The sequence below is a fragment of the Streptomyces sp. NPDC050743 genome (assembly GCF_044456925.1).
In the GTDB taxonomy this organism is placed as follows: domain Bacteria; phylum Actinomycetota; class Actinomycetes; order Streptomycetales; family Streptomycetaceae; genus Streptomyces.
The window spans coordinates 123,581-169,961 of the sequence record NZ_JBITGJ010000008.1 but is presented as its reverse complement, the minus strand read 5'-3'; the positions used below and the strand labels follow the sequence as shown (position 1 = coordinate 169,961).

44 protein-coding genes and 1 pseudogene are annotated in these 46,381 nt (G+C 71.2%); 25 read left to right on the top strand and 20 right to left on the bottom strand.

Annotation, left to right across the window (positions count from 1 at the left end; all coding sequences use genetic code 11):
- Positions 1 to 132: 132 nt before the first annotated feature.
- From ACIBJF_RS12030 to ACIBJF_RS12020, 3 genes are read right to left on the bottom strand one after another with little or no spacing between them, the layout of a single operon-like run.
- The gene (locus ACIBJF_RS12030) at positions 133 to 966 is read right to left on the bottom strand and encodes a carbohydrate ABC transporter permease (RefSeq protein ID WP_399173567.1); all 834 of its coding nucleotides are present in this window, start codon (positions 964 to 966) and stop codon (positions 133 to 135) included.
- Positions 959 to 1,861 (bottom strand): carbohydrate ABC transporter permease, encoded by a 903-nt coding sequence (locus tag ACIBJF_RS12025; RefSeq protein WP_399173566.1) that lies wholly within the window; start codon positions 1,859 to 1,861, stop codon positions 959 to 961. The genes ACIBJF_RS12030 and ACIBJF_RS12025 overlap by 8 nt, the downstream gene beginning before the upstream one ends.
- A complete protein-coding gene (locus ACIBJF_RS12020; RefSeq protein WP_399173626.1) occupies positions 1,858 to 3,129 on the bottom strand; it encodes an ABC transporter substrate-binding protein in 1,272 nt (423 codons plus the stop codon). Before ACIBJF_RS12020 ends, ACIBJF_RS12025 begins: the two co-directional genes overlap by 4 nt.
- A gap of 437 nt (positions 3,130 to 3,566) precedes the next feature.
- On the opposite strand from ACIBJF_RS12020, the gene ACIBJF_RS12015 reads away from it, so the two are divergent.
- The 4 genes from ACIBJF_RS12015 to ACIBJF_RS12000 all read left to right on the top strand — a co-directional run bounded on the left by ACIBJF_RS12015 (position 3,567) and on the right by ACIBJF_RS12000 (position 5,609).
- A complete protein-coding gene (locus tag ACIBJF_RS12015) occupies positions 3,567 to 3,956 on the top strand; it encodes a DUF4232 domain-containing protein (RefSeq protein WP_399173565.1) in 390 nt (129 codons plus the stop codon).
- Between the two features lie 219 nt (positions 3,957 to 4,175).
- Positions 4,176 to 4,814, top strand: coding sequence for an HAD family hydrolase (locus tag ACIBJF_RS12010; RefSeq protein ID WP_399173564.1), 639 nt, complete (start codon positions 4,176 to 4,178; stop codon positions 4,812 to 4,814).
- 79 nt (positions 4,815 to 4,893) lie between these two features.
- Positions 4,894 to 5,370 carry a helix-turn-helix domain-containing protein gene (locus ACIBJF_RS12005; protein ID WP_399173563.1) on the top strand — a complete coding sequence of 159 codons (477 nt, stop codon included), beginning with the start codon at positions 4,894 to 4,896 and terminating at the stop codon, positions 5,368 to 5,370.
- Entirely contained in the window at positions 5,337 to 5,609 is a 273-nt protein-coding gene (locus ACIBJF_RS12000; RefSeq protein WP_399173562.1) for a hypothetical protein, read from the top strand. The genes ACIBJF_RS12005 and ACIBJF_RS12000 overlap by 34 nt, the downstream gene beginning before the upstream one ends.
- A 61-nt stretch (positions 5,610 to 5,670) precedes the next feature.
- Here ACIBJF_RS12000 and ACIBJF_RS11995 read toward each other — a convergent pair whose 3' ends face one another.
- The 4 genes from ACIBJF_RS11995 to ACIBJF_RS11980 all read right to left on the bottom strand — a co-directional run bounded on the left by ACIBJF_RS11995 (position 5,671) and on the right by ACIBJF_RS11980 (position 10,891).
- The gene (locus ACIBJF_RS11995) at positions 5,671 to 5,898 is read right to left on the bottom strand and encodes a hypothetical protein (protein ID WP_399173561.1); all 228 of its coding nucleotides are present in this window, start codon (positions 5,896 to 5,898) and stop codon (positions 5,671 to 5,673) included.
- Between the two features lie 23 nt (positions 5,899 to 5,921).
- Positions 5,922 to 6,338 carry a TIGR03668 family PPOX class F420-dependent oxidoreductase gene (locus ACIBJF_RS11990; RefSeq protein WP_399173560.1) on the bottom strand — a complete coding sequence of 139 codons (417 nt, stop codon included), beginning with the start codon at positions 6,336 to 6,338 and terminating at the stop codon, positions 5,922 to 5,924.
- A gap of 190 nt (positions 6,339 to 6,528) precedes the next feature.
- A complete protein-coding gene (ppdK, locus tag ACIBJF_RS11985; protein ID WP_399173559.1) occupies positions 6,529 to 9,249 on the bottom strand; it encodes a pyruvate, phosphate dikinase in 2,721 nt (906 codons plus the stop codon).
- A gap of 421 nt (positions 9,250 to 9,670) precedes the next feature.
- Positions 9,671 to 10,891, bottom strand: coding sequence for an ROK family protein (locus ACIBJF_RS11980; RefSeq protein WP_399173558.1), 1,221 nt, complete (start codon positions 10,889 to 10,891; stop codon positions 9,671 to 9,673).
- Positions 10,892 to 11,022: 131 nt separating this feature from the next.
- On the opposite strand from ACIBJF_RS11980, the gene ACIBJF_RS11975 reads away from it, so the two are divergent.
- The 3 genes from ACIBJF_RS11975 to ACIBJF_RS11965 all read left to right on the top strand — a co-directional run bounded on the left by ACIBJF_RS11975 (position 11,023) and on the right by ACIBJF_RS11965 (position 16,406).
- Positions 11,023 to 12,549, top strand: coding sequence for an MGH1-like glycoside hydrolase domain-containing protein (locus ACIBJF_RS11975; protein WP_399173557.1), 1,527 nt, complete (start codon positions 11,023 to 11,025; stop codon positions 12,547 to 12,549).
- Positions 12,546 to 14,483, top strand: coding sequence for a glycogen debranching N-terminal domain-containing protein (locus tag ACIBJF_RS11970; RefSeq protein ID WP_399173556.1), 1,938 nt, complete (start codon positions 12,546 to 12,548; stop codon positions 14,481 to 14,483). Before ACIBJF_RS11975 ends, ACIBJF_RS11970 begins: the two co-directional genes overlap by 4 nt.
- Before the next feature lie 138 nt (positions 14,484 to 14,621).
- Positions 14,622 to 16,406, top strand: coding sequence for a CDP-alcohol phosphatidyltransferase (locus tag ACIBJF_RS11965; RefSeq protein WP_399173555.1), 1,785 nt, complete (start codon positions 14,622 to 14,624; stop codon positions 16,404 to 16,406).
- Positions 16,407 to 16,424: 18 nt separating this feature from the next.
- Here ACIBJF_RS11965 and dusB read toward each other — a convergent pair whose 3' ends face one another.
- Entirely contained in the window at positions 16,425 to 17,555 is a 1,131-nt protein-coding gene (gene dusB, locus ACIBJF_RS11960; RefSeq protein ID WP_399173554.1) for a tRNA dihydrouridine synthase DusB, read from the bottom strand.
- 227 nt (positions 17,556 to 17,782) lie between these two features.
- On the opposite strand from dusB, the gene ACIBJF_RS11955 reads away from it, so the two are divergent.
- A complete protein-coding gene (locus ACIBJF_RS11955; protein WP_399173552.1) occupies positions 17,783 to 19,234 on the top strand; it encodes an MFS transporter in 1,452 nt (483 codons plus the stop codon).
- Here the strand turns inward: ACIBJF_RS11955 and ACIBJF_RS11950 are convergent.
- Both ACIBJF_RS11950 and ACIBJF_RS11945 read right to left on the bottom strand, forming a co-directional pair.
- The gene (locus ACIBJF_RS11950; RefSeq protein ID WP_399173550.1) at positions 19,231 to 19,548 is read right to left on the bottom strand and encodes a hypothetical protein; all 318 of its coding nucleotides are present in this window, start codon (positions 19,546 to 19,548) and stop codon (positions 19,231 to 19,233) included. The genes ACIBJF_RS11955 and ACIBJF_RS11950 overlap by 4 nt on opposite strands.
- Positions 19,549 to 19,572: 24 nt before the next feature.
- Complete coding sequence (locus tag ACIBJF_RS11945) at positions 19,573 to 20,472, bottom strand: helix-turn-helix transcriptional regulator (RefSeq protein ID WP_399173549.1); 900 nt, start codon at positions 20,470 to 20,472, stop codon at positions 19,573 to 19,575.
- Between the two features lie 102 nt (positions 20,473 to 20,574).
- Between ACIBJF_RS11945 and ACIBJF_RS11940 the strand changes: the two genes are divergently transcribed.
- The 3 genes from ACIBJF_RS11940 (at position 20,575) to ACIBJF_RS11930 (ending at position 23,001) form a co-directional block, all read left to right on the top strand.
- On the top strand, positions 20,575 to 22,002 hold the full coding sequence (locus tag ACIBJF_RS11940; RefSeq protein WP_399173548.1) for an MFS transporter: 1,428 nt from the start codon (positions 20,575 to 20,577) through the stop codon (positions 22,000 to 22,002).
- Positions 22,003 to 22,137: 135 nt separating this feature from the next.
- A complete protein-coding gene (locus tag ACIBJF_RS11935; RefSeq protein ID WP_399173547.1) occupies positions 22,138 to 22,362 on the top strand; it encodes a hypothetical protein in 225 nt (74 codons plus the stop codon).
- A 147-nt stretch (positions 22,363 to 22,509) separates the two neighbouring features.
- Positions 22,510 to 23,001: a hypothetical protein gene (locus ACIBJF_RS11930; RefSeq protein WP_399173546.1), complete on the top strand. Its 492-nt coding sequence runs from the start codon at positions 22,510 to 22,512 to the stop codon at positions 22,999 to 23,001.
- On the opposite strand, the pseudogene ACIBJF_RS11925 reads toward ACIBJF_RS11930, so the two are convergent.
- From ACIBJF_RS11925 to ACIBJF_RS11915, 3 genes and pseudogenes are all read right to left on the bottom strand, one after another.
- Positions 22,982 to 23,080: pseudogene (locus ACIBJF_RS11925) on the bottom strand (TetR/AcrR family transcriptional regulator); the annotation flags it as partial. The gene ACIBJF_RS11930 and the pseudogene ACIBJF_RS11925 overlap by 20 nt on opposite strands.
- Positions 23,044 to 23,658 carry a TetR family transcriptional regulator gene (locus ACIBJF_RS11920; protein ID WP_399173545.1) on the bottom strand — a complete coding sequence of 205 codons (615 nt, stop codon included), beginning with the start codon at positions 23,656 to 23,658 and terminating at the stop codon, positions 23,044 to 23,046. The pseudogene ACIBJF_RS11925 and the gene ACIBJF_RS11920, both read right to left, overlap by 37 nt.
- A gap of 26 nt (positions 23,659 to 23,684) precedes the next feature.
- Positions 23,685 to 24,695 carry an aldo/keto reductase gene (locus ACIBJF_RS11915; protein ID WP_399173544.1) on the bottom strand — a complete coding sequence of 337 codons (1,011 nt, stop codon included), beginning with the start codon at positions 24,693 to 24,695 and terminating at the stop codon, positions 23,685 to 23,687.
- Between the two features lie 145 nt (positions 24,696 to 24,840).
- Between ACIBJF_RS11915 and ACIBJF_RS11910 the strand changes: the two genes are divergently transcribed.
- On the top strand, positions 24,841 to 25,887 hold the full coding sequence (locus ACIBJF_RS11910; RefSeq protein ID WP_399173543.1) for a chitinase: 1,047 nt from the start codon (positions 24,841 to 24,843) through the stop codon (positions 25,885 to 25,887).
- 13 nt (positions 25,888 to 25,900) lie between these two features.
- Here the strand turns inward: ACIBJF_RS11910 and ACIBJF_RS11905 are convergent, their stop codons facing one another.
- On the bottom strand, positions 25,901 to 26,467 hold the full coding sequence (locus tag ACIBJF_RS11905; protein ID WP_399173542.1) for a TetR/AcrR family transcriptional regulator: 567 nt from the start codon (positions 26,465 to 26,467) through the stop codon (positions 25,901 to 25,903).
- 88 nt (positions 26,468 to 26,555) lie between these two features.
- On the opposite strand from ACIBJF_RS11905, the gene ACIBJF_RS11900 reads away from it, so the two are divergent.
- Positions 26,556 to 26,975 carry a nuclear transport factor 2 family protein gene (locus ACIBJF_RS11900; RefSeq protein ID WP_399173541.1) on the top strand — a complete coding sequence of 140 codons (420 nt, stop codon included), beginning with the start codon at positions 26,556 to 26,558 and terminating at the stop codon, positions 26,973 to 26,975.
- A 115-nt stretch (positions 26,976 to 27,090) separates the two neighbouring features.
- On the opposite strand, the gene ACIBJF_RS11895 is transcribed toward ACIBJF_RS11900, so the two are convergent.
- Positions 27,091 to 28,473 (bottom strand): glycine--tRNA ligase, encoded by a 1,383-nt coding sequence (locus ACIBJF_RS11895; RefSeq protein WP_399173540.1) that lies wholly within the window; start codon positions 28,471 to 28,473, stop codon positions 27,091 to 27,093.
- A 183-nt stretch (positions 28,474 to 28,656) separates the two neighbouring features.
- Between ACIBJF_RS11895 and ACIBJF_RS11890 the strand changes: the two genes are divergently transcribed.
- From ACIBJF_RS11890 to ACIBJF_RS11875, 4 genes are all read left to right on the top strand, one after another.
- Positions 28,657 to 29,616: a metal ABC transporter substrate-binding protein gene (locus ACIBJF_RS11890; protein WP_399173539.1), complete on the top strand. Its 960-nt coding sequence runs from the start codon at positions 28,657 to 28,659 to the stop codon at positions 29,614 to 29,616.
- Between the two features lie 11 nt (positions 29,617 to 29,627).
- Positions 29,628 to 30,398 carry a metal ABC transporter ATP-binding protein gene (locus tag ACIBJF_RS11885; RefSeq protein WP_390682076.1) on the top strand — a complete coding sequence of 257 codons (771 nt, stop codon included), beginning with the start codon at positions 29,628 to 29,630 and terminating at the stop codon, positions 30,396 to 30,398.
- On the top strand, positions 30,398 to 31,300 hold the full coding sequence (locus ACIBJF_RS11880) for a metal ABC transporter permease (RefSeq protein WP_399173538.1): 903 nt from the start codon (positions 30,398 to 30,400) through the stop codon (positions 31,298 to 31,300). Before ACIBJF_RS11885 ends, ACIBJF_RS11880 begins: the two co-directional genes overlap by 1 nt.
- Before the next feature lie 63 nt (positions 31,301 to 31,363).
- On the top strand, positions 31,364 to 31,783 hold the full coding sequence (locus tag ACIBJF_RS11875) for a Fur family transcriptional regulator (RefSeq protein ID WP_399173537.1): 420 nt from the start codon (positions 31,364 to 31,366) through the stop codon (positions 31,781 to 31,783).
- A gap of 142 nt (positions 31,784 to 31,925) precedes the next feature.
- Here the strand turns inward: ACIBJF_RS11875 and ACIBJF_RS11870 are convergent, their stop codons facing one another.
- The 4 genes from ACIBJF_RS11870 to recO are packed head-to-tail and all read right to left on the bottom strand — an operon-like array spanning position 31,926 to position 35,487.
- Positions 31,926 to 32,447, bottom strand: a complete 522-nt coding sequence (locus tag ACIBJF_RS11870; RefSeq protein WP_399173536.1) for a YcxB family protein — start codon at positions 32,445 to 32,447, stop codon at positions 31,926 to 31,928.
- Positions 32,448 to 32,478: 31 nt separating this feature from the next.
- On the bottom strand, positions 32,479 to 33,810 hold the full coding sequence (locus tag ACIBJF_RS11865; protein ID WP_399173535.1) for a histidine-type phosphatase: 1,332 nt from the start codon (positions 33,808 to 33,810) through the stop codon (positions 32,479 to 32,481).
- Between the two features lie 40 nt (positions 33,811 to 33,850).
- A complete protein-coding gene (locus ACIBJF_RS11860) occupies positions 33,851 to 34,699 on the bottom strand; it encodes an isoprenyl transferase (protein ID WP_399173534.1) in 849 nt (282 codons plus the stop codon).
- A 41-nt stretch (positions 34,700 to 34,740) separates the two neighbouring features.
- The gene (gene recO, locus ACIBJF_RS11855; protein ID WP_132783564.1) at positions 34,741 to 35,487 is read right to left on the bottom strand and encodes a DNA repair protein RecO; all 747 of its coding nucleotides are present in this window, start codon (positions 35,485 to 35,487) and stop codon (positions 34,741 to 34,743) included.
- A gap of 95 nt (positions 35,488 to 35,582) precedes the next feature.
- Between recO and ACIBJF_RS11850 the strand changes: the two genes are divergently transcribed.
- The 8 genes from ACIBJF_RS11850 to ACIBJF_RS11815 all read left to right on the top strand — a co-directional run bounded on the left by ACIBJF_RS11850 (position 35,583) and on the right by ACIBJF_RS11815 (position 45,251).
- A complete protein-coding gene (locus tag ACIBJF_RS11850) occupies positions 35,583 to 36,623 on the top strand; it encodes an AMP-binding protein (protein WP_399173533.1) in 1,041 nt (346 codons plus the stop codon).
- Positions 36,624 to 36,674: 51 nt separating this feature from the next.
- The gene (locus ACIBJF_RS11845) at positions 36,675 to 36,833 is read left to right on the top strand and encodes a hypothetical protein (RefSeq protein WP_399173532.1); all 159 of its coding nucleotides are present in this window, start codon (positions 36,675 to 36,677) and stop codon (positions 36,831 to 36,833) included.
- 307 nt (positions 36,834 to 37,140) lie between these two features.
- Positions 37,141 to 38,499 (top strand): MATE family efflux transporter, encoded by a 1,359-nt coding sequence (locus ACIBJF_RS11840; protein WP_399173531.1) that lies wholly within the window; start codon positions 37,141 to 37,143, stop codon positions 38,497 to 38,499.
- A gap of 245 nt (positions 38,500 to 38,744) precedes the next feature.
- Positions 38,745 to 40,379 carry an ABC transporter substrate-binding protein gene (locus ACIBJF_RS11835; RefSeq protein ID WP_399173530.1) on the top strand — a complete coding sequence of 545 codons (1,635 nt, stop codon included), beginning with the start codon at positions 38,745 to 38,747 and terminating at the stop codon, positions 40,377 to 40,379.
- Between the two features lie 4 nt (positions 40,380 to 40,383).
- The gene (locus tag ACIBJF_RS11830; protein WP_399173529.1) at positions 40,384 to 41,340 is read left to right on the top strand and encodes an ABC transporter permease; all 957 of its coding nucleotides are present in this window, start codon (positions 40,384 to 40,386) and stop codon (positions 41,338 to 41,340) included.
- Positions 41,340 to 43,322: a dipeptide/oligopeptide/nickel ABC transporter permease/ATP-binding protein gene (locus tag ACIBJF_RS11825; RefSeq protein ID WP_399173528.1), complete on the top strand. Its 1,983-nt coding sequence runs from the start codon at positions 41,340 to 41,342 to the stop codon at positions 43,320 to 43,322. Before ACIBJF_RS11830 ends, ACIBJF_RS11825 begins: the two co-directional genes overlap by 1 nt.
- The gene (locus ACIBJF_RS11820) at positions 43,319 to 44,323 is read left to right on the top strand and encodes an oligopeptide/dipeptide ABC transporter ATP-binding protein (protein ID WP_399173527.1); all 1,005 of its coding nucleotides are present in this window, start codon (positions 43,319 to 43,321) and stop codon (positions 44,321 to 44,323) included. Before ACIBJF_RS11825 ends, ACIBJF_RS11820 begins: the two co-directional genes overlap by 4 nt.
- A 1-nt stretch (position 44,324) precedes the next feature.
- Entirely contained in the window at positions 44,325 to 45,251 is a 927-nt protein-coding gene (locus ACIBJF_RS11815) for a dihydrodipicolinate synthase family protein (protein WP_399173526.1), read from the top strand.
- On the opposite strand, the gene ACIBJF_RS11810 is transcribed toward ACIBJF_RS11815, so the two are convergent.
- On the bottom strand, positions 45,248 to 46,381 hold a 1,134-nt coding region (locus ACIBJF_RS11810; RefSeq protein ID WP_399173525.1), incomplete at its 5' end, for an exo-alpha-sialidase. The two genes, ACIBJF_RS11815 and ACIBJF_RS11810, sit on opposite strands and share 4 nt — an antisense overlap.

Here is a 46,381-nt window from a genome sequence, read left to right as displayed (position 1 = left end):
GGGGCCGCAATCCCCCGCCCCACCCCCGGGCCCCCCCCCGCGCCTGGCGGGGGGGGGGGGGGGGGGGGGAACGGGCGGCGCGCGGCCCCCCCCCCGCCCGCGGGGGGGGGGCCGGCGCGCCCCATGTCCGCCCTAGTCGATCCCCGACCGCTCCACTCCCGCCACGATCCACCGCTGGAAGCACAGGAACACCACCAGCAGCGGCAGGATCGACACAACGGCCGCGACGAACAGCTCGTGCAGCCGGATGACCTGGGACGTGGTGAAGGACGACAGGGCCACCTGCACCGTCCAGGCGCTCTGGTCCTGCCCGATGACCAGCGGCCACAGGAAGGAGTTCCACGCGCCGAGGAACACGATCGTCCCCACGGCGGCGAACACCGGCCGCGCGTTCGGCACCACGACGAGCCAGTACGTCCGCCAGTACCCGAGCCCGTCGACCTGCGCCGCGTCCTCCAACTCCCGTGGGAAACCCAGGAAGTACTGCCGGAAGACGAAGCAGGCGAAGGCGGAGAACAGGGTCGGGACGATCAGACCCCGAAGCGTGGAGATCCAGCCCAGCGACGACACCAGCACGAAGCTGGGTACGAAGGTGACGGCGGCCGGGACCAGCAGGGTGCCCAGGATGCCGTAGAAGACCTTGTTCGCGTGCCGGTAGGGGATGCGAGCGAGGCCGTAGCCCGCGAGGGACGCCAGGAGCAGGGTGCCCAGGGTGGTCGCGACGGCGATCAGCGCGGAGTTGAGCAGCGAGCGGGCGAACGGGACGGACGGATCGTCGAACAGCTCCCGGACGTTCCCCCACCTCAACTCGCGTGGGAAGAAGGTCCATTCGGGCGAGGTGATGTCCTGCTCGCTGGACAGGCCGTTGCGCACCAGCAGATAGAAGGGGATCAGGAACAGCAGGGCGAGCACCACGAGCAGGACCACGCGCAGCGCCCGCCCCACCCGTACCAGGGCGTCATCCATCGGCGTCCGTCCTTCCCAGCCGCAGCCAGCGCGCCTGCCCCACCGTGACGACCACGATGATCAGCGCGAGGATCACCGCGCCCGCGCTGCCCAGCCCGAGGTTCTGCCCCTGCCCGAGGGCGGTGTAGTAGAGGTAGACCAGCGGCGGCCGGGCGTACGGCGGATAGCCCCGCGCGTCCGACAGCAGGTTGTAGAACTCGTCGAAGGCCTGGAAGGCGTTGATCACGAGCAGCAGCACCACCGCGACCGACGTGGCCCGCAGTTGCGGAAGGGTGATGTGCCGCAGCACGGTCCAGCCCGGCCGGGCCCCGTCCACGGCGGCCGCCTCGTACAGCACCGGGTCGATCCGCTGCAGCCCGGCGAGGAAGAGGATCATGTAGAAACCGGCCTGCAGCCACAGCCGTACGGTCACGATCACCAGCCAGTACCAGGGCGGATCCGTACCGGCCAGCCAGGCGACGGGATCCTGGCCGATCCACCCGAGGACGGTGTTGGCGAGCCCGAACCGCACCCCGTTGAAGATCGACATCTTCCACACCAGCGCGGCGACGACGTAACTGCACGCGGCCGGAAGGAAGAAGACCGACCGGAAGAACGCGCGGGCGCGCCTGAGGCGGTTGACCATCAGGGCGAGGGAGAGGGAAAGGAGGTACGTGACCGGCACGATGAAGGCCGTGAAGAGGAGAAAGGTCCGCAGGCTGTCGACGAACGCGTCGTCCTTCAGCATCGCCGTGTAGTTGTCCGGCCCGACGAAGTGCGTGGGCGTGACGGTGTTGTGCGCGTCGAAGAAGCTCAGGCCCACGCTCCACAGCAGCGGAACGTAGGTGAACAGCGCGAGCCCGAGCGCGAACGGCCCCACGAACGCCCAGAACCAGACTGCCCTGCGCCGCCTCACGACGCCTTCTTCACCTTCCTCGCCCTCTTCACACGGTCGAGTTCGGCGGCCACCTTCCTCACGACGGCCCGCAGTTCGCCCTCCGGACTCGCCCCGCCGCTGATGATCCGGCTCAGCGCGTCTTGGTAGGCGGTCTGGGCGGCCGGCGTCCACAGCAGCGGCTGGGCGTAGCCGTGGTCGGTGGTGAAGCGCACGGCGTCGGCGGCGGCCCCCGACCGCAGCGCGGTGGCCTTCCTGGCGAGGGAGATCCGGGCCGGGATGTGAAAGCCGTACGACAGCGCGAAGTCCTCCTGGTAGTCGGTACGTTGCACCCACAACCACCGCACGAACTCCTTCGCGGCCTCCTTGTGCCTGCTGCGCGCGCTGACGGCGGCGCCGTACGCTCCGACGGGTACGGCGGGCTTCCCCTGACCCCCGTCCCCGGGAAACGGCAGCACACCGAAGTCGTCCCCCAGCTCCTTCTTGATCTGCGGCAGCGCCCACAGCCCGGACCACTGCATCGCGGTCAGTCCCTGGATGAAGGCCGACGGGTTGGACCAGTCGGCGGGCGCGCCGAGGAGGAGGGACTTGTCGGCGTACAGCCGGTGCAGCTTGCCGAGGGTGCGGGCGGCGGCGGGATCGTCGAAGCCGACCTTGCCGTCCTCGGTGACGAGCCGCAGCCCGGCGGCAGACAGGGGCGTGCCGCCGAGCACACCGGCGCCCCCGTCGTTCCCCAGGAACAGCCCCTTGACCTTGCTGTCGGTGAGCTTCCGCGCCGCGTCCACGAGGGCGTCCAGCGTGTCCGGCGGCTCGACCCCGGCGTCCCGCAACAGGCTCTTCCGGTAGTACAGCATCTGCATGTCGACGACCTGCGGAATGCCCCAGACCCGGCCGTCGTACGTCTTCGGCGCGAGCACGGCCGGATTGAAGTCGTCCTCGACGCCCCTAACGAGGTCGGTCAGGTCGACGACCTGACCGCCCTGGATCTGGTCCAGCGTCGGCCCGTTGACCTCGAAGACGTCCGGGCCGGAGTCGGTGAGCAGGGCGGCGGCGGTCTGCTGGTCGTAGTTCCCCGGCCGCCACTGCACCGTGACCCGCGCCTTGCGATAGGCACCGGCATACCGCTCGACGGCCTGCTCGGTACCGGCCTCACCGTACTGGTGATACCACTGCGACAACTCAGCCGAACTCCCGCTGCCCCGCCCGGTGTTGCCCCCGCAGGCACCGAGCAACCCGCCACCTGCCAACCCGGCCCCCGCGACCAGCGCTCCCCTACGGCTCATCGTCATCGTCGGTGCCCCCTGACGTCGGTCGATCTTCGTCATCGATGCACGGCCCAACGATCAACCATGCGGGTCGATTACGAAAGGCGCATTGCGGCCGTGTGCCGGCGGGGGCGGGCGGGCACTCGGATCGGTGCGCAGTGCACCGTGCACCGGACGGTGGACGCCAATGCACAACTTTTCCGGCCCGGGGTGCATCCCACACAGTGACCTTCATCCCCCATTCGCCCGATGGAGGCGGATGTGCCATGTATCCGAACCCTCTGAACTCTCTGAGCTCTCCGACCCCTCCGAAGCCTCGCAGATTCCTCCAGACACTCCCCAGGCGCGGCCCCGCGGCCGTACTGACCGCCGCTCTCCTGGGCCTCACCGCCGCGGGAGCCGCGTGGAGCGCGACCCCGACGGCGGCGGCACGGACCTCGACCGCGACACGCACCTGCGCCGTGAGCGACCTGTACCTCTCCATGGGCCGCAAGGAAGGCGCCGCGGGGTCGCTGTACTGGCCGATCCGGTTCACCAACACCAGCACGACCAGCTGTGCCCTGCGCGGCTACCCGGCCGTCAGCGTCCTGGACACCGCGCACCACCAGATCGGTCCGGCCGCCACCCGCAGCGGCCGCTCGTACGGCACGGTCACGCTCGCCCCCGCCCACTCGGCGTCGGCGGTCGTCCGCACCACCAACGGCCCGATCGGCGGCCCCTGCCAGCGCACCGGCACCTACCTGCGGATCTACCCACCAGCCTCCCACACCGCAACCCTGATCCCGGCCCCCTGGACAAGCTGCTCCGGCGTCTTCCAGGTGGGTCCGGTGAACGTCGAGGGCGCGTTCTGAGAGGGGGCGGGGCGCCTTCCGAAAGGGGCCAGCAGTGCCGAAGGGGCGGCACCCACACCGGGTACCGCCCCGAGCGGGTCCCGCGGCTCTCAGTCCCGCCGGATCAGCACCACCTGACGCAGCTCGGGAAGAAGGGCGTCGTCGTCCGCGAACCCTGGCAGCCGCGCAGCATCCGACTCACACAGTGACGCCCTCACCAGGCCCCGTAGGCTCCATTGCGTGATTGAAACCGTTGTGCTGGACGTCGGCGAGACCATCACCCGAGACGACCGATACTGGGCCTCGTGGGCGGACTGGCTAGGCGTTCCCCGCCATACCCTGTCCGCGCTCGTCGGTGCCGTCGTCGCTCAAGGCCAGGACAACGCGGAGGCGCTGAGACTTCTGCGCCCTGGTATCGACGTCACGGCCGAATACCGTGAACGGGAGGCAGCCGGCTGCGGCGAGCGCTTGGACGAGACCGACTTGTACGACGACGTCCGTCCGGCCCTGACCGCACTGCGTGAGGCAGGCGTCCGAGTAGTCGTTGCAGGCAATCAGACCGCGCGCGCCGCCGACCTGCTGCGCGCGCTCGACCTGTCCGTAGACCTGATCGTCACATCAGGCGAGTGGGGCGTGGCCAAGCCCCGGCCGGAATTCTTTCAGCGAGTCATCGAGGTTGCCGAGGCACCAGCCGACCGAATCCTCTACGTGGGCGACCATCCCGCCAACGACGTGCACCCGGCCAAGGCGGCGGGGCTGCGCACCGCACACATCCGCCGCGGTCCGTGGGGGTGCCTTTGGGCCGACGCGCCCGAAACGGTTGCTGCCGCGGACTGGCGGATCAACGGGCTCATGGATCTGGTCAGCATTGTCCGGTGACAACAGCGAAGCGGCCCGGCCAGGTTGGCGGGCCGCTTCCAGTACACGCGGCCTGTGACGCGAGTACCGTTCGGTGTGGATGTCCGAACGGAGACAGATACCCGCGAACACCGACGGAGGAGTGGGCCGGCGGATCGCCTACTACCGGAGCGTCGTCCGGCCCAAGATGACTCAGGCTGAACTGGCCACCGCTGCCTGCGTTGCCCTGGGCACGATCCGGAAGATTGAGCGCGGCGAACGCGGTGTCACCGACGACACTCTTCAGGCCATCGCCGACGCGCTCGGCGTCGATCCGTCACGCCTGCGCCATGACCGCGGCCCCGCCCATTCTCAGGCGAGGGACGGCCTGCCAGCGTTGTCGGCAGCCATCGCCGCGTACGACTGTCCCGATACAACGAGTCCTGGCGGGTCTGGCGGGACAACTACATCCCCGACTGGGAAGCCGCCGGCCCGGACCTGGAGGTCGACCTGCACGCCGGGCAATCGCTTCTCCTGCCGCGGGGCTGGGTCCACAACCCGCACGTGGTCGAGGCCGATGAGCACAGCGTCCACCTGACGTTCGCCATCCGCGAGCGCGCTCCTGTGTGGCTCGCCGAGAAGCTCGTCGAGGGCATCATCGCCGACCCGCGCTTCCGCCGGATCATCCTTCCCGGTGACATCCACGGGCCGACGCTCATCGAACGGGTGCAGGAGGCCCGCCAGGAACTGGTGAGGTACCTCGAAGGCCTCGACCTCGATGGCCTTACCCCGTCCCTGCGGCAGGCGGCTTTGAAGGAGTTGGAGTACACCACCTGACCCTCGCCAACCGGCCCCGCTCGTCTGCTTCCCCCGTAGCGGATGGGCGGGCCTTGCCAGGTCAGCCAACGGAGGCGGAGACCACCTCGCTCAGCGTGGCTTCCATCATGTCGGCGGTCCGGTCTTCCTCCGCCACGGGCTTCCTGCGGTTCGTCCGATCCTCGATGTACACGACCTGCGGCGTGAACTCCTCACGGTGCCGTGCGATCTCGCCTACGATCGAACGTCCTTGAGCAACGGACCGATAGCTCTGCCTGGTCTTCGGTTCCCCGAGGTACGGCAAGGTCACGTCAGGTGACGTGTCCCGCAGGGCTATGCGAAGGCCCAGCCGGTCCACCGCTCGACCCGGACGGCGACCGCAGGGCCCTGGGGCGGGGACTGCTTGTACTGGTCGTACTTGTCGCACAACAACCTCACCGCCCGCAGGCGCTCTTCACCTTCCTCCAGGACTTCGCCGCGGCCGTCGGCGCGGACCCACCACAGCTTCGTCCAGTCGTCGTCGTAGTGGTCGACCAGCACGGTTACCGCTGGATTTTCCCTGATGTTGCGCAAGCGCCGCAGATTCCAGGTGCTCTTGGGCTTGTGGTCGACCGCGAAGTACAGGACGTCGTCCTGAACCACGAAGGTCACGGGAACCGCATGTGGCACCCCGGAGCCGTCCACGGTCGCCAGCCGGGCGACGGATGAAGAGACGAAGCGTTCCCGGGCGACGGACGGTGAGAGCCTCATGCATTCCACGGTAGTGAAGGCTCGGGGCCTTGGACGTCGTGCGGCTCATCGAGTAGCGGCCCGCAGGACACCGGAGAGGCGGCACCCCCGCACAGGGTGTCGCCTCTCCTCTTTCGTGCGCCGGAGCCGTCGCCGATCGGTGAGGGTCGGGGACCGGCGACGGCTCCGGGGTTCGGTGGCCCGTGAGGGCCTAGCGGTGGTCGCTGCCCGCCGACTGCGTCGCCGCGCGGCCTGCCTCGAGGCGGGCCACCGGGATGCGGAAGGGGGAGCAGGAGACGTAGTCCAGGCCGACCTCGTGGAAGAAGTGGACGGACTCGGGGTCACCGCCGTGTTCGCCGCAGACGCCGAGCTTGAGGTCGGGGCGGGTGCGCCGGCCCGCTTCCGCCGCCGACTTCACCAGGGAGCCGACGCCGTCCTTGTCGATCGTCTCGAAGGGGCTGACGCCGAAGATGCCCTTTTCCAGGTACGCGGTGAAGAAGGAGGCCTCGACGTCGTCGCGGCTGAAGCCCCACACCGTCTGCGTCAGGTCGTTCGTGCCGAAGCTGAAGAACTGCGCCGCCTCGGCGATCTGGCCCGCCGTGAGGGCGGCTCGGGGGAGTTCGATCATCGTGCCGATCGCCAGCTTCAGCGCCGTACCCGTCGCCGCCTCGACCTCCGCGATGACCTTGTCGGCCTCCTCGCGGACGATCTCCAGCTCCTGGACCGTGCCGACGAGCGGGATCATGACCTCCGCGCGCGGGTCGCCCTTGGCGGACTTGCGTTCCGCCGCCGCCTCGGCGATCGCGCGGACCTGCATCGTGAACAGGCCGGGGATGACCAGGCCGAGGCGCACGCCGCGCAGGCCGAGCATCGGGTTCTGCTCGTGCAGGCGGTGCACCGCCTGGAGCAGGCGGAGCTCGTTCTCGTGCGGCTCCTGGCGGGACTCGGCCAGCGCCACGCGGACCGACAGCTCGGTGATGTCGGGGAGGAACTCGTGCAGCGGCGGGTCCAGGAGACGGATCGTCACCGGGAGGCCGTCCATCGCCTCGAAGAGCTCGACGAAGTCCTTCTTCTGCAGGGGGAGCAGCTCCGACAGGGCCGCCTCGCGCTCCTCCTCCGTGTCCGCGAGGATCAGCTTCTCGACCATCTCACGGCGCTCACCGAGGAACATGTGCTCCGTGCGGCACAGGCCGATGCCCTGGGCGCCGAAGCGCCGGGCGCGCAGGGCGTCCTCGGCGTTGTCCGCGTTGGCGCGGACGCGCAGGCGGCGCTTGCGGTCGGCGAAGGCCATCATGCGGTGGACCGCCTCGACCAGCTCGTCCGCGTCGTCGGCGCCGGGGTGCATCCGGCCCTCGAAGTACTCCACCACGGGGGACGGGACCACCGGGACCTCGCCCAGGTACACCTTGCCCGACGAGCCGTCGATCGAGATGACGTCGCCTTCCTCGACGACGTGCCCACCCGGCACCGTCATCCTGCGGCGCTTGGTGTCGACCTCCAGCTCCTCCGCGCCGCACACGCACGTCTTGCCCATGCCCCGGGCCACGACGGCGGCGTGGGAGGTCTTGCCGCCGCGCGAGGTGAGGATGCCCTCCGCCGCGATCATGCCGTCGAGGTCGTCCGGGTTGGTCTCGCGGCGGACCAGGATGACCTTCTCGCCCGAGCGGGACCACTTGACGGCCGTGTAGGAGTCGAAGACCGCCTTGCCGACCGCCGCACCGGGGGACGCGGCGATGCCGCGCGCGACCTGGTCGACCTTCGCCTGCTCGTCGAAGCGCGGGAACATCAGCTGGGCCAGCTGGGCGCCGGTGACGCGCTGGAGCGCCTCCGTCTCGTCGATCAGGCCCTGGTCGACCAGCTGGGTCGCGATGCGGAAGGCGGCGCCGGCCGTGCGCTTGCCGACCCGGGTCTGGAGCATCCACAGCTGACCGCGCTCGATCGTGAACTCGATGTCGCACAGGTCCTTGTAGTGGTTCTCCAGCGTCTCCATGATCTGCATGAGCTGGTCGTACGACTTCTTGTCGATCGACTCCAGCTCCGCGAGCGGGACGGTGTTGCGGATGCCCGCGACCACGTCCTCGCCCTGGGCGTTCTGCAGGTAGTCGCCGTAGACGCCCTGGTGGCCGGAGGCGGGGTCACGGGTGAAGGCGACGCCCGTGCCGGAGTCGGGGCCGAGGTTGCCGAAGACCATCGAGCAGACGTTGACGGCCGTGCCGAGGTCGTGCGGGATGCGCTCCTGGCGGCGGTAGAGCTTGGCGCGGTCGCCGTTCCACGAGTCGAAGACCGCCTTGATGGCGAGGTCCATCTGCTCGCGCGGGTCCTGCGGGAAGTCCCGGCCGGCCTCCTTCTTGACGATCTTCTTGAAGGTGGTGACCAGCTTCTTCAGGTCGGCGGCCTCCAGGTCGGTGTCGACCGCGACCTTCTTGGCCTCCTTGGCCGCCTCGAGGGCCTCTTCGAAGAGGTCGCCGTCGACGCCGAGGACGGTCTTGCCGAACATCTGGATCAGGCGGCGGTAGGAGTCCCAGGCGAACCGGTCGTCGCCGGCCTGCTTGGCCAGGCCCTGCACCGACTTGTCGGAGAGGCCGATGTTGAGGACCGTGTCCATCATGCCGGGCATGGAGAACTTGGCGCCCGAACGGACGGACACCAGCAGCGGGTTGTCGGCCTGGCCGAGCTTCTTGCCCATGCGGGACTCGAGGGCGTCGAGGTGCGCACTCACCTCGTCACGCAGTGCCGCGGGCTCCTCACCGCTGTCCAGGTAGACCTTGCAGGCCTCGGTGGTGATGGTGAAGCCGGGAGGGACCGGCAGACCGAGGTTGGTCATCTCGGCGAGGTTGGCGCCCTTGCCGCCGAGGAGGTCCTTGAGGTCCTTGTTGCCCTCGGTGAAGTCGTAGACGAACTTCACTACGTGGGGTTCTTTGTTTTCCGACACGGGTCTCGACTCCTTGAGGCCGCGGTGGCTGCCCTGACGGCGAGGAACATACCCAGATCGAAGGCACATGGGTACGTCCACTTGCGCGTCATGAGCCCGTAACCACTCGTCCGCCAGCGGATCGAAAGTCAAGGCTTGGCAAGCCAGCACCGCGGGATGCCTTCACTTCTTGAACGAATACACCTCTCAGTGCCGGGTTTATCGCTCAGATGAGCGGGTAACCCGCACGTCTGATTTCGATCGATGAACGATCAAGGGATGGCACCCAGTGCCACCCCTTGGAGAAGTGCAGCCGCTCAAGATCCGCTCATCTGAGCACAACCCTTATCAAGGGTGGCGAGAATCACGCTGCCACAGTCCGCCGGATTTCACCATGCGGACCCTCCCCGGTACCCGGAAACACCCACGTCACACCCCCGTGTCACACGCCCAGCGCCCGCAGCCGCTCCTCCACCCGCTCCGGCGCGTAGAGGCGTTCCACGACCAGCGCCCCCGCTCCGATGAGCGCGGCCCGCTCCCCCAGCCGGGAGGTCACGACATGGAGGTGGGCCGTGGAGCGCGGCAGCGCCCGCTGGTAGAGGAGTTCCCGGACGCCGGTGAGGAAGGGCGTCCCGGCCAGGTCGCCCGCGATCATCAGCACCCCGGGGTTCAACAGGGTCACCACCGTCGCCAGTACGTCACCGACCCGCCGCCCGGCCTCCCGGGCGAGGGCCGCCGCCTCCGGATGCCCGGCGGCCAGCAGATCCCGTACGTCCGCGCCGGAGGCGGCCGGCACCCCGCTCTCGGCCAGCCGCCGGGCCACGGCCCCCCCGCTCGCGACGGCGGCGAGACAGCCGTACGAACCGCAGCGGCACAGCGTGTCCGCGCCGACCCGGATGTGCCCGATGTCGCCGGCGCCGCCGTCGATCCCGCGGTAGATCGAGCCGTCCACGACCACCCCGGCACCGATGCCCGTGGACACCTTGACCAGCACGAAGGCCGCGCAGTCGGGGTGTCCGGCGCGCTGTTCGCCGTACGCCATGAGGTTGGCGTCGTTGTCCACGAGGACCGGGACCGTCCCCGCGCCGGTGTGCTCGCCGAAGGCGCGGGAGAGGCGGCCCGTGATGTCGTAGCCGTCCCAGCCCGGCATCATCGGCGGCTGCACCACGCGGCCGGTGCCGGTCTCCACCGGGCCGGGCACGGCGAGCCCGATGCCGCAGACCTCCGCCGCCGGACGCCCGGCCTTCTCCAGCAACTCGCCGAACCAGTGGCCCAGTTCGGACAGCACGGCCTCCGGGCCGTCCCCGATCACGAGCGTCCCCGCCTGCTCGGCGAGGATCTCGCCGGTCAGGGAGAGGACGGCCGCGCGGGCGTGCCGGGTGTCCAGGTCGGCGGCGAGGACGACGGCGTGGGAGCCGTCGAACTCCAGGGTGATGGAGGGGCGTCCGCCGAGCGGCGAGTCGACCGGGCCGCCGGCGCCCTCGCGCAGCCAGCCGGCCCGGAAGAGGCGGTCCAGGCGCTGGCCGACGGTCGCGCGGGACAGTCCGGTCGCCTGCTGGAGCGCACCCCGCGTCACCGCCCGTCCGCTGCGGACCAGTTCGAGCAGCTCTCCGGCGCCGGCCGGACCGCCGCTCTTTACGACTCTTCCCGGATGTCCGGTCATGCGCACCCCCTTGTGTTTCCCAAGCCTGCACTACATATTGAGTTTTGCGTGTTAAATGGACGTAACTCTACGACGGTTACCGCCAAACCCGGCCGGCACGGCCGGGCGTCTTCGTCTTCGGGGAGCCCCGAGTGGATCGCAGCAGCACGCAGCTCACCGTCCGTCCCGCGGAGCCCGCGACGTACGAGCCAGCGGGTGATTCCCCCGTTTCCGGCGGGTCTCTGCGCATCAGGGCGGCCCAGGTGCTGGACGCGAACTGGACGGGCGGCTCGACGGTCCCCTCCCGGAGCCTGTATCCGCACCAGTGGTCCTGGGACTCGGCGTTCATCGCGATCGGGCTGAGGCACGTCTCACCGCTGCGGGCCCAGACCGAGCTGGAGACACTGCTGACCGCCCAGTGGGCCGACGGGCGCGTCCCGCACATCGTCTTCAACCCCTCCGTACCGCTCGACGCCTACTTCCCCAGCCCCGACTTCTGGCGCTCCTCGACCGCCGGCCGCGCGGCGGGCGCCCCGCGCACCGTACAGACGTCGGGGATCGTGCAGCCACCGGTGCACGCGCTCGCGGCCTGGCTGGTGCACCGTGCCGACCCCGGGCTGTCGCGCGCCCGCGGCTTCCTGGCCCGGATGTACCCGCGGCTGGCCGCCTGGCACCGCTATCTGCTGCACCGCCGGGACCTGGGCGGCGCCGGGCTGGTGTCGGTGGTCCACCCCTGGGAGCAGGGTATGGACAACAGCCCCTGCTGGGACGCCCCGCTCGCCCGGATCACCCCCGCCCCGGCCCGCTCCTTCCGCCGCGCCGACCTCGCCCACGGGGCGCCCGAGGACAGGCCGACGGATCTGGACTACGGACGGTACGTTCGGCTGGCAGCCGACTACCGGGACGCTGGGTACAGGGACGCGGGGTACAGGGATGCGGCGGGTGGGAGGCAGGGGGACGCGGCGGGTGGGCGGCACGGGGTCGGCGGCGGTGAATTCGCCGTGGAGGACCCGGCGTTCAACGCCCTACTCATCGCCTCCGAACACGCGCTGGCCCACATCGCCGAGGAGCTGGGCGCGCCCGGCGCGGCACGGCACTCACGCGCCGAACGGCTGACTCAGGCGCTGGTGGAGCGGCTGTGGGACCCTGCGTCCGGCATGTTCCTGTGCCGGGACCTGCGCGCCGGCGGACCGATCCCCGAGCGGAGCGTGTCCGGGCTGGTGCCGCTCCTGCTGCCCGGGCTGCCGCGCGAGATCGTCGCCGCGCTCGTGCGCACGCTGTGCGGGCCGCACTTCGGGCTCGGCGGGCGCACCCGGCTCGTGCCCAGTTACGACCTGCTCGGCGAGGCCTTCGATCCGCACCGGTACTGGCGCGGCCCGGCCTGGTTCAACACGAGCTGGCTGCTGGAGCGGGGTCTGCGGGTGCACGGCGAGCGGGAGCGGGCCGACGCGCTGCGCGCGGCCGTCCTGCACCTCGCCGAGGTCACCGACTTCGCGGAGTACGTCGATCCGTACACCGGCGAGGCCTGCGGCGCGACCGGCTTCGGCTGGACCGCTGCGCTCGCCCTGGATCTGCACCACGAGCTGCACAAAGACCTTCTCAAGGGCGCCCGCGAGGGCGTGTCCGAGGCGGGCACCGGCACGTTCGACAGAAGTGACGAAGGAGGCGACCGGGCATGACGGACCGGCACCATCTGCTCGTGCACGGGGCGACGTTCGCCGCCGTGGGCGACCGAGGCGACATCAGCGGGGTCCGGGGCAGCGGCTCCCCGGACGGGTTGTTCGTACGGGACGGCCGGCACCTCAGCCGCTGGCAGCTCACCGTCGACGGCGCCGTGCCCGAGGTGCTCACCCCGGTCACCGACGGTGACGCGGCCCGCTGTGTGCTGGTCCCGCGCGGCGGCCGGCAGGAACCTCCGGCGCACACCCTCTTCCGCCGGCAGGCGGTCGGCGACAGCTCGTTCGTCGAATCGCTCCGGGTGACCAGCAACCGCCCGGTGCCGACCACCGTCCGGCTCGCCCTCACCGCCGACGCCGACTTCACCGACCAGTTCGAACTCCGCTCCGACTACCGCACCTACGCCAAGCCCGGCGCCGTACGCTCCCGCACGGTCCTCGACGACGGCATCGAGTTCACCTACCGGCGTGCCGAGTGGCAGTCCCGCACGACCATCACCGCCGACCCGGCCCCCGACGCCGTGGAGGAGACCGGCACGGGGGCCCGCCGCCTGGTGTGGACCCTCGACCTGGCACCGCACGGCACGACGGAACTGCTGCTGCGGGTGATCGCCCGCCCGCACGGCGAGAAACGCGCCCTGCGCGTGCCCCGCGACCCGGCGTCCGTCGGCGAGCAACTCCGCGCACTGGAAGGGCGGTTCGCGGAGGGCGTGGCCTTCCCGACCGGCTGGCCGGAACTGTCGGCGGCCTGCGCGCGGGGCCTGGCCGACCTGGCCGCGCTCCAGGTGCCGGCGCGCGGGCCCGACGGCGAGGAACTGCGCGTCCCGGCCGGCGGCGCCCCCTGGTTCCTCGCCCTCCTCGCCCGGGACGCCCTGCTGACCTCCCTGTTCGCGCTGCCGTACCGCCCGGAACTGGCCGCCGCCACGCTCCCCGCGCTCGCCGCGACCCAGGCGACCGGCGCCGGCCCGTCCCCGCTCGCCCAGCCCGGCAAGATCGTGCACGAGGTACGGCACGGCGAGCTGGCCCACTTCGGGCAGGTGCCGTTCGGGCGGTACTACGGCTCGGTCGACGCGACCCCGCTGTTCCTGATCCTGCTCGGCGCGTACGTCGAGCAGACCGGGGACACCGGCCCGGCCCGGCGCCTGGAGCCGCACGCGCGCGCCGCCGTCGGCTGGATGCTGGACCACGGCGGCCTGACCTCGCGCGGCTATCTCGTCTACCGCGCCGACGAGGGCGGCCTCGCCAACCAGAACTGGAAGGACTCCCCCGGCGCGATCTGCTGCGCCGACGGCACCCGGCCCACCGGCGCGGTGATGGCCGCGGGCGCGCAGGGCTACGCGTACGACGCGCTGCGCCGCACGGCGTGGCTGGCGCGGACGGTGTGGGGCGACGAGACGTACGGCGCCCTGCTGGAGCAGGCCGCCGCCGATCTGCGGGACCGGTTCCAACGGGACTTCTGGATGCGGGAGCACTCCTTCCCGGCGCTCGCGCTGGACGGCGAGGGCCACCGGATCGACGCGCTGGCGTCCGACGCCGGGCACCTGCTGTGGTCCGGGCTGCTGGACAAGGAGTACGGCGAGGTGGTGGGCCGGCGGCTGCTGGAGCCGGACTTCTTCTCCGGCTGGGGGGTGCGGACGCTCGCCGCGGGGCAGGCGGCGTACCACCCGCTGTCGTATCACCGGGGTTCCGTGTGGCCGCATGACAACGCGCTGATCACGTTGGGTCTCGCGCGGTACGGGCTGCACGACGAGGCCCGTGCGGTGGCGCGTGCGCTGGTGGACGCGGCGGTGGCCGCCGGGCATCGGCTGCCGGAGGTGCTGGCCGGGTACGGGAGGGACACGCATCCGGAGCCGGTGCCCTATCCGCACGCGTGTGTGCGGGAGTCCCGGTCGGCCGCGGTGCCGCTTGCCTTGTTGACGGCGGTGGGTGGGGTCTAGCGCCGTCAGGGTTCCTGTGGATGGGTCAGCCGGCGTTTGCCAGGTGTTTGCCCGGTGCTGGTGAACAGGCGTGTCGAAGTGGCCGTACGGGACGGCAGATCGGGTCTCGCAGGGAAGGACGCCGGGTTGTCCCAGGACATGAGCACGCGCGAATCAGCCGTAGCCGAAGCCGAAGTGGCCGAGCCGGAGCAGCCCGCCGTCCCCGTCCCCCGCCCGCGCCGCACCTTCCCGCGCCCCTGGGCCGCCTGCTCGGCGTGGGCGCGGCGCTGGCGCGAGGGGCATCCCGGGGCTGCCCAGGGCTTGTCCGTCACGGTCACCGTGCTCGCCGCCGCCCTCGTCGTCGCCGCGCTGGTGATGCCGAACTCCGTGGTGCGGCTGAAGCCTTCCGCGTTCGTGCGGATACCGGCGGAGGCGGTGATCGGGGCGGCGGTGATGATCGCGCTGCCCCGCCGGCCGCGGGTGGTGCTGGCCGCCGTGTCCGGAGTGGCGCTGGGCGCGATGACCGTGCTGAACGCGCTCGACATGGGCTTCAAGCAATACCTCGGCCGCGGCTTCAACGTCGTTCTCGACTGGAGCCTGTTCGGCGACGCGGAGTCGTATCTGGAGGACTCCCTCGGCCGCACGGAGACCCTCGCGGCGGTGGCCGGGGTGATCGCGGCCGTCCTGCTCCTCTTCGTGCTGCTGGCGCTGTCCATGGTCCGGCTGAGCGATCTGCTCGCCCGGCACACCGGCGTCGCGACCCGGGGCACGCTGATCGCCGGGGTGGTCTGGATCACCTGCACCTCGCTCGGCCTGCAGATCTCCGGCGTACCGCTCGCCTCCGACAGCACCGCCACCGCGCTGAAGGCCCAGGCCCACCTGGTGTCGGCCACGCTCAAGGACGAGGCCGAGTTCCGGAAGGTCGCGCGGGTCGACGCCTTCGGGAACACCCCGGGCAGTCAGCTGGTCCCGGATCTGCGCGGCAAGGACATGATCTTCACGTTCATCGAGAGCTACGGCCGCAGCGCGGTCGAGGACCCGATCATGGCGCCCGGTGTGGACAGCACGCTCGACGCCCGGACCAAGGCGCTGGCCAAGGCCGGTTTCCACGCCAAGAGCGGCTGGCTGACCTCGGCGACCTACGGCGGCAGCAGCTGGCTCGGCCACTCCACCACCATGTCGGGCCTGTGGATCAGCAACCAGCAGCGGTACCGCACGGTCATGGCCAGCGACCACCTCAGCCTGACCGAGGCCTTCGAGAAGACCGGCGCGTTCGACACGGTCGGCGTCATGCCGGGCGTGCAGAAGGCGTGGCCGGAGCAGAAGTGGTACGGCCTCGACAAGGTCTACAACGCCTTCGAACTCGGCTACAAGGGACCGAAGTTCAGCTGGTCGACCATGCCCGACCAGTACGCGCTGCAGCAGTACCAGGAGCGGGTGCACAGCAAGAGGCCCGCCGACGGCAAGGCGCGGATGTCCCTGCTCATCCTCACCTCCAGCCATCAGCCGTGGGCGCCGATCCCGAAGATGGTCGGCTGGGACCAGCTGGGCGACGGCTCGGTCTTCAAGGGCATCCAGGTGGCGGGCAACAAGCCGGCCGACGTCATCGCCGACACCACCAAGTCCCGCCAGGAGTACGGCAAGTCGATCCAGTACTCGGTGACCGCGCTGACCGAGTGGCTGACGCGCTACGGCAGCAAGGACACCGTGCTGGTCTTCCTCGGCGACCACCAGCCCATCGCCCGGGTCAGCGGCAACCACGCCAGCCGGGACGTGCCGGTCTCGATCGTCGCCAAGGACCCGAAGGTGCTGGACAAGATCGCCGGCTGGAGCTGGACGGACGGGCTGCGCCCCGCCCACAACGCCCCGGTGTGGAAGATGAGCGCGTTCCGGGACCGGTTCCTGACGGCTTACGGCTCGACTCCGCACCCGAAGAAGGGCTGACGCGGCCCTGGAGGCCGCTCAGCCGCCGGAGGTGTCCAGCTCCGCGTCCTCGCTGATCCCCGCGCAGTCGTAGGGGTCCTTCAGCCAGCCGTCCGGCAGCACCACCCGGTTGTTGCCGGACGTACGGCCGCGCGGACCGTCCGCGCCGGCCGGCCACGGCTGGTCGAGGTCCAGCTCGTCGAGACCGGCCCGCAGTTCCTGGAGCGAGGAGGTGATCGCGAGCCGCTTGCGCATCTCGGAGCCGACCGCGAAGCCCTTCAGGTACCAGGCGACGTGCTTGCGGAAGTCGACGACGCCCTTGCACTCGTCGCCGATCCACTCCCCCAGGAGGGTGGCGTGGCGGACCATGACGTCCGCGACCTGCCGGAGCGTCGGCCGCTGGAAATCGGTCCGCCCCTCGAACGCCGCCACCAGGTCCGCGAACAGCCACGGCCGTCCCAGGCACCCGCGCCCGACGACGACCCCGTCGCAGCCGGTCTCCCGCACCATGCGCAGCGCGTCCTGGGCCGACCAGATGTCGCCGTTGCCGAGCACCGGGATCTCCGGGACGTGCTCCTTCAGCCGGGCGATGGCGTCCCAGTCGGCGGTGCCGCCGTAGTGCTGGGCGGCCGTGCGGCCGTGCAGGGCGATCGCGGTGACGCCTTCCTCGACGGCGATGCGGCCGGCGTCGAGGAAGGTGATGTGATCGTCGTCGATGCCCTTGCGCATCTTCATGGTGACCGGCAGGTCACCGGCGCCGCTCACGGCCTCCCGGAGGATCGCCCGCAGCAGGTTCCGCTTGTACGGCAGGGCCGAGCCGCCGCCCTTGCGGGTCACCTTGGGGACCGGGCAGCCGAAGTTCAGGTCGATGTGGTCGGCCAGGTCCTCCTCCGCGATCATGCGGACGGCCTTGCCGACGGTCGCCGGGTCGACGCCGTACAGCTGGATCGAACGCGGCTGCTCGCTCGCGTCGAACCTGATCAGCTGCATGGTCTTGTCGTTGCGCTCGACCAGCGCCCGGGTCGTGATCATCTCGCTGACGAACAGCCCCTTGCCGCCGCTGAACTCCCGGCACAGGGTGCGGAAGGGCGCGTTGGTGATCCCCGCCATGGGTGCGAGCACGACGGGCGGCGTCACGGCGTGCGGGCCGATGGAGAGCGGGTGGGTCATCAGACGACTCCGGGACGGACGGACAGCACAGGGCAAGCACCCATTGTCCCTCACTCGGCCGACAGCTCGGGCCGGCGGCCGACCGTGGGCCGGCGGTGCTTGGGCTTCGGGCGTCCCGGGTACTGGGACAGCCACTGGAGGGGGCGCTCACGGTGATCGTGTAGCACACATCAATTAGGCACACTATTAGTTAGACGCACTATCGAAATAAGCGTACGATTCGATCCATGCCCGAGTTGAGCCACCGCCGTCGTCTCCTCGTGCTCGCGATCTGCTGCATGAGCCTGCTGATCGTGAGCCTGGACAACACTGTGCTGAACGTGGCGCTGCCGTCCATGCAGCGCGATCTGCACGCCACCACCTCCGGCTTGCAGTGGACGATCGACGCCTACACGCTGGTGCTCGCCTCGCTGCTGATGCTCGCGGGCTCGACGGCCGACCGGATCGGCCGCAAGCGGGTCTTCATGACCGGCCTGGTGGTCTTCTCCGTCGGCTCGCTGCTGTGCTCGCTCGCCCCGAACCTGTCCCTGCTGGTGGTGTTCCGGATGGTGCAGGCGATCGGCGGCTCGATGCTCAACCCGGTCGCCATGTCGATCATCACTAACACCTTCACCGACGCCCGGGAACGGGCCCGGGCGATCGGCGTCTGGGGCGCGGTGGTCGGCATCTCCATGGCCGCCGGCCCGCTGGTCGGCGGCCTGCTGGTGCAGTCGGTGAGCTGGCGCGCGATCTTCTGGATCAACCTCCCGGTCGGCCTCGCGGCCCTCCTGCTCACCCTCCGCTTCGTCCCCGAGTCCCGCGCGCCCAAGGCCCGCCGCCCCGACCCGGTCGGCCAGCTCCTGGTCATCGCCCTGTTCGGCTCGCTGACTTACGGCATCATCGAGGCGCCGGACTCGGGCCCGACCGCCGTGGCCCCGTTCATGGCGATCGCCTTCGTGGCCCTCCTCGGCCTGCTCTGGTACGAGCCCCGCCGCACCGAACCCCTCATCGACCTGCGCTTCTTCCGCTCGGCTCCGTTCAGCGGCGCCACGGTGATCGCGATCAGCGCGTTCGCGGCGCTGGGCGGCTTCCTCTTCCTGTCCACGCTCTACCTGCAGAACGTCCGCGGTCTCGACGCCCTGCACGCGGGCCTGTGGATGCTTCCGATGGCCGCGCCGACCTTCCTGTGCGCCCCGCTGTCCGGCCGTCTGGTGGGCAGCCGCGGCCCCCGCCTGCCGCTGCTGATCGCGGGTACGGCGATGACGGCGAGCGGTGTCCTCTTCGCGGCCTTCGAGGCGGAGACGTCGAACGCCACCCTCCTCGTCGGCTACGTCCTGTTCGGCATCGGCTTCGGCTTCGTGAACGCGCCGATCACCAACACGGCCGTCTCCGGAATGCCCCGCGCCCAGGCCGGGGTCGCCGCGGCGGTCGCCTCCACGAGCCGGCAGCTGGGCCAGACGCTCGGCGTCGCGGTGATCGGCGCGGTCCTGGCCTCCGGTATCGGCTCGTCGCCCATGAAGCAGGCCTTCGTCTCGGCGGCCCGCCCCGGCTGGTGGATCCTCACCGCCTGCGGCCTGGCCGTTCTCCTCCTCGGCCTCCTCACCAGCGGCCACTGGGCGCACCGCACCGCGGAACGCACAGCCGAGACCCTTCAGTCCGCGGAGATCCGCCAGACGGTCTCCGTCGCGGGGCGCGGCTAGCCGCCGCCCTCGTCCAGGTGGACCGGGGAGCCCGGGCTCGTCGGGTTCCAGCCCTCCCGCAGCGCGCGCCGGACGGCGTCGGCCACGTCGGCGGGGCGAACCGGCGGGACGCAGGCGTGGCCCAGGTGGTTGCCGGGGTGGGCGTGGCCCGTCGTGACGACCAGCGTGGTGCCCGGGGAGTCGGCGTGTTCGACCGCGAAGATGCCCGGTGTCCACCCCATGGACTGGGCGTAGGTCGGCCTGCGGCGCAGCCGCCACCGGTAAGTCGTGCCGTCGACGACGATGTGGCGGGCTCCCTTGCGGGGCAGCGCCATCGGTACCCCTCTCCCTCGGCGTTCTCAGGCCCTCGCGGTGGCCCCGCGGGCCAAGTCGTACAGCCTCTCCAGGCGCTCGCGGGTCTGCTCGTCGGCCGGGGTGTACGTCACCATGCGGGCGCCCTGTTCGGGGCCCAGCCACAGGTCCGTGTGCTCCAGCTTGAGGTGGCCCACGTGGGTGTTGAGGAACTCCTTGGTCTTGGTGCGGGCCGCGACGACCTCGTAACGCTCCCAGTTCTGGCGGAAGTCGGGGGATTCCGTCTGCAGGCGCTTGAGCAGCATCTTCCAGGCCGGCTCGCCGAGATGGCCGGCCATGGACGCGCGCAGCCGGGCGGCCATCAGGCGCTGGGTCTCCTCCAGGCGGACCACCGACGACTGCCAGTCCTTGTTGGTGTACGTGAGGAGGATGCAGTTGCGGTCCTCCGCCGGTATCGCGTCCAGGTCGCCGAGGAGGCGGCCGTAGGTGAGGTTGTAGGCGAGGATGTCGTACCGGCTGTTCTGGACGCAGGCCGGGATCGGCTCCAGCTGGCGCAGCATCGCGCGCAGGGCCGGGGTGACGCTCGGGCAGCTCGCGGCGGGCGTCGGGTCGACGGCGCCGGCCAGCTGGAAGAGGTGGGCGCGTTCGCCGGCGTCCAGCATCAGGGTGCGGGCCAGGGCGTCCAGCACCTGCACGGAGACCTGGATGTCGCGGGCCTGTTCGAGCCACGTGTACCACGTGACGCCGACCGCGGAGAGCTGGGCGACCTCCTCCCGGCGCAGTCCCGGCGTACGGCGCCGGGCCCCGCGCGGCAGGCCCACCTGCTCGGGGCTGATGCGCTCGCGGCGGCTGCGCAGGAACCCGGCCAGCTCGTGCCGCCGGATCTCCGAGCCCCGGGTCGTCGGCTGCGGGGCGGGCGTCTTGCGGTCCGTGGCCATGGTGGTCATGGGTTCCAGGGTGCCTGCCTCGTCATCCTGTTGCCAGGTACTTCTTGTACCAGGATGAGGACACTCTGGTACCAGTCTGTGCGGCGGCGCAGGCTCGGGGTCATGAGTGAAACCGTCACCACCCCGGCCGTCCGTACGACGGCCGCACCGCCCGCACTCGGCGGGCTCGGGCTGTTCACCGTACTGCTGGCCGCGGCACTGCCGCTCGTGGACTTCTTCATCGTCAACGTCGCCCTGCCGACCATCGGCACCGACCTCGCCGCGGGCGAGGCCGTGCTGGAGCTGGTGGTGGCCGGGTACGGCGTCGCGTATGCCGTGCTGCTGGTGCTCGGCGGGCGGCTCGGCGACCTGTTCGGGCGGCGCCGGCTGTTCCTCGGCGGAATGGCCGCGTTCGGACTGACCTCGCTGGCCTGCGGGTTGGCGCCCGACGCCTGGAGCCTGGTCGCGGCGCGGGTCGCCCAGGGCGCCTCGGCGGCCGCGATGCTGCCGCAGGTGCTCGCCACCATCCAGGCCACCACGCGCGGCGCGCGCCGCGCGAAGGCCATGAGCCTGTACGGCGCGACCGCCGGGCTGTCCATGGTCGCCGGGCAGATCCTCGGCGGAGTGCTCGTCGCCGCCGATGTCGCCGGGACCGGCTGGCGCGCGGTGTTCCTCGTCAACGTGCCCGTGGTCGCCCTCGGCCTGCTCCTCGCCGTGCGGGTCGTACCGGAGACCCGGTCGCAGCACCCCGAGCCCGTCGACGGGCCCGGCACGGTCCTGCTCGCGGTCTCCCTGCTGACGCTGCTCGCCCCGCTCACCGAGGGCCGGGCCGCGGGCTGGCCGCTGTGGACGTGGCTGTCGCTGGCCGCGTTCCCGTTCGCCGCCGGCGCGTTCTGGGCCGTGGAGCGGCGGGCCGACCGGGCGGGGCGGACTCCACTGGTGCCGCCGAGTCTGCTGGCGCTGGCCTCGCTGCGGCGCGGTCTGATCCTGATCCTGCCGTTCTCGATCGGCTTCAGCGGGTTCATGTTCGTCATCGCGCTGGCCCTGCAGAAGGGCGCGGGACTCGGTCCGGTGGCGGCCGGGCTCGCGCTCGCGCCGATGGCCGTGGTGTTCCTGTTCACCTCCCTCGCCGGGCCGCGGCTGACGGCCCGTCACGGCACCCGGGTCGTCACCGCGGGCTCGGTGGTCCAGGGTGTGGGCGTGCTGCTGATCGTGCTGGCCGCCTGGCGGGACTGGCCGCACCTGGACTTCGGCTCGCTGCTGCCGGGCGCCGCCGTGGCCGGTGCCGGGCAGGCGCTCCAACTGCCCAACGTCTTCCGGATCGTGATGTCCGAGGTGCCGCCGGCCCGGGCCGGTGTCGGCAGCGGTGTGATGGTCACCACCCAGCAGTCCGCGCTCGCCCTCGGCGTGGCCACGCTCGGCACCCTGTTCCTCACCCTCGCGTCGAGCACGGGCATGCGGGACGCGCTGGTCATCACGCTGCTGGTGCAGTTGGCCGGGGTCGTGCTGACCGGACTGCTCAGCCTGCGGCTGCCGCGCGAGGTCGGCTGAGCCGGGGCCGGCCGGGAAGGCTCTGGCCACGGCTTGGACAACTCCATGTGAAGCTCCCCCTGTTGATGTTCATCTTGCTGCACACTCCTGTCCCGGCCGGGGTGTGCCACAGGAGTCGAGGAGACGTGAGGCGTCATGCCGCAGGGCAACAGCACGAGCAAGGTCAGCCGCTGGGACCAGCACGGCCGGGAGCACGTCGTCCGGGTACAGCGCACGGGGGTGCAGCGCACGATCAGATGCGACACGTGCGGCTGGCGCAGAGGTGCCCAGTTCCTGCCGTGGCTGAAGGCGGAGGAGCATCTGGCCGAGGCCCATCAGGCGACGGTCGATCCGGTGGCGGACCGGCAGCCCTCGCGTTGAGCCCGGGGTTCCGAACAAGGTCTTGGACATCCGTGCTGACCTGCGCACTTGACTGATCGGACTGCCGGTTACGCAGCGTCTCGAGTGGCCGACGCAGCGAAGTCGGTTCAGCCTGGGAGACGTCCGATCGAGCGACAGGAGATGACCATGACCTCCGCACCCCGCCACCGCCGCTACGGCCGCGCCCTGGGCGCCGGCACTTTGTCCGTGGCGCTGCTCTCCGGCGGTACGGCCGGAGCCTTCGCCGTGACCAGCGCGAAGCCCCCCACCCCCTCGCCGACCCGCAGCGGCATGCCCGTCAGGCCCCCGGTGATCGGCTCCGGCACGCCGAGCATGAAGCCGTCGCGGGTCCCGATGGCGATGGGTTCGATCACCATCTCGCCGAACCGCAGGGCCATCAAGGCTGGCGACACGGTGGTGTTCACCGGCCGCGTCACGGGCGCGAAGCGCGGCTCCACACTGGTGCTCCAGCACATGCGCAACGGCAAGTGGACCACACTCCGGACCACGACGGTGGTCGGCAACAGCGGCCGCTACACGATCAAGCGGACCTTCACCAGCAAGGGCACCGAGCAGGTGCGGGTGGCGGTCAAGTCCGGCATGGTCCACTCCTCGCCGGTCAGCGTGAAGGTGAGCTGAGCCCCCGTATCAGCAGGTCCACGACAGCCGTGAACTCCTCGTCTACGCCGGGGGCGGTCCACTCCCGGGCGTAACAGGGGTCGTGGAAACGGCCGGTGGCCTGGAAGACGGCTCGGGCAGCGGCGGGGGGGGGGGGGGGCGGGGGCGGGGGCCCCCCCCCCCCCCCCCCCCGGGGGGCCGCGGGCGGGGGGGGGGGGGGGGGGGGGGGGGGGGGCCCGGCGGGCGCGCCCCCCCCCCGGCCCCGTCCGCGATGATCCGGGTCAGCTGTGCGGTCAGGTCGGCGAGGTGCTCGCCGACCGCCGTGCCGTTCTCGTCGGTCAGCACCGTGTAGGTGGCGAAGAGTTCGGGGTCGTCGCCCGCCTTGTGCCGCTTGGCCTCGAACAGCGCCGTGAGCCAGGCCCTCAGCCGCTCCTCGGGAGTGCCGTCCGCGGTGACGATGGCGGCCAGTTTTTCCGACGTCCGGTCCAGCCAGCGCTTGGTGACCGCCTCGCGCAGGGCCGCCTTGGTGCGGAAGTGCCGGTAGACACTGCCATGGCTGACGCCGAGCGCGCGGGCCACGTCGACCACGGTGGCCTTGGCCGGGCCGTGACGGCGCAGCACCTCCTCGGTCGCTTCGAGGATGCGCTCGGCGGTCAGGGTCTCGGTGGGCGGTGCCATGCCTTAGACCGTACCCGGAGCCACGGTCAGCGCTCGCTGTCGAGGTGTGCCATCTGCGCGGTCGGGTAGCGGTCGCCGGCCGCCGCGTCCGCCGGCACGGCCTCCTCGATCGCCGCCAGGTCGGCCGCGTCCAGGGTCACGTCCAGGGCGCCCAGCGACTCGCCCAGCCGCTCGCGGGTGCGGGCGCCGACCAGCGGCACGATGTCCTCGCCGCGCGAGAGCACCCAGGCGATGGCGATCTGCGCGACCGTGACGCCCTTCTGCTCGGCGATCTTGCGCAGGGCCTCGACCAGGTTCAGGTTGTGCTGGAGGTTCTCGCCCTGGAAGCGGGGCGAGTGGGCGCGGAAGTCGTTCGCGGCCAGTTGCCGGTCGCGGGCGAAGTGGCCGGAGATCAGGCCGCGGGACAGCACGCCGTACGCCGTGATGCCGATGCCCAGTTCGCGGGTGGTCGGCAGGATGTCCCGCTCGATGCCCCGGCTGATCAGGGAGTACTCGATCTGCAGGTCGGCGATCGGGGCGGTGGCGGCGGCCCGGCGGACGGTCTCGGCGCCGGCCTCGCTCAGGCCGACGTGCCGGACGTACCCCTTCTCGATCAGTTCGGCGATCGCGCCGACGGTCTCCTCGATCGGCACGTCCGGGTCGATCCGGGCGATCCGGTAGACGTCGATGTGGTCGACGCCGAGGCGCTGCAGGGAGTAGGCGGCGAAGTTCCTCACGGCGGCGGGGCGGCCGTCGTAGCCGCTCCAGTTGCCTTCCGGGTCGCGCAGGGCGCCGAATTTCACGCTGGTCAGGGCCTGCTCGCGGAGTGCGGCCGGGGCGGTGCGCAGGGCCTCGCCGATCAGCATCTCGTTGTGGCCCATGGCGTAGAAGTCGCCGGTGTCCAGCAGGGTGACGCCCGCTTCCAGGGCGGCGTGGATGGTCGCGATGGACTCCGTGCGGTCGGCGTCGCCGTAGAGCGCGGACATGCCCATGCAGCCGAGGCCGAGGGCGGAGGTCTGGGGGCCGGTGGTCCCGAGGGATCGGGTGTGCATCGTCATGCCTTCACGATGCCATGACAGCTGACAGATTTCAATATCTGTCATTCCATAGCTGTCAGCACAGTCCGGACCTCTTGACGAAAGGTCTGGACCAACCAACTGTCATGTCTACGACACCTCACCGCACCCCCACCGGGAGGCCCGCATGCTCCGCCGCACGCTGTCCCTGCTCACCGCCGCGCTCGCGACCGCCTGTCTCACCCAGCTCCCGGCCGCCACCACCGCCTCCGCCGCCGACACCTGCGCGGTGAAGTCCCGGCCGGCCGGGAAGGTGCTCCAGGGCTACTGGGAGAACTGGGACGGCTCCGCCAACGGCGTCCACCCGCCCTTCGGCTGGACCCCGATCACCGACTCCCGCATCCCCGCGCACGGTTACAACGTGATCGACGCGGCCTTCCCGGTCATCCGCTCCGACGGGACCGCCCTGTGGGAGGACGGCATGGACACGGGCGTGAAGGTGGCGACGCCGGCGGAGATGTGCGCGGCGAAGGCGTCGGGGCAGACGATCCTGCTCTCCATCGGCGGCGCGGCGGCCGGCATCGACCTGAACTCGTCCGCCGTGGCCGACCGTTTCGTCGCGACGATCGTCCCGATCCTGAAGAAGTACAACTTCGACGGCATCGACATCGACATCGAGACCGGCCTGACGAACAGCGGCAACATCACCCAACTGTCCACGTCCCAGGCCAACTTGATCCGCATCATCGACGGCGTCCTGGCGCGGATGCCGGCGAACTTCGGCCTGACGATGGCCCCCGAGACCGCGTACGTCACCGGCGGCAGCATCACCTACGGCTCGATCTGGGGCGCCTACCTGCCGATCATCAAGAAGTACGCCGACAACGGCCGGCTGTGGTGGCTGAACATGCAGTACTACAACGGCAGCATGTACGGCTGCTCCGGCGACTCCTACCAGGCCGGCACGGTCGCGGGCTTCACCGCCCAGACCGACTGCCTCGACAAGGGCCTGGTGGTCCAGGGCACGACGATCAAGGTGCCGTACGACAAGCAGGTCCCGGGTCTGCCGGCTCAGCCCGGCGCGGGCGGCGGCTACATGTCACCGTCCCTCGTCTCCCAGGCCTGGAACCACTACGGCACCCCCCTCAAGGGCCTGATGACCTGGTCGATCAACTGGGACGGCTCGAAGAACTGGACCTTCGGCGACAACGTCAGGGCGCTGCAGCACCGTTGAGCGGCACCGACCGTCAGCCCGCCGGTTCCGCCAGCGCCTTGACGGCCGGCCGGAGCAGGGCGGCGACCCGGTCGGCCGGGGCGTCACGCAGCGGGGCCAGGCCCAGGAGCTGGTGGCCGATCGTGACGCCCAGCAAGGTGGTGACGACCAGGGCGGCGCGCAGCTCGCGGTCCTCGGCCCCGGGCAGCGCGCCGCCGACGCCCTCGATCTGCCGGCCCAGGGCCTCGCGGGCGTGCTCGGCGGCGGCCGGGTCGGTGAGCATGGAGCGCATCATCGCCAGGGTGCCCTCGGGAAGGCCGCCCAGCTTGAGGCCGAGGGTGGCCAGCAGCTGATCGACGAGCGCGTCGGCGTCGGTGGCCGCCGGCAGCGCGGGGACCGTCTGCACGGCCCGGGTGAACAGCTCGCGCTTCGAGCCGAAGTACTGCATGACCAGCGCCGGGTCGACACCCGCCGCGGTGGCCACGGCGCGGATGGTGGTGCGGTCGAAGCCCTTCTCGGCGAACAGCTCCCGGGCGCGGTCGAGGATGCGCGCCTCGGTGGCGCGGCGGCGTTCGGCGCGGGTCTGGTGAGGAGCGGGCACGAATTCACTCTACAGCCGTTGACCGAGCGTCCGGCGGGCTCCTACCGTGGTTGGGTCAACGGTTGTTGAGCGAGTGGAGTGAACCGGCATGCCGGACCATCAAGGCCCTCGGACCCCGCGCGATGTGCTGGCCCGCTACTACCGGGCCATGCTCGACAAGTCCGCGGACGATCTCGCCGACCTGTACGCCGTGGACGCGGTCCACGAGTTCCCGTTCGCCTCCCCCGGCTTCCCGCCGCGCTTCGAGGGGCGCGAGGCGGTGCGCGCGGGCTATCGGGCGGCGTGGGGCGCCGGCCCCGCGCAGATCGAGGAGATCGAGCAGATCGCGATCCACGACACCGCCGACCCCGAGGTCGTCATCGCCGAGCAGGTCGTACGGGGATCACTGCCGGCCACCGGCGCCTCCTTCAGCGTTCCGGGCCTCCTGGTCCTCCGCGTCCGCGACGGACTGCTCACGCGGGTACGGGACTACATGGACGGCGCGGGGGTGGCGGCGGCCAGGTCGTGACGGCAGGGGACCGCCCAGCCGGCCGGCCGAAGCCCCAACCCAGAACGCCCACCCTCCAGCCGACCGAGTCGGCTGGAGGGTGGGCGTAGGCCTGGGACCTCGGCGAGGGCGAGGGTCAGCAGCCCAGCAGGCGGCTGGCCAGGTACCCCTCGATCTGGTCCAGCGACACGCGCTCCTGCTTCATCGAGTCACGCTCACGCACGGTCACGGCGTTGTCCTCGAGCGTGTCGAAGTCCACCGTCACGCAGTACGGCGTACCGATCTCGTCCTGGCGACGGTAGCGGCGGCCGATGGCGCCGGCGTCGTCGAACTCGATGTTCCAGTGCTGCCGCAGCGCCTGGGCGAGACCCTTGGCCTTCGGGGACAGCTCGGCGTTGCGGGACAGCGGCAGCACGGCCACCTTCACCGGAGCCAGCCGGTGGTCGAGGCGCAGCACCGTCCGCTTCTCCATCTTGCCCTTGGCGTTCGGCGCCTCGTCCTCGACGTAGGCGTCGAGCAGGAAGGCCAGCATGGTGCGGCCAACACCGGCCGCGGGCTCGATGACGTACGGCGTCCAGCGCTCGCCGGCCTCCTGGTCGAAGTAGGAGAGGTCCTGGCCGGAGGCCTTGGAGTGGGCGCCGAGGTCGTAGTCCGTCCGGTTGGCGACACCCTCCAGCTCGCCCCACTCGCTGCCGCCGAACTGGAAGCGGTACTCGATGTCGGCGGTGCGCTTGGAGTAGTGGGAGAGCTTCTCCTTCGGGTGCTCGTACCAGCGCATGTTCTCAGTGCGCAGGCCGAGGCCCGTGTACCAGTTCCAGCGCTGCTCCATCCAGTACTCGTGCCACTTCTCGTCCTCGCCCGGCTTGACGAAGAACTCCATCTCCATCTGCTCGAACTCACGGGTGCGGAAGATGAAGTTGCCCGGCGTGATCTCGTTGCGGAACGACTTGCCCATCTGGGCGATGCCGAACGGCGGCTTGCGGCGCGAGGTGGTCTGCACCTGGGCGAAGTTGGTGAAGATGCCCTGGGCGGTCTCCGGGCGCAGGTAGGCGACGGAGCCGCTGTCCTGGGTCGGGCCGAGGTGCGTCGACAGCAGACCGGAGAACTGCTTGGGCTCGGTGAACTGGCCCTTGTTGCCGCAGTTCGGGCAGTTGATGTCGGCCAGGCCGTTCGCCGGGGCGTGGCCCTTCTTCTCCTCGTACGCCTCTTCCAGGTGGTCGGCGCGGAACCGCTTGTGACACGCGGTGCACTCGGTCAGCGGATCCGTGAAGGTGGCGACGTGGCCGGAGGCGACCCAGACCTCGGAGGCCAGGATGACGGACGAGTCGATACCGACGACGTCCTCGCGCGACGTCACCATGTAGCGCCACCACTGGCGCTTGATGTTCTCCTTGAGCTCGACACCCAGCGGTCCGTAGTCCCAGGCGGCACGCTGACCGCCGTAGATCTCACTGCACGGGAAAACGAAGCCACGGCGCTTGCTCAGGCTGACGATGGTGTCGATCTTGTCGGCGGCCACGGTGCTCTCTTCATTACGACGACGGGCGTTGAAGCGAGATGCTTCCAGCGAATGATTCAGGTTACCGGCGCAGGCTCCCCCCGGACCAAATCGGCCCCCTCCCTGAGTGCCTCCCCCGGGCTCCCGGGGGCCCTTACCGGCGTTTATTGACAACGGTTTCCATGTTAGTTGAAAATGACTGTCATGAACGTACGACGACGCCTCATACCCGCCGCCGCGATCACCGCCGTGACCGCCCTCAGCCTCGGCACCCTCACGGCCTGCTCCGGCGACAGGGCGGAGGCGGCGAACACCGGCAAGTTCGACGTCATCGCGTCCTTCTACCCCATGGCGTTCCTCGTCGACCGGATCGGCGGGGACCACGTCCACGTCACCAGTCTCACCTCCCCCGGCCAGGAGCCGCACGACCTGGAGCTCAGTCCCCGGCAGATCGCCTCCCTCCAGGACTCCGACGCCGTCCTGTACCTGAGGAACCTCCAGCCCTCCGTCGACGACGCGGTGGCCCAGTCCCCCGTGAAGACGAAGATCGACGCGGCCTCCCTGACCACGCTGGAGGAGCACGGCAACGAGGTCGGCGGCCACGCGGCCGCGCACGACACGCACGAGGGCGAGGAGTCCGGCGGCAAGGACCCGCACATCTGGCTCGACCCGGTGCGCTACGCCCAGGTCGCCGAGGGCGTCGGCAAGGCCTTCGAGAAGGCCGACCCCAAGCACGCGGCCGACTACCGCAGGAACACCGCCGCCCTGGTCAAGCAGCTGACCGACCTGGACCGGCAGTTCAAGAGCGGCCTCGCGCACACCAGGACCAAGGTCTTCATCACCACCCACGCCGCCTTCGGCTACCTCGCCGAGCGCTACGGCCTGACCGAGGAGGCCGTCAACGGCCTCGACCCCGAGTCCGAGCCCAGCGCCGCACGCGTGAAGGACCTGGAGACGATGGCCGAGGCCGACGGCGTCTCCACCGTCTTCTACGAGACGCTCGTCAGCGACAAGACCGCGAAGACCATCGCGCACGACGCGGGCCTGAAGACCGACGTGCTGGACCCGATCGAGGGCATCACGGCCAAGTCCCGCGGCAAGGACTACTTCTCCATCCAGGAGGCCAACCTGAAGGCGCTCCGACAGGCCCTCGGCTCGAAGTGAGGGGACACGAGATGACCAGCGATTCCGTCATATCCCTGCGCGGGGTCACCGCCGAACTCGGCGCGCGCCCCGTGCTCCGGGGCATCGACCTCACGGTCCGCCGCGGCGAGGTCGTTGCGCTGCTCGGCGCCAACGGCTCCGGCAAGTCCACGGCGATCCGCGCCGTCATCGGCCAGGTCCCGGTCAGCGGCGGCGCCATCGAGCTGTTCGGCACCCCGCGCCGCGCCTTCCGCGACTGGGCGCGCGTGGGCTACGTACCGCAGCGGACGACGGCCGCGGGGGGCGTCCCCGCGACGGTGACCGAGATCGTGTCCTCCGGCCGGCTCTCCCGCACCCGCTTCGGCGTCTTCCGCAGGGCCGACCGGGACGCCGTGCACCGGGCCCTGGAGCTGGTCGGGATGGCCGACCGCGCCAAGGACTCGGTGAACGCCCTGTCCGGCGGCCAGCACCAGCGCGTCCTGATCGCCCGCGCCCTCGTCGCCGAGCCCGAACTGCTGATCATGGACGAGCCGATGGCCGGCGTCGACCTGGCCAGCCAAGAGGTGCTCGCCCGCACACTGAGGCAGCAGGTCGACTCCGGTACGACGGTCCTGCTCGTGCTGCACGAGCTGGGCCCCCTGGAGCCCCTGATCGACCGGGCGGTGGTCCTGCGCGACGGCTGCGTCCTGCACGACGGCCCGCCACCGCAGGCCGTCGGCCAGCACGCCCTGCCCGGCCACGACCACGTACACCCGCACGCACCGGCGGGCACCGAACCTCTGCGGACGGGACTGCTGAGCTGATGGACCTCCTGAACTACGCCTTCATGCAGCGGGCGCTACTCGCCGCCGTCCTGGTCGGCATCACCGCGCCCGCGATCGGCATCTATCTCGTCCAGCGCCGGCAGCCCCTGATGGGCGACGGCATCGGCCACGTCGCGATGACCGGCGTGGGCCTCGGCTTCCTGCTGCACGCCTCGCCGGTGTGGATGGCCACGGCCGTCTCCGCGCTGGGCTCGGTCCTGATGGAGCTGATCCGCTGGTACGGCAGGACGCGCGGCGACATCGCCCTCGCGATGCTCTTCTACGGCGGTATGGCGGGCGGCGTGATGTTCGTCAACATCGCGCCGGGCGGCTCCAACGCCAACCTCATGTCGTACCTGTTCGGCTCGTTGTCGACGGTGGCCCCCTCGGACGTGACCGCGATCATGGTGCTCGCCGCGTTCGTCGTCGCGGTGACCCTCGGTCTGCGCCGCCAGCTGTTCGCCGTCAGTCAGGACGAGGAGTTCGCGCGGGTCACCGGGCTGCCCGTGCGGGCGCTGAACCTGCTCGTCGCGGTCACCGCCGCCGTCACGGTCACCGTGGCCATGCGGGTGGTCGGCCTGATCCTGGTGTCCGCGCTCATGGTCGTACCGGTGGCGGCGGCGCAGCAGCTCACCCGCAGCTTCGCCGTGACCTTCGCGATCGCCGTCGCCATCGGCGTGTCCGTGACGGTCGCCGGCACGATCACCTCGTACTACCAGGACGTCCCGCCCGGCGCGACGATCGTCCTGCTGACCATCGCCGCGTTCGTCGCGCTGACGGTCCTGGCCACGCCGCTGGCCCGCCGACGCGCCCGCGCGGCGGCCGCCGCACAGCCCGCCGGGGATCCGGCGGAGTGCACGATTCCGGCCACTCGGCCGGCCGGGGACGAGATCATCGTCTGACCGCTGACAGCCCGGGCTGGCACAATGGCCGCCCGGGCAGAAGCGAGACGTGAGGAGACAACGGTGACGACCGCTGGACCGCCCGTGAAGGGCCGCGCGACCCGCCAGCGTGCAGCCGTGGCGGCGGCCCTGGACGAGGTCGAGGAGTTCCGCAGCGCGCAGGAACTGCACGACATGCTCAAGCACAAGGGCGACTCGGTCGGCCTGACCACGGTGTACCGCACCCTCCAGTCCCTCGCCGACGCCGGCGAGGTCGACGTCCTGCGCACGTCCGACGGCGAGTCCGTCTACCGCCGCTGCTCGACCGGCGAACACCATCACCACCTCGTCTGCCGCGTCTGCGGCAAGGCGGTGGAGGTGGAGGGCCCAGCCGTGGAGAAGTGGGCGGAGGCGATCGCCGCCGAGCACGGCTATGTCAACGTGGCCCACACGGTCGAGATCTTCGGCACGTGCGCGGACTGCGCCGAGCACTCCGGCAGCTGAGCATCGGCCGTCCGGCCGACCTCAGCCCCGGTCGGAGCAGGAGTAGGAGTGGCGTCCACAGCCTCGGCGCGACAAGGGCGCCCAGGACGATGACGGCCGCCCACCCGCCGTACGACCGCGGCACAGCAGCCCCGGGCGGTGCTCAAACGCGCGTGAGATGGCGGTCGAGTATCGCCCGCAGCCGGTCCGCGTCCGACGGGTCGCTCAGGCCGTGCTTCGGCAGCAGGGTCAGGCACCGCGCCTTCTTGCCGTCGCTGAACAGCACGAACAGCTCCGGCGTCTCCCGGTACACCGGCCGCGCACCCCACCCCTGCGTGACGGTGATGTGCTCCCCGCGGATCGTCACCCCGGCGTCCGTCACCGTCGTACGGCAGGGGCCGTTCACATCCGCGGCGCGCATCATGCCGCGTCCCTGCAAGCGCGGCAGCAGGACGAGACCGAGCGCGAAGTAGCACAGCAGGAGGAGCGTGGGCAGGTCGATGTCCCCGTCGGAGGCCAGGAGGGCGTACCACAGCACCCCTACGGCCACCGCCCCGACCAGATGCCGGATCGACCAGGTGACTTTCCTGCGCGCCCACAGTGCCGACGAGAAGTCCCGCGCGGTCGGCCGGTAGTCCAGCTCGACCGTCTCCTGCACCGCGTCCCGCCCCATGTCCATGACCATGAGGCGGGATCATACGGGGCCGAACAGCGGCTCAGTCGCGGCCGAAGCAGCGCTCCAGTTCGTCCAGATCGTAGAACGCGCTGCCCTTGGCGACGGGACGGCAGCCCGCCTTGAACGGCGTCTCGCGCTCGTTGTAGAGCATGCGGACGAGGTAGCGGCCGTCCTTCTCGTACACGTCCCACTGGATGTTGGCGCCGAGCGGGGCCACCGACGCCCCCCGCCAGGGGTTGTCGGCGTAGGTGTACGGCTTACCGGGCGTCGCCGGCTTCGTGCTGCCGGGCAGGCCCATCAGCGCGGCCAGGGGGATGATCTCCTCGGCGTGGGTGAAGCGCAGCTCGGCGCCGAGGTCGCTGGTGCCGGCGCGCTTGGCCTCGACCTGCTTGAAGAGGTCGTCCAGGAGGACGCCGGCCATCTTGTAGGTGATGTCGCTGTCGGAGAAGGCGGGGCCCTTCTCGTAGAAGTCCTCCGCGGCCCCGAGGTAACCGAACCAGGCGGCGTCCGAGCGGGAGATGTAGCGGTCCATGCCCCAGCCCCCGCCGTCCGGGTCAGGGCTCTCGTCGTTCATCGCCGGCGCGATGGCGTACAGGTTGTAGACGGCCTGCGCGGCGCCGGCCTGGTCGCCGATCCCGTCGACGAACGGCGCCTTGAAGATCCGCCGCAGCACGCCGCGCGCGGCCTCGTGCGTCCTGGGCTGGTCGCTGATCGAGTTCAGCGTGTCCTTGAGCCGCTGGTCGTTCGCGATGTAGTCCCGGTACGCGGCACCACCCGCCGCCTTGTGGAAGTACAGCAGGTCCTTGTCCGTCCGGGTCGCCCCGATCAGCGGCTTCAGCGCGGCGTCGGCGGCGGCGAGGGCGCCGGTGTACTCGCTCGCGCTGTCCACGGCCCGCCCCTGCCCGGAGCTGACCACGTCGATCTTCTCGCCCTGCGCGGCGATGTCTTCGAACAGGGTGGGCAGGCGCTGCTCCATGCGCGTCGCCGTATCCCGCATCTCCTGCCGGCCGCGTCCGCTGAGGTTGCCGTACCCGATCTTCTCCATGGCGGCCATGAGCGCCCGCACGGTCGGCCCGAACTCCTCACCCTTGCCGGTGAGTTGGCCCTCCTCCCGCGCCTTGTCCCACAGCCCGAGGATCAGGTCGCCGTCCTCGCTGCCGGTCGCCGCACGGGAGCCGTGCCGGGAGACGTTCTCGGTGAAGACGGCGGTGTAACCGGCCGGGGGCCGCTGGTAGGCGCGCGGGTTCTGTCCGGGTGCGTACGGGGCCTTGGTGCCGTAACTCTCGCGGTGCGCGGGGCCGTCGGCGGCGTGCGCGGGCAGCGCGGTGAGCAGCAGGGCGCCGAGGGCGAGAACAGGCGTGAGACGTCTCATAAGTCCCCCATCCTCGGCGGCCCGCCTGAACCGCCGGTGGCTACGAAGTGGAATTGCCCTTCATCGCGGCTTCCATGGCGAGGAGTTCCTCGTTCGGGACGGCGCCGCCGAACCGCCGGTCGCGGGAGGCGAATTCGACACAGGCCCGCCACAGGTCACGGCGGTCGAAGTCGGGCCACAGCACGTCCTGGAAGACCATCTCGGCGTACGCACTCTGCCAGAGCAGGTAGTTGGAGGTGCGCTGCTCCCCGCTGGGGCGCAGGAAGAGGTCGACGTCCGGCATGTCCGGGTAGTACAGGTACTTCTGGACGGTCTTCTCGTTGACCTTCGCCGGGTCCAGCCGCCCGGCCGCGACGTCCTCGGCCAACGCCTTCGCCGCGTCCGCGATCTCGGCCCGCCCGCCGTAGTTCATGCAGAAGTACAGCGTGAGCAGGTCGTTGTCCTTGGTCTGCTCCTGGGCGACCTGCAGCTCCTTGGCGACCGACTTCCACAGCTTGGGCATACGGCCCACCCAGCGCACCCGGATGCCGAGCTCGTCGAGCTGGTCCCGCGTCTTGCGGATGAAGTCGCGGTTGAAGTTCATCAGGAAGCGGACCTCGTCGGGCGACCGCTTCCAGTTCTCGGTGGAGAAGGCGTAGAGGGAGATGTTGCGGACGCCGACCTCGATCGAGCCCTGGAGCACGTCCAGCACCCGCTCGGCTCCGACCTTGTGGCCCTCGGTCCTGGGCAGCCCGCGCTCCTTGGCCCACCGCCCGTTGCCGTCCATGACGATGGCCACGTGGTTCGGGACCAGCTCGCCGGGGAGCTTGGGCGCGCGGGCACCGGACGGATGCGGCTCCGGCGCCTTGTACTCGCGCCGCTGGCGCCCCAGGATCCCGCGTACGACCATGTGCTTCTCGTCTCCCTCTTGCTTCTCGACGTACCTGAGCGTTACTTCTCGACGTACCTGAGCGAACGCAGCCCGCGCTCCAGATGCCAGTGCAGGTAGGCGGACACCAGGCCGCTGCCCTCGCGGACGTACCGCGCCTCGCACGCGTCCGCCGTCTCCCAGTCTCCCGTAAGCAGCGCCCCGAGGAGTACCAGGGTCTGCGGCGACGGTACGACACTCCCCGGCACCCGGCAGTCGGCGCACACGGAACCACCGGAGGCCACGGAGAAGAACCGGTTCGGTCCGGGCATCCCGCACTTCGCGCAGTCACCGAAACTCGGGGCGTAACCGTTGACGGCGAGGGAGCGGAGCAGGAAGGCGTCGAGGACGAGGTGGGGCGCGTGCTCGCCCCGGGCGAGGGTGCGCAGGGCGCCCACGAGCAGCAGATACTGCTGCACCGCCGGCTCCCCCTCGTGATCGGTGAACCGCTCGGCGGTCTCCAGCATCGCCGTCCCGGCGGTGTACCGCGCGTAGTCGGTGACGATCCCGCCGCCGTACGGCGCGATGGTCTCACTCTGCGTGCACAACGGCAGCCCGCGCCCGACCAGCTCGCTCCCGCGCGCGAAGAACTGCACGTCGACGTGGGAGAAGGGCTCCAGCCGGGCCCCGAACTTCGACTTCGTGCGCCGCACGCCCCGGGCCACGGCCCGCACCCGCCCGTGACCGCGTGTGAGCAGCGTGATGATCCGGTCCGCCTCACCCAGCTTCTGGGTGCGCAGCACGATGCCGTCGTCGCGGAACAGACTCATGGGCACCATTCTCGCCCAAGCGCTCCCCTGCACGCGCCCTTAAACAATATGTTGAAGCCGGGCAAGGAACACGACGTGGGAAGAAGGTGCAGCCCGTGCCGCTCGACGGCTTCACTCCATGGCCCGAGGACGCCGCCCTCGTCTACCGCCGCGCCGGCTACTGGCAGGGCCGACCCCTGCCCGAGCTGCTGCGCGACTGGGCACGCGAGCACGGCCCACACACCGCGCTCGTGCACGGCACGACCCGCCTCACCTACTTCCGGCTGGACCGCCGGGTGAGCCGGATGGCGGCCGGTCTGCGGCTGCGGGGTGTCGAGCCCGGCAGGCGGGTGGTGGTGCAGCTGCCGAACACTCCCGAGTTCGTCGTCGCGGTGTTCGCGCTGATGCGGGTCGGCGCGATCCCGGTGCTCGCGCCGACGGCCCACCGGGAGACGGAGATCGCCCACCTGGTCGCCGAGAGCGAGGCGGTCGGCTACGTCGGCCCGGCGGTGCACCGCGGCTTCGACCACGCGGAGACGGCCGCCCGCATCGCCGCCGGGTCGACGTCGCTGCGCCGGATCTTCACCCTCACCGCGCCCGGCGAGCAGTCGGGCGGCTTCTCGTTGCTGCCAGGGGGCGCACTGGCCTTCCCCCTGCACACCGTGGACGAGGCACCGGTACCGGACCACCGCCTGGACGCCTCGGACGTGGCGTTCTTCCTGCCGTCGGGCGGCGGCACGACGACACCGCCGAGGCTCGTCGGCCGCACCCACGACGACTACGCCTACCAGCTCCGCGCCGCGGCGGAGCCGCTCGCTCTCGGCCCCGAGGACGTGTACCTGGCGACGCTGCCCGCCGAGTCCACCTTCGCCCTCGGCTGCCCCGGCATCCTCGGCACCCTGGCGGTGGGCGGCACGGTCGTACTGCTCGACGACCCGGCGCCGGAGGCGGCCTTCCACACGATCGCGCGGGAAGGGGTGACCGTCACGACGGTGACACCGGGCATCGCCGCCCGGTGGCTGGACGCCCTGGACGACGCCGTGGCCGACCTGGCCTCACTCCGGGTGATGCAGATCGGCGGCGGCGCCTCCCGCCTCGACCCCGCCCTGGCCGCACGGATCGAGCCCGGTTTCGGCTGCCGGCTCCAGCAGGTGTGAGGCAGGGCGGAAGGGCTGCTCACCGCCACCCGCCTGGACGACCCGCGGGACGTGATCCTCGGCACCCAGGGCCGCCCGGTCTCCCCGGCCGACGAGATCCGCATCGACGCGCCCGAGGGAGAGCCCGGCGAACTCCTGGTCCGGGGCCCGCCCCCAACCGGCACCGGCCCCCGAGGTCACCTGACCATCCCCGTGGGCGGGGGGCAGTGATTGGCAGCTTTGTACCACTCTCCGGACGCATAGTTGCTGGTCAAGCGGGTGAAGGCTGGATGGCGTGGAACAGGCCTGCCAATCACGCTGCCCGCTCGCTTCTCGCCCGTGCTGGAGTGGGCCGAGTCAAGGGTGGCCCGGAGGGTCATCGCCGAAGGCGACGCGGAACGCGCCCTTTACTCGGCTCGCGGAAGCACGACACTGAGAAAGAAGCGGGCGGCCCCACGGCAACTGATCGGTACCGGCCGCGCGTCACGTCCCCAACTCGTCCAGCTGTCAGCCGGGTTGAGTGGCAGGATCGGTGTACGTGAGCCATCGCACCGCGTTCTGGACCATCGCCCGTGCAGCCACACCGCTCTACGCCACCACCCTCGCCGCCTCGGTGGGCTCACTGGTCGACACGGCGCTGCTCGGCCGGTACGCCACCGTGTCACTCGCCGCCTTCGCGGTGACCGTGGCGGTGTTCAGTCCGGCGACCGCGACCGTGGCGGGCGCCCTGCGCGGTGTGATGCCGTTCGTCGCGCCGCACCGCGACGATCCCGAGCGGCTGCTGCCGCTGGTGCGTGCCGGTATGTGGCTGGCGTTCACGGTGGGCGGGCTGTGCGCGGCCGCGGTGGCGGCGGTGCCGCTGATCGGCGGGCTGTGGGGCGTCCCGCCGCGCGTGCTGGACCAGCTCGGCGTGTTCCCCTGGCTGCTGGCGGCGAGCGTGCTGCTGATCGCGGTCGGCCAGTCGGCCACCTCCGTGCTGGTGGCCCTCGGACGCTCCGCTCAGGTGATGCGGTCCGGGCTGCTCGGCACCGTCGTGTCGGTGACGCTGTCGGTGCTGCTGGTCGGCGGGCCGGGGCCGCTGCCGAGCCACGGCCTGACCGGCGCGGGTCTCGCCATGCTCGCCTCCAGCCTGGCGAGCACCTGCCTCAACCAGTACGCGCTGCGCCGCCGCACGGTGCTGGCCGGCCGCCGCATCCGTCCCGGACGGCCCGATCCGCGGCAGGTGCTGCGCCTGGCCCGAGTGGGGCTGCCGCTCGCCGGGACGGTGCTGGTGAAGTTCACCGTGCTGGGCGTGCTGACCTTCGCCGCCGCCCGGCTCGGTGCCGACGCCGCGGCCGTGCACAACGTCGGCGAGTCCCTGGTCAACGTCGTCTTCACCGCGGCGGTGGCGGTGGGCCAGGCCACGGTGCCGCTGATCGCCGGATACGCCGCGGAGCGTGACGTCGTACGCATCCGGAGTGCGGTGGGGGCGGGTCTGCGGGTGGCGCTGTGCGCGGTAGGGCTGCTGGGGGCCGCGCTGTTCGTGTTCCGGGACCCGCTGATCGCACTGTTCAGTACGAATCCCGGGCTGCGGGGCCGGGTGACGGGGCTGCTCCCGCTGGTCCTGGCGGTCGTGGTCAGCGACGCCCTGCAGGCGGTGGCGGGCTTCGGCCTGGTGGGGCTCAAGCGGACCGGGCCGGGCCTGGTGTCGACGGCGGTGTGGTTCGGGGCGCTGGCGGCGCTGTCCGTCCCGGTCGCCGACGCGTCCGGCCTGACCGGACTGTGGACGGCACTGGCCTGCGCCAACCTGCTTCAGGCCGGCACCAAACTGCGCTCCTTCCGGCGGCACAGCGCCCTGGTCACGGCGTCGGCCGGGACCGCGCCGGAAGCCGCGTCACCACGCCACCAGGTTTCTTGATCCCCAATCCCAAGCCCCAGGTCCAAGCCCAACCCCCAGGCCAAAGTCCCAAGCCCAGGCCAAGACCCGCCCCCTTCGCGTCCCGCCATTGGCTCGACCTCTGGCGGCTAGCCCATTCGTGTGCGCCGTCTTGACCACCCCCACGCCCCCTCCTATGGTCGCGCTACCGACCGGACGTAGGACGTAGGACGTCGTATCTCCCACCCCCCTCCTCCCCTTCCCCCCAACGACTTGCTGGAGGACCCGTGCGCGACGACGTGAATCCCGACGTACCGGCACCGCGCCGCCGGTCGTTCCTGAAGTACACGGGTGTGCTGGGCGCGGCCGCCGTTCTGCCGCCGGTGCTGGCGGGCTGCTCCGCAGGACCGGAGTCCACGAACGACACCGGGAACGGCGGCAGCGGCAAGGACCGGACGCTGACCGCGGTGATCGGCTACGGCAACGACGGCAGCTGGGATCCGACGCAGACGGCGTCGGCGTTCTGCATGGCCGCCAACAACCACATCTACGAGGGGCTGTTGGACACCGACCCGATCAGCCGGGTGCCGTATCCGGCGCTCGCCACCGAGGTGCCCAAGGACGCGGGCGCCACCACCTGGCGGTTCACCCTGCGCTCGGGCGCGACCTTCCACGACGGCAAGCCCGTCACCGCCGACGACGTCGTGTTCGTCTTCGACCGGATCCTCGACCCGAAGACCCAGACGCTCGCCAAGGGCTTCTTCGCCGGCTGGCTCGGCAGCGTCAGGAAGGTGGACTCCCGCACCGTCGAGCTCGTGCTCAAGTTCCCCTTCCCCGAAGGGCTTTCCCGGCTCACCCTCGCCAAGATCATGCCGAAGCACGTCTTCTCCAAGCCCGGCGCCTGGGACGACGCCATCAAGGGGCTGGCCGTCGGCTCGGGGCCGTACCGGCAGACCGCGCACCACCCGAAGTCCAACACCACCTTCGAGGCCTTCGCCGCCTACAACGGGCCGCGCCCGCCTGCCTTCAAGCGCATGAACTGGCTGACCATCGTGGACGCCGCTCCGCGCGTGGCGAAGATCTCCGGGTCCGACGCCGGGGCGCAGATCGCCGACAACATCCCCTACGCCAACATCGCCAGACTGGAGCAGGGCGGGCTCAAGGTCGCCGGCGGCGCCGGGATGAACAACCTCTTCCTGATGTTCAACACCCAGCACAAGCCCTTCGACGACGTGCGGGTGCGACAGGCGCTGCACTACGCCATCGACACCGAGAAGATGGTGCAGGTCGCCCTCAAGGGGCACGGGAAGCCCGCCTCCTCGTTCCTGAACGAGGGCAACCCGACCTACCGGCGGGCCAAGACCGTGTACGACTACGACCCCGAGAAGGCGAAGGCGCTGCTGAAGGCCGCCGGGGTCGGCAACCTCAAGGTCAACATCCTTGCGGTGAACGTCAGTTGGATCGTGGACTGCCTGCCGACCATCAAGTCCTCCTGGGACGCGATCGGCGTGGAGACGACTCTGGCGCCGCAGGAGACCACGGCCGTGTTCACCAAGATGGACCAGAAGCAGGACTACCAGGTCGTCGCCGCGGCTTCCAATCCGAACCAGTTCGGGCTCGACGCCGATCTGATCATGCACTACAACTACGGGCCGCAGAACCTGTGGATGCAGTACACCCGGTGGGCCGGCGACCCCGTCGCCAAGCAGCTCTTCAAGGACATGGACCGGGCGACCCGGGAGCCGGATCCGGAGAAGAAGAAGGCGATCATCCAGGACTACATCGACGTCGTCGCCGAGCAGGCCGTGCTGTACCCGGTCGTCCACAACGAGCTGATGACCGCCTGGGACGCCCGGAAGCTCACGGGCATAAGGGCGCAGCCCTACCCCGGCATCAACCTCCTCCAGGCCAAGTGGATCTGACGGCATGACGGCTGTCGTACGGATCCTGCTCCGCCGTATCGCGCTGCTCGTGCCGCTGATGCTCGGGATCGTGCTGTTCGTGTTCCTGGTGATGCGGTTCTCGGACGTCGATCCCGCGTCCGCGTTCTTCCAGGGCGCGAACCCGACCCCGCAGCAGCTGCACGACTTCCGGGAACGGAACGGGCTGCTCGATCCGCTCCCGGTGCGGTACGTCCACTTCGTCGGCGATCTGCTCCACGGCGACCTCGGCACCAGCGCCCTGACCCGGGCGCCGGTCGTCAAGCAGGTCACCACCGCGCTGCCGCTCACCCTCCAGCTGACCTTCCTGGGGCTCGCCATCGCGGTGGTGCTGGCGCTGGTGGGCGGGGTGACGGCCGCTGTGTACCGGGACCGGATCCCGGACCAGGTCATCCGGGTGGTCTCGCTGGTCGGGGTGGCCGCGCCCGGCTTCTGGCTGGCGCTGCTGATGATCCAGTACCTGGCGGTGGACCGGGGCTGGTTCCCGACCGGCGGCTACATCAACCCGGCCGACTCGGTCACCGGCTGGCTGAAGACCATGGCGCTGCCCGCCCTCGCCCTGTCCCTGCCCGTAGCCGCGCAGCTGACGAGGATCGTCCGCACCTCGGTGGTGGAGGAGCTGGACAAGGACTATGTGCGGACGGCGATCGGGAGCGGGTTGCCGCCCCGGGTCGTCGTCGGCCGGAACGTGCTGCGCAACGCCCTGGTCAATCCGCTGACCGTGCTCGGGCTGCGGGTCGGCTACCTCCTCGGCGGTGCCGTCGTCATCGAGACGATCTTCTCGCTGCCCGGCATGGGCAAGCTGATGATCGACGCCGTGCAGAACGGCGACCCCGCCGTGGTGCAGGGGGTGGTGCTGACGACCGCCACCGGCTTCGTCGTCGTCAACCTCGTGATCGACATTCTGTATCTGCTGGTCAACCCACGTCTGAGGGCGGGCTGATGGTCACGCGCGCGAGGCTTGCCGAGCGGCTCTCCCGGCCCGGCGGCGTACGGCTGCGGGGCTGGCGCCGGCTGCCGCTGCTGTCGAAGGTCGCCGCCTGTTTCCTGGCCCTGGTCATCCTCGTCGCCGTCCTCGCCCCGCTCCTCGCCCCCGACGATCCCCTCGACCAGCAGGAGCCGGTCGGCGGCAGCGGGCATCCGTCCGCCGCGCACTGGTTCGGGCAGGACAGCCTCGGCCGGGACATCCTGAGCCGGCTGATGTACGGCGCCCGGTGGTCGCTGGCGATCGGGCTGGGGGCGACGGCGCTCGCGCTGGTCGTGGGCGCCGTCATCGGGGCGGTGGCCGCCACCTCCCGCAAGGCGGTCGACGAGACGCTGATGCGCTGCCTGGACGTGGTGATGGCGTTCCCCGGGATCGCGCTCGCCGCCGTGCTGGTCGCCGTGTTCGGCGGCGGGATCGGCGTGCTGATCTGCGCCATCGCCTTCCTGTTCACTCCCCCCGTGGCGCGGGTGGTACGGGCCAACGTCCTCGATCAGTACGGCGAGGACTACGTCACGGCGGAACGGGTGATCGGCGCCCGTACGCCCCACATCGTGGCGCGGCACGTGGCGGTCAACTGCGCCGCCCCGGTGCTGGTGTTCTGCACGGTCCAGGTCGCCGAGGCGATCGTGTTCGAGGCGTCGCTGTCCTTCATCGGCGCCGGGGTGCGGCCGCCGGCCCCGTCCTGGGGAAGTGTCATCGCCGACGGCAAGAACATGGTGCTGACCGGCGGCTGGTGGGCGACCGTCTTCCCGGGGCTGCTGATCCTGCTGACCGTGCTGTCGCTGAACATCCTCTCCGAGGGCGTGTCCGACGCGTGGGCGGCACCGGCGGCACGGGAGGTGGAGGCTCCCCCCGAGGACCGGCTGGAGGCGCCGGAGCCGGGCAGCGGTGAGGTGCTGCGGCTGCCCGGGCTGACCGAGGCCGCCCGGCGGCTGCGGTCGCGGGCCCGGCCGCTGCCCGACCGGAGCGGGCAGCCGGTGCTCGCCGTGGAGAACCTCACCATCGGCTTCCCGGACCGGCACCGGGGTGTCGACATCGTGGCCGGGGTCAGTTTCGAGGTGTACCCCGGGGAAGTGCTCGGTCTGGTCGGTGAGTCGGGCTGCGGGAAGTCGCTGACCGCGCTCACCGTCATGGGGCTCCAGCCGAGCCGGGCGCGCGTCGGAGGGCAGGTGCGGTTCCGGCAGCGGGAGCTGCTCGCCGAGCCGATGCGGGCCAGGCGGCGGCTGCTCGGGCACGAGATGGCGATGGTCTACCAGGACGCCCTGTCCTCGCTGAACCCGGCGATGACCATCCGCGCCCAGCTGAAGCAGCTCGTCCGGCGCGGGGGCCGGCGCAGTCCGCGCGAGCTCATGGAGCTGGTCGGCCTGGACCCCGAACGCACCCTGCGCAGCTATCCGCACGAGCTGTCCGGCGGGCAGCGGCAGCGCGTGCTCATCGCCATGGCGCTGTCCCGCGACCCGCGGCTGATCGTCGCCGACGAGCCGACGACCGCCCTGGACGTCACCGTGCAGGCACAGGTGATGAAGCTGCTGCTGCGGCTGCGCGAGGAGCTGGGGTTCGCGCTGATCCTGGTCTCGCACGATCTGGCGCTGGTCGCCGACGTCACCGACCGGGTGGTGGTGATGTACGGCGGGCAGATCGTGGAGAGCGGGGTGACCGCCGACCTGGTGGCGGCGCCGGCCCACCACTACACGCGCGGCCTGCTCGGCAGCGTGCTGTCGCTGGAGTCGTCCGAGGAACGGATGACGCAGATCAAGGGGGTCGTACCGTCCCCCGCCGACTTCCCGGCGGGCTGCCGGTTCGCCGACCGCTGCCCGCTGGCGAGCGAGGTGTGCCACGCGCATGCCCCCGTCCTCGCCGGTACGGGCACCCACACGGCCGCCTGCCATCACCCGGCGGTGGACCTCACGTCGGCGCGGAGCGAGGAGGCACTGCAGTGACCGCCGTGGTCGAGGTGCGAGACGCCCATGTCGTGCACAAGGCCCGCAGCGGCGGGCTGCTGCGCCGTGACCGGGTGTACGCCCTGACCGGCGCCGATCTCACCGTGGCCGCCGGGGAGACGGTGGGGGTGGTCGGCGAGTCGGGGTGCGGGAAGTCGACACTGGCGCGGGTGCTGGTGGGCATCCAGCGGCCGGTGTCGGGCTCGGTTGCGTTCCAGGGCCGTGACCTGTGGACGATGCCGCCCGCCGAGCGCCGGGCCACGGTCGGCGCCGGCGTCGGGTTGGTCTTCCAGGACCCGTCGACGGCGCTGAACCGGCGGCTGACGGTACGGCGGATCCTGCGCGACCCGCTGGATGTGCATCAGCGCGGCACCCGGGCCGAACGGGAGGACCGGGTAAGGGAGTTGATGGGCCTGGTCGGCCTCCCCCGGGCCCTGGCCGACGCCCTGCCCGGACAGCTCTCCGGCGGGCAGCGGCAGCGCGTCGCCATCGCCCGCGCGCTCGCCCTGGACCCGGCGCTGGTCGTCGCCGACGAGCCGACCAGCGCCCTGGACGTGTCGGTCCGCGCCCAGATCCTCAACCTCCTGCTGGACCTGAAGGAACGCCTCGGCCTGGCCCTGGTGTTCGTCTCGCACGACATCCAGACGGTACGGCGGATGAGCGACCGGGTGATCACCATGTACCTGGGCCGGATCGTGGAGGAGACCCCGGCCGGCCGGGTCACCGACGCCGCCCGGCATCCGTACACCCGCGCCCTGTTCTCCGCCACGCCCGGCCTGCTGGACCCCCTCGACCCGATCCCGCTGACCGGGCCGGTGCCCTCGGCGACCCGGCCGCCGAGCGGCTGCCCGTTCCGCACCCGCTGCTGGAAGGCGGACGGGTTGTGTGCCGAGGTCATGCCGGACTTCTCGGCCGCGTCGCGCCCCGAACACCGCTACCGGTGCCACCATCCTGTTGAGGAGGAGGAATCGACCCGCGACCTAGCACGCCAGGAGCCCTGACATGCCCTTCCCCACCCCGCTCACCGGTGTCGTCCCGCCCGTCTGCACGCCCCTGACACCGGAGCGCGAGGTGGACGTGCCCTCGCTGCTCGCCCTGGTCGACCATCTGGTGGAGGGCGGGGTGCACGGGCTGTTCCTGCTCGGGTCCACCTCCGAGGCGGCGTTCCTCACGGACCGGCAGCGCAGCCAGGTCGTGGAGGCGGTCGTCGCCCATGTGGGCGGTCAGTTGCCGGTCCTCGCCGGCGCCATCGACATGACCACGCCGCGCGTCCTGGACCACGTCACGGCGGTGACGGCGGCCGGAGCGGACGCGGTGGTCGTCACCGCCCCCTTCTACGCCCGCACCCACCGCTCGGAGATCGTCCACCACTACCGCCGGATCGCCGCCGCCTCCGAGGTGCCGGTCATCGCCTACGACATCCCCGTCGCCGTGCACACCAAGCTCCCCGCCGACGTGGTGCTCGGCCTGGCCGCCGACCGGGTGCTGGCCGGGATCAAGGACTCCAGCGGGGACCTGGCCGCCTTCCGCGAGATCGTCACCGGCTCCCGCGTGCACCCCGGGTTCAGCGTGCTGACCGGCTCCGAGCTGATCGTGGACTCCGCGCTGGCCCTCGGCGCCGACGGGGCGGTGCCGGGGCTGGCCAACGTCGATCCGCACGGGTACGTCCGGCTGTACCGGATGTGCCGCGCCGGCGACTGGGAGGGGTCGCGGGCGGAGCAGGAACGGCTGTGCGCGCTGTTCGGGATGGTCACGGTCGGGGATCCGGCGCGGATGGGCGGCAGCTCGTCGGCGCTGGGCGCGTTCAAGGCCGCGCTGCATCTGCGCGGCGTCATCGACTGCGCGGTGACGGCCGAGCCGCAGGTGCCGCTGTCGGGCGAGGAGGTCGAGAGGGTCGGCAAGTTCCTGGCGGCGGCCGGGTTGCTCTAGCCCCGTGACAGGGTGAGTCTGCGGAACTCCACGGTGTCGTAACTGTGGGTCGCGCCCGTCTCGTACAGGACGCCGATCGTGCCGGGGCCGAGCTGGACCAGGTCCGAGTAGGCGGCCGGGCGGTCCGAGAGGGTGAGCAGCTTGGTGAAGGTGCGGCCGGCGTCCGTGCTCGCCCAGAGGGCCAGGGCGCGTCGTGCCGAGGGCACGGAGGGGGCGGAGAACAGCAACGGGGCCGCCGGGCCCCGGAGTTGGAGGACGCTGCCCTGGACGACCGGGACGGCGTTCAGGGTGGGCTGGACGGCGTAGGGGCGGTCGAGGGTGGTGCCGCCGTCGCCGGAGTAGGTGTCCAGGCGGTTGCCGGGGGCGGTGCCGTACTGGTCGCGGGCGTTGAAGTAGATCCTGCCGTCCGGGAGTTGGGCGGCGGTCGTCTCGTTGACGTTGGTCACGCCGTCCTGGGTCCCGGTCACGAAACCGAGCTGCCAGGTGCGGCCGCCGTCGTCGCTGTAGAGCGCGTGCCCGCCGTCGTACCGGGATCCGGGGCCGGCGGACGCGGCGGACGCGACGACGGAGTGGTTGGCGGGGACGAGCAGGCGGCCGGCGTGCGGGCCCCGGGTGAGGGCGAGGGCGTGGCCGGGACCGGTGGCGTACCAGCTCCAGCCGGACCGCTTCACCTGAGCCGTGATCTCCGCCGGGGGTGTGAAGTGCCGGCCGTCGTCCCGGCTGCGCTGCACGAACACCCGGCGGTCCCCCGCCCCGCGGCGGATCTGGTCCTCCGTCGCCTTCCCGTCGTTGCCGCAGGTCACCAGGACGACGACCCCGGTGCGCGGGTCCACGACCGGCGCCGGATTGCCCCGGGTGTCCCCGTGTCCGGCGGCCACGACCGTCAGCGGACCCCAGGTGCAGCCGCCGTCGGCGGAACGGCGCAGTACGACGTCGATGTCACCGGTGTCGGCGACACCGTCCCGCCGCCCCTCGGCGAAGGCCAGCACGGTGCCGTACGGGGTCTCCACGACCGCGGGAATGCGGTAGGTGGCGTACCCGCCCTCACCGGAGACGTAGGGCACCGACGCCACACAGCCGGGGACGACCGGCGCCGAGGCGGAGACGCGACCTGCCTGGGCGGGGGCGGC

Bases quoted from the DNA above. Each gene is read 5' to 3' on its own strand.
- ACIBJF_RS12030 (WP_399173567.1), bottom strand. From the start codon at position 966: ATGGATGACGCCCTGGTACGGGTGGGGCGGGCGCTGCGCGTGGTCCTG.
- ACIBJF_RS12020 (WP_399173626.1), bottom strand. From the start codon at position 3,129: ATGACGATGAGCCGTAGGGGAGCGCTGGTCGCGGGGGCCGGGTTGGCA.
- ACIBJF_RS12005 (WP_399173563.1), top strand. From the start codon at position 4,894: ATGTCCGAACGGAGACAGATACCCGCGAACACCGACGGAGGAGTGGGC.
- ACIBJF_RS11990 (WP_399173560.1), bottom strand. From the start codon at position 6,338: ATGAGGCTCTCACCGTCCGTCGCCCGGGAACGCTTCGTCTCTTCATCC.
- ACIBJF_RS11980 (WP_399173558.1), bottom strand. From the start codon at position 10,891: ATGACCGGACATCCGGGAAGAGTCGTAAAGAGCGGCGGTCCGGCCGGC.
- ACIBJF_RS11970 (WP_399173556.1), top strand. From the start codon at position 12,546: ATGACGGACCGGCACCATCTGCTCGTGCACGGGGCGACGTTCGCCGCC.
- ACIBJF_RS11965 (WP_399173555.1), top strand. From the start codon at position 14,622: ATGAGCACGCGCGAATCAGCCGTAGCCGAAGCCGAAGTGGCCGAGCCG.
- dusB (WP_399173554.1), bottom strand. From the start codon at position 17,555: ATGACCCACCCGCTCTCCATCGGCCCGCACGCCGTGACGCCGCCCGTC.
- ACIBJF_RS11955 (WP_399173552.1), top strand. From the start codon at position 17,783: ATGCCCGAGTTGAGCCACCGCCGTCGTCTCCTCGTGCTCGCGATCTGC.
- ACIBJF_RS11950 (WP_399173550.1), bottom strand. From the start codon at position 19,548: ATGGCGCTGCCCCGCAAGGGAGCCCGCCACATCGTCGTCGACGGCACG.
- ACIBJF_RS11945 (WP_399173549.1), bottom strand. From the start codon at position 20,472: ATGACCACCATGGCCACGGACCGCAAGACGCCCGCCCCGCAGCCGACG.
- ACIBJF_RS11940 (WP_399173548.1), top strand. From the start codon at position 20,575: ATGAGTGAAACCGTCACCACCCCGGCCGTCCGTACGACGGCCGCACCG.
- ACIBJF_RS11935 (WP_399173547.1), top strand. From the start codon at position 22,138: ATGCCGCAGGGCAACAGCACGAGCAAGGTCAGCCGCTGGGACCAGCAC.
- ACIBJF_RS11930 (WP_399173546.1), top strand. From the start codon at position 22,510: ATGACCTCCGCACCCCGCCACCGCCGCTACGGCCGCGCCCTGGGCGCC.
- ACIBJF_RS11920 (WP_399173545.1), bottom strand. From the start codon at position 23,658: ATGGCACCGCCCACCGAGACCCTGACCGCCGAGCGCATCCTCGAAGCG.
- ACIBJF_RS11915 (WP_399173544.1), bottom strand. From the start codon at position 24,695: ATGACGATGCACACCCGATCCCTCGGGACCACCGGCCCCCAGACCTCC.
- ACIBJF_RS11910 (WP_399173543.1), top strand. From the start codon at position 24,841: ATGCTCCGCCGCACGCTGTCCCTGCTCACCGCCGCGCTCGCGACCGCC.
- ACIBJF_RS11900 (WP_399173541.1), top strand. From the start codon at position 26,556: ATGCCGGACCATCAAGGCCCTCGGACCCCGCGCGATGTGCTGGCCCGC.
- ACIBJF_RS11890 (WP_399173539.1), top strand. From the start codon at position 28,657: ATGAACGTACGACGACGCCTCATACCCGCCGCCGCGATCACCGCCGTG.
- ACIBJF_RS11885 (WP_390682076.1), top strand. From the start codon at position 29,628: ATGACCAGCGATTCCGTCATATCCCTGCGCGGGGTCACCGCCGAACTC.
- ACIBJF_RS11880 (WP_399173538.1), top strand. From the start codon at position 30,398: ATGGACCTCCTGAACTACGCCTTCATGCAGCGGGCGCTACTCGCCGCC.
- ACIBJF_RS11870 (WP_399173536.1), bottom strand. From the start codon at position 32,447: ATGGTCATGGACATGGGGCGGGACGCGGTGCAGGAGACGGTCGAGCTG.
- ACIBJF_RS11865 (WP_399173535.1), bottom strand. From the start codon at position 33,810: ATGAGACGTCTCACGCCTGTTCTCGCCCTCGGCGCCCTGCTGCTCACC.
- ACIBJF_RS11860 (WP_399173534.1), bottom strand. From the start codon at position 34,699: ATGGTCGTACGCGGGATCCTGGGGCGCCAGCGGCGCGAGTACAAGGCG.
- recO (WP_132783564.1), bottom strand. From the start codon at position 35,487: ATGAGTCTGTTCCGCGACGACGGCATCGTGCTGCGCACCCAGAAGCTG.
- ACIBJF_RS11830 (WP_399173529.1), top strand. From the start codon at position 40,384: ATGACGGCTGTCGTACGGATCCTGCTCCGCCGTATCGCGCTGCTCGTG.
- ACIBJF_RS11825 (WP_399173528.1), top strand. From the start codon at position 41,340: ATGGTCACGCGCGCGAGGCTTGCCGAGCGGCTCTCCCGGCCCGGCGGC.
- ACIBJF_RS11815 (WP_399173526.1), top strand. From the start codon at position 44,325: ATGCCCTTCCCCACCCCGCTCACCGGTGTCGTCCCGCCCGTCTGCACG.